At 62.5% G+C, this 57,671-nt stretch carries 48 protein-coding genes and 2 pseudogenes (1 of these 50 running past the window's edge); 18 read left to right on the top strand and 32 right to left on the bottom strand.

What is annotated here, in order from left to right:
- From NCT04_RS24950 to phaP, 3 genes are all read right to left on the bottom strand, one after another.
- On the bottom strand, window positions 1-49 hold the 5' portion of the coding sequence (locus NCT04_RS24950) for an acetolactate synthase large subunit (RefSeq protein WP_250468172.1). The gene continues 1,616 nt to the left of window position 1, outside the view; only the first 49 of its 1,665 coding nucleotides appear in the window; it begins with the start codon at window positions 47-49; its stop codon lies beyond the left edge, outside the window.
- Window positions 46-1,650 (bottom strand): acyl CoA:acetate/3-ketoacid CoA transferase, encoded by a 1,605-nt coding sequence (locus NCT04_RS24945; protein WP_250468171.1) that lies wholly within the window; start codon window positions 1,648-1,650, stop codon window positions 46-48. The genes NCT04_RS24950 and NCT04_RS24945 overlap by 4 nt, the downstream gene beginning before the upstream one ends.
- A gap of 108 nt (window positions 1,651-1,758) precedes the next feature.
- Complete coding sequence (gene phaP / locus NCT04_RS24940) at window positions 1,759-2,301, bottom strand: TIGR01841 family phasin (RefSeq protein ID WP_250468170.1); 543 nt, start codon at window positions 2,299-2,301, stop codon at window positions 1,759-1,761.
- A gap of 479 nt (window positions 2,302-2,780) precedes the next feature.
- Between phaP and NCT04_RS24935 the strand changes: the two genes are divergently transcribed.
- The 5 genes from NCT04_RS24935 to NCT04_RS24915 all read left to right on the top strand — a co-directional run bounded on the left by NCT04_RS24935 (window position 2,781) and on the right by NCT04_RS24915 (window position 7,120).
- Window positions 2,781-3,590: a transglutaminase-like domain-containing protein gene (locus NCT04_RS24935; protein WP_250468169.1), complete on the top strand. Its 810-nt coding sequence runs from the start codon at window positions 2,781-2,783 to the stop codon at window positions 3,588-3,590.
- A 40-nt stretch (window positions 3,591-3,630) separates the two neighbouring features.
- Window positions 3,631-4,719: a zinc-binding metallopeptidase family protein gene (locus tag NCT04_RS24930; RefSeq protein WP_250468168.1), complete on the top strand. Its 1,089-nt coding sequence runs from the start codon at window positions 3,631-3,633 to the stop codon at window positions 4,717-4,719.
- Between the two features lie 239 nt (window positions 4,720-4,958).
- Window positions 4,959-5,681 carry a hypothetical protein gene (locus NCT04_RS24925; RefSeq protein ID WP_250468167.1) on the top strand — a complete coding sequence of 241 codons (723 nt, stop codon included), beginning with the start codon at window positions 4,959-4,961 and terminating at the stop codon, window positions 5,679-5,681.
- 39 nt (window positions 5,682-5,720) lie between these two features.
- Window positions 5,721-6,182 (top strand): YsnF/AvaK domain-containing protein, encoded by a 462-nt coding sequence (locus NCT04_RS24920; RefSeq protein ID WP_250468166.1) that lies wholly within the window; start codon window positions 5,721-5,723, stop codon window positions 6,180-6,182.
- A 62-nt stretch (window positions 6,183-6,244) separates the two neighbouring features.
- Entirely contained in the window at window positions 6,245-7,120 is an 876-nt protein-coding gene (locus tag NCT04_RS24915) for a YsnF/AvaK domain-containing protein (RefSeq protein ID WP_250468165.1), read from the top strand.
- A gap of 44 nt (window positions 7,121-7,164) precedes the next feature.
- On the opposite strand, the gene NCT04_RS24910 is transcribed toward NCT04_RS24915, so the two are convergent.
- Window positions 7,165-7,971 (bottom strand): alpha/beta hydrolase, encoded by an 807-nt coding sequence (locus tag NCT04_RS24910; protein WP_250468164.1) that lies wholly within the window; start codon window positions 7,969-7,971, stop codon window positions 7,165-7,167.
- A gap of 161 nt (window positions 7,972-8,132) precedes the next feature.
- Here NCT04_RS24910 and NCT04_RS24905 point away from each other — a divergent pair, with 161 nt between their 5' ends.
- The 5 genes from NCT04_RS24905 to NCT04_RS24885 all read left to right on the top strand — a co-directional run bounded on the left by NCT04_RS24905 (window position 8,133) and on the right by NCT04_RS24885 (window position 13,678).
- Complete coding sequence (locus NCT04_RS24905) at window positions 8,133-8,918, top strand: DUF4118 domain-containing protein (RefSeq protein WP_250468163.1); 786 nt, start codon at window positions 8,133-8,135, stop codon at window positions 8,916-8,918.
- A gap of 8 nt (window positions 8,919-8,926) precedes the next feature.
- A complete protein-coding gene (locus tag NCT04_RS24900; RefSeq protein WP_250468162.1) occupies window positions 8,927-9,802 on the top strand; it encodes an alpha/beta hydrolase in 876 nt (291 codons plus the stop codon).
- Complete coding sequence (locus NCT04_RS24895; protein WP_250468161.1) at window positions 9,799-10,587, top strand: MipA/OmpV family protein; 789 nt, start codon at window positions 9,799-9,801, stop codon at window positions 10,585-10,587. Before NCT04_RS24900 ends, NCT04_RS24895 begins: the two co-directional genes overlap by 4 nt.
- 334 nt (window positions 10,588-10,921) lie before the next feature.
- On the top strand, window positions 10,922-11,791 hold the full coding sequence (locus NCT04_RS24890) for an ATP-grasp fold amidoligase family protein (protein ID WP_244830253.1): 870 nt from the start codon (window positions 10,922-10,924) through the stop codon (window positions 11,789-11,791).
- Between the two features lie 555 nt (window positions 11,792-12,346).
- Window positions 12,347-13,678, top strand: a complete 1,332-nt coding sequence (locus NCT04_RS24885) for a hypothetical protein (protein ID WP_250468160.1) — start codon at window positions 12,347-12,349, stop codon at window positions 13,676-13,678.
- 16 nt (window positions 13,679-13,694) lie between these two features.
- Here the strand turns inward: NCT04_RS24885 and NCT04_RS24880 are convergent, their stop codons facing one another.
- The 3 genes from NCT04_RS24880 to NCT04_RS24870 form a co-directional block, all read right to left on the bottom strand.
- On the bottom strand, window positions 13,695-14,918 hold the full coding sequence (locus NCT04_RS24880; protein ID WP_250468159.1) for a glycosyltransferase: 1,224 nt from the start codon (window positions 14,916-14,918) through the stop codon (window positions 13,695-13,697).
- Between the two features lie 502 nt (window positions 14,919-15,420).
- Entirely contained in the window at window positions 15,421-16,704 is a 1,284-nt protein-coding gene (gene eno / locus NCT04_RS24875) for a phosphopyruvate hydratase (RefSeq protein ID WP_250468158.1), read from the bottom strand.
- A 2-nt stretch (window positions 16,705-16,706) separates the two neighbouring features.
- Window positions 16,707-17,735, bottom strand: a complete 1,029-nt coding sequence (locus tag NCT04_RS24870) for a phosphotransferase family protein (protein ID WP_250468157.1) — start codon at window positions 17,733-17,735, stop codon at window positions 16,707-16,709.
- A 123-nt stretch (window positions 17,736-17,858) separates the two neighbouring features.
- On the opposite strand from NCT04_RS24870, the gene NCT04_RS24865 reads away from it, so the two are divergent.
- A complete protein-coding gene (locus NCT04_RS24865; protein WP_244830248.1) occupies window positions 17,859-18,053 on the top strand; it encodes a YqaE/Pmp3 family membrane protein in 195 nt (64 codons plus the stop codon).
- Window positions 18,054-18,072: 19 nt separating this feature from the next.
- Here the strand turns inward: NCT04_RS24865 and NCT04_RS24860 are convergent, their stop codons facing one another.
- The 7 genes from NCT04_RS24860 to NCT04_RS24830 all read right to left on the bottom strand — a co-directional run bounded on the left by NCT04_RS24860 (window position 18,073) and on the right by NCT04_RS24830 (window position 26,703).
- Window positions 18,073-19,815, bottom strand: a complete 1,743-nt coding sequence (locus NCT04_RS24860) for an IlvD/Edd family dehydratase (protein ID WP_250468156.1) — start codon at window positions 19,813-19,815, stop codon at window positions 18,073-18,075.
- Between the two features lie 60 nt (window positions 19,816-19,875).
- Window positions 19,876-20,964 (bottom strand): galactofuranose ABC transporter, permease protein YjfF, encoded by a 1,089-nt coding sequence (gene yjfF / locus NCT04_RS24855; RefSeq protein WP_250468155.1) that lies wholly within the window; start codon window positions 20,962-20,964, stop codon window positions 19,876-19,878.
- A complete protein-coding gene (locus tag NCT04_RS24850; RefSeq protein WP_250468154.1) occupies window positions 20,961-21,998 on the bottom strand; it encodes an ABC transporter permease in 1,038 nt (345 codons plus the stop codon). Before NCT04_RS24850 ends, yjfF begins: the two co-directional genes overlap by 4 nt.
- On the bottom strand, window positions 21,995-23,509 hold the full coding sequence (locus tag NCT04_RS24845) for a sugar ABC transporter ATP-binding protein (protein WP_250468153.1): 1,515 nt from the start codon (window positions 23,507-23,509) through the stop codon (window positions 21,995-21,997). The genes NCT04_RS24850 and NCT04_RS24845 overlap by 4 nt, the downstream gene beginning before the upstream one ends.
- Window positions 23,510-23,586: 77 nt before the next feature.
- Window positions 23,587-24,522: an ABC transporter substrate-binding protein gene (locus NCT04_RS24840; RefSeq protein WP_370652268.1), complete on the bottom strand. Its 936-nt coding sequence runs from the start codon at window positions 24,520-24,522 to the stop codon at window positions 23,587-23,589.
- 202 nt (window positions 24,523-24,724) lie between these two features.
- Window positions 24,725-25,699 (bottom strand): LysR family transcriptional regulator, encoded by a 975-nt coding sequence (locus NCT04_RS24835; RefSeq protein WP_250468152.1) that lies wholly within the window; start codon window positions 25,697-25,699, stop codon window positions 24,725-24,727.
- 44 nt (window positions 25,700-25,743) lie between these two features.
- Window positions 25,744-26,703, bottom strand: coding sequence for a GlxA family transcriptional regulator (locus tag NCT04_RS24830; RefSeq protein WP_244830241.1), 960 nt, complete (start codon window positions 26,701-26,703; stop codon window positions 25,744-25,746).
- A 94-nt stretch (window positions 26,704-26,797) separates the two neighbouring features.
- On the opposite strand from NCT04_RS24830, the gene NCT04_RS24825 reads away from it, so the two are divergent.
- On the top strand, window positions 26,798-27,517 hold the full coding sequence (locus NCT04_RS24825; protein WP_250468151.1) for a GNAT family N-acetyltransferase: 720 nt from the start codon (window positions 26,798-26,800) through the stop codon (window positions 27,515-27,517).
- Between the two features lie 18 nt (window positions 27,518-27,535).
- Here the strand turns inward: NCT04_RS24825 and NCT04_RS24820 are convergent, their stop codons facing one another.
- Window positions 27,536-29,086: a GGDEF domain-containing protein gene (locus NCT04_RS24820; RefSeq protein ID WP_250468150.1), complete on the bottom strand. Its 1,551-nt coding sequence runs from the start codon at window positions 29,084-29,086 to the stop codon at window positions 27,536-27,538.
- A 514-nt stretch (window positions 29,087-29,600) separates the two neighbouring features.
- Here NCT04_RS24820 and NCT04_RS24815 point away from each other — a divergent pair.
- Window positions 29,601-31,784 carry a hybrid sensor histidine kinase/response regulator family protein gene (locus NCT04_RS24815; RefSeq protein WP_250468149.1) on the top strand — a complete coding sequence of 728 codons (2,184 nt, stop codon included), beginning with the start codon at window positions 29,601-29,603 and terminating at the stop codon, window positions 31,782-31,784.
- 242 nt (window positions 31,785-32,026) lie between these two features.
- Here NCT04_RS24815 and NCT04_RS24810 read toward each other — a convergent pair whose 3' ends face one another.
- From NCT04_RS24810 to NCT04_RS24765, 10 genes are read right to left on the bottom strand one after another with little or no spacing between them, the layout of a single operon-like run.
- The gene (locus NCT04_RS24810; RefSeq protein ID WP_250468148.1) at window positions 32,027-32,968 is read right to left on the bottom strand and encodes a choline kinase family protein; all 942 of its coding nucleotides are present in this window, start codon (window positions 32,966-32,968) and stop codon (window positions 32,027-32,029) included.
- Between the two features lie 12 nt (window positions 32,969-32,980).
- Entirely contained in the window at window positions 32,981-33,937 is a 957-nt protein-coding gene (locus NCT04_RS24805) for a phosphotransferase (protein WP_250468147.1), read from the bottom strand.
- Window positions 33,934-35,241, bottom strand: coding sequence for a Zn-dependent hydrolase (locus tag NCT04_RS24800; RefSeq protein ID WP_250468146.1), 1,308 nt, complete (start codon window positions 35,239-35,241; stop codon window positions 33,934-33,936). The genes NCT04_RS24805 and NCT04_RS24800 overlap by 4 nt, the downstream gene beginning before the upstream one ends.
- On the bottom strand, window positions 35,216-35,965 hold the full coding sequence (locus tag NCT04_RS24795) for a DeoR/GlpR family DNA-binding transcription regulator (RefSeq protein WP_244830234.1): 750 nt from the start codon (window positions 35,963-35,965) through the stop codon (window positions 35,216-35,218). Before NCT04_RS24795 ends, NCT04_RS24800 begins: the two co-directional genes overlap by 26 nt.
- A gap of 40 nt (window positions 35,966-36,005) precedes the next feature.
- A complete protein-coding gene (locus tag NCT04_RS24790) occupies window positions 36,006-37,541 on the bottom strand; it encodes an amidase (protein WP_250468145.1) in 1,536 nt (511 codons plus the stop codon).
- Between the two features lie 43 nt (window positions 37,542-37,584).
- Window positions 37,585-38,301 (bottom strand): ABC transporter ATP-binding protein, encoded by a 717-nt coding sequence (locus tag NCT04_RS24785; protein WP_244830232.1) that lies wholly within the window; start codon window positions 38,299-38,301, stop codon window positions 37,585-37,587.
- On the bottom strand, window positions 38,298-39,023 hold the full coding sequence (locus NCT04_RS24780; RefSeq protein WP_244830231.1) for an ATP-binding cassette domain-containing protein: 726 nt from the start codon (window positions 39,021-39,023) through the stop codon (window positions 38,298-38,300). The genes NCT04_RS24785 and NCT04_RS24780 overlap by 4 nt, the downstream gene beginning before the upstream one ends.
- Window positions 39,020-40,063: a branched-chain amino acid ABC transporter permease gene (locus NCT04_RS24775; RefSeq protein WP_244830230.1), complete on the bottom strand. Its 1,044-nt coding sequence runs from the start codon at window positions 40,061-40,063 to the stop codon at window positions 39,020-39,022. Before NCT04_RS24775 ends, NCT04_RS24780 begins: the two co-directional genes overlap by 4 nt.
- On the bottom strand, window positions 40,060-40,932 hold the full coding sequence (locus NCT04_RS24770) for a branched-chain amino acid ABC transporter permease (RefSeq protein ID WP_250468144.1): 873 nt from the start codon (window positions 40,930-40,932) through the stop codon (window positions 40,060-40,062). Before NCT04_RS24770 ends, NCT04_RS24775 begins: the two co-directional genes overlap by 4 nt.
- Window positions 40,933-40,946: 14 nt before the next feature.
- On the bottom strand, window positions 40,947-42,191 hold the full coding sequence (locus NCT04_RS24765) for an urea ABC transporter substrate-binding protein (RefSeq protein WP_250468143.1): 1,245 nt from the start codon (window positions 42,189-42,191) through the stop codon (window positions 40,947-40,949).
- Window positions 42,192-42,884: 693 nt separating this feature from the next.
- Between NCT04_RS24765 and NCT04_RS24760 the strand changes: the two genes are divergently transcribed.
- From NCT04_RS24760 to NCT04_RS24750, 3 genes are all read left to right on the top strand, one after another.
- Window positions 42,885-45,317 (top strand): two-partner secretion domain-containing protein, encoded by a 2,433-nt coding sequence (locus NCT04_RS24760; protein ID WP_250468142.1) that lies wholly within the window; start codon window positions 42,885-42,887, stop codon window positions 45,315-45,317.
- Between the two features lie 328 nt (window positions 45,318-45,645).
- Complete coding sequence (locus tag NCT04_RS24755) at window positions 45,646-47,502, top strand: AAA family ATPase (protein WP_250468141.1); 1,857 nt, start codon at window positions 45,646-45,648, stop codon at window positions 47,500-47,502.
- Window positions 47,503-47,651: 149 nt separating this feature from the next.
- Entirely contained in the window at window positions 47,652-48,824 is a 1,173-nt protein-coding gene (locus tag NCT04_RS24750; protein WP_250468140.1) for an acyl-CoA dehydrogenase family protein, read from the top strand.
- 75 nt (window positions 48,825-48,899) lie between these two features.
- Here NCT04_RS24750 and NCT04_RS24745 read toward each other — a convergent pair whose 3' ends face one another.
- Complete coding sequence (locus NCT04_RS24745; protein WP_250468139.1) at window positions 48,900-49,478, bottom strand: DUF4865 family protein; 579 nt, start codon at window positions 49,476-49,478, stop codon at window positions 48,900-48,902.
- Between the two features lie 117 nt (window positions 49,479-49,595).
- Between NCT04_RS24745 and NCT04_RS24740 the strand changes: the two are divergent.
- Window positions 49,596-50,462 (top strand): annotated as a pseudogene (locus tag NCT04_RS24740) (LysR family transcriptional regulator).
- On the opposite strand, the gene NCT04_RS24735 reads toward NCT04_RS24740, so the two are convergent.
- Window positions 50,457-51,035 (bottom strand): DUF1993 domain-containing protein, encoded by a 579-nt coding sequence (locus NCT04_RS24735; protein WP_250468138.1) that lies wholly within the window; start codon window positions 51,033-51,035, stop codon window positions 50,457-50,459. The pseudogene NCT04_RS24740 and the gene NCT04_RS24735 overlap by 6 nt on opposite strands.
- Before the next feature lie 300 nt (window positions 51,036-51,335).
- Between NCT04_RS24735 and NCT04_RS24730 the strand changes: the two genes are divergently transcribed.
- A complete protein-coding gene (locus NCT04_RS24730; protein WP_244830221.1) occupies window positions 51,336-52,499 on the top strand; it encodes a GNAT family N-acetyltransferase in 1,164 nt (387 codons plus the stop codon).
- Between the two features lie 15 nt (window positions 52,500-52,514).
- Here NCT04_RS24730 and NCT04_RS24725 read toward each other — a convergent pair whose 3' ends face one another.
- The 5 genes and pseudogenes from NCT04_RS24725 to sdhB form a co-directional block, all read right to left on the bottom strand.
- A complete protein-coding gene (locus NCT04_RS24725; RefSeq protein WP_250468137.1) occupies window positions 52,515-52,913 on the bottom strand; it encodes a hypothetical protein in 399 nt (132 codons plus the stop codon).
- 164 nt (window positions 52,914-53,077) lie between these two features.
- The gene (locus NCT04_RS34505; RefSeq protein WP_284503456.1) at window positions 53,078-53,494 is read right to left on the bottom strand and encodes a rubredoxin; all 417 of its coding nucleotides are present in this window, start codon (window positions 53,492-53,494) and stop codon (window positions 53,078-53,080) included.
- A gap of 192 nt (window positions 53,495-53,686) precedes the next feature.
- The gene (locus tag NCT04_RS24715; protein ID WP_284509433.1) at window positions 53,687-54,718 is read right to left on the bottom strand and encodes a porin; all 1,032 of its coding nucleotides are present in this window, start codon (window positions 54,716-54,718) and stop codon (window positions 53,687-53,689) included.
- Between the two features lie 75 nt (window positions 54,719-54,793).
- Window positions 54,794-57,226: a glucose/quinate/shikimate family membrane-bound PQQ-dependent dehydrogenase gene (locus tag NCT04_RS24710; RefSeq protein ID WP_250468135.1), complete on the bottom strand. Its 2,433-nt coding sequence runs from the start codon at window positions 57,224-57,226 to the stop codon at window positions 54,794-54,796.
- A gap of 361 nt (window positions 57,227-57,587) precedes the next feature.
- A pseudogene (sdhB, locus tag NCT04_RS24705) lies at window positions 57,588-57,671 on the bottom strand (succinate dehydrogenase iron-sulfur subunit); the annotation flags it as partial.

The raw sequence follows: 57,671 nt of genomic DNA, 5'->3' as shown, positions 1-57,671 counted from the left end.
CGACGCCTTCGTTTTCGAGCGCCCTGACAAACAGGTCGGATGCTTTCATTGGCAGTCTCCTTGCAACGCGAGTTCGCGGGTCATTGCGCCGCGCTCGGTGAGAATGGTCGACAGGTCCATGATCTGCGGAAGGAAGATGCGCGGGTCCATTAGCCGGACCTGACGCACGATGGGCGCAAAGTCCATATGCGCGAGGATATCGCGTTCGAGATCGATACCCGGTGCGATCTCCGTGAGTTCGAGTCCCTCGGGCACGCGACGAAACACGCAGCGTTCGGTCACATACAGCACGGGCTGACCGCGCGCGGCCGCGAATTCGCCATTGAAAGTGATCTGTTCGACGCGCTCCACGAACTTTTTCTTCGCGCCTTCCGAGATGATCGCGAGCCGCCCGCCTTCGATCTGCACCTTGAGTCCGCCCGCCGTGAAGGTGCCCGCGAACACCACGGAGCGCGCGTTCTGGCTGATGTTGATGAAGCCGCCCGCGCCGATGAGCCGCGCGCCGAAGCGGCTCACGTTGACATTGCCGCCGCGGTCCACTTCGGCCATGCCCAGGCAGGCGAGATCGAGACCGCCGCCATCGTAGAAATCGAATTGCTGATTCTGATGCAGGAGCGCATCGACATTGATCGCGGCGCCGAAATCGAGGCCGCCGAGCGGCATGCCGCCGATCACGCCTGGCTCGGCGGTCAAGGTCAGATGACTCAGCAAGTGCTCCTCGCCCGCGACAGCCGCCACCACTTCAGGCACGCCGATCCCGAGATTCACGACGCCGCCTGGCGGCAACTCGAACGCGCAACGGCGTGCGATCACCTTGCGCTCGTCGAGCACGGGGCTTTTCATCTCGCCGACCACGGCTTTCGTTTCGGCCGAGAACGCTGGGTCATAGGCCGTGCCGTATGTCTGCGGCTGCGCGCCGGCGGGCACGAGCACGATGCGATCGACGAGAATGCCCGGCACCACCACCGCGCGCGGATCGAGCGTGCCGCTTGGAACGATCTGCTCCACTTGCGCAATCACCAGACCTTTGCCGTTATGCGCGGCCATGGCGATAGCTTGCGCGTCGAGCACGAGCGCTTCGCGCTCCATCGTGATGTTGCCGTCGGTGTCGGCCGTGGTGCCGCGAATCAGCGCCACGTCGAGCGGAAAGGCTTTGTAGAGCAGCCACGGTTTGTCATCGATCTCGATGACGCTGACGAGCTCTTCCGTCGTGCTCGCGTTGATCTTTCCGCCGCCAAGCCGCGGGTCGACGAACGTACCGATTCCGACTTGTGTGATCGTGCCGGCGCGATGCGCCGCGATATCGCGAAACAGATGCGACATCGTGCCGAGCGGAAGGTTGTAGGCTTCGATCAGGTCGTCGGTCGCCATGCGTGCAAGCTTCGGCACGAGCGACCAGTGTCCGCCGATAGCGCGCCTGATGAGCCCCGGCAGCGCAATGCGGTTGAGTCCGCGCTCGCCGCCGTCGCCCGGTGCGGCGGCGAAAACGACCGTCAGATCGCGTGGCGTGGCGGCGCTTCGGAAACGTCGTTCCAGCGCGATCAGCAATTCATCGGGTGTACCGATGCCGACGAATCCCGAGCAGCAGACGGCGTCGCCGTCGCGGATCAGTCCGATCGCTTCGTCGGCGGTCGCAATCTTGTCTGTCATGGCGGGACCTCTCTAAGCCAGCAAAATCACCGGAGTGCTCCAGGCGTGGCCGCAATAAAAAGCCCGCTTAAGCGGGCGTTGGCGACGGATGTCACATTCCCGGAAACTTCACGCCGAATGTTTGGGGCTGGTGTTCAATAGCTCGATGCTGGCGTTGGTCGCACCAGTCACGCTATCCACCGTGCTCTCGCTTGCATCGAGAATGAGCTTGGGCGCAGCGCTTGCCGCATGCGCGGACGAGGCCACATCCGATATCGAAGCAATCGACTTTTGCACTTGCGACGAGCCTTGCTGCATGGCCGATTCGAACGCGCCCTTCATGCCGGAACCGTATTGCTCGTACTGGCTGCGCGCTTCCTTGAGGATGTCGGCTTCCGTCTCACGAACGATCTGGAAGAAGTGGCGCGCATAAGCGGCCGACTTCTCCGGCACTTCCGCGAACAGCGTCCACTGAAAACCCATGAAGTCGCTCGGTTTCACGTCCGAACCCGACGTGAGGACCGAGGCGCTTTCCTCGAACACAGCCTTGACCGTCTGCACATTCAGATCGGCAAGCTGTTGAAGTCCCATCGCATAGCGCTTCGTGATGCCGAAAAACGCTTCGAGTTGTGTCGTTGCCGCCGGTGCCGATGATTGAAGAATAGGAAACATTGTCCGCTCCATAAAGAGGTACGTGCGAGCCGATCCGTGGGTACGGCGCCCGTTTTGCTGCATTGCAACAATGAGTCCATCATACGGGAGTGGTCGCATGCGTCAAGCAAAGTTTTTGTGATCCTTCGGTTTCCTGATGTTTTTCAACGGCGACACCGTTGAAGCGATTCGGGCAAGGTGCGTCAAGTCGAATGAACCGGTTTTGGCGCGCTTCGGAGTGGATGCTGCTTTTCTTTCCAAAGCGTTGGGACAAAGTAATGGTGTTATCGTGTATTCACAAGCATCGATGGTTCCAGGCCCCGATGTTGCTGGAACAAGTTATCTCATGCTGGCATGCAACAAGAACGTCCTCATCCGATGCATACATCAGGTGAATGGCGGCGCTTGGCGAAGCTGGCAAAATCTCCTGGGTCGTGTCGAAGGTCGAGGCGTTCGGTTGATCGCCCTAGTACGCCCGTTAATCCTTTGGACCCACCTCCATGAAGCTCCGCGTCGGTTTTCAATTGACCTATAACTGCACTCAGGCCACGCCTGCGGTGCTCATGCTCAACACGCATCCTTCCATGTCGGACAAGGTCGTCGTTGCCGATCGCATTACGTTCGATCCGCCGATCGCGTTCACACACTATTACGACGGCTTCGGCAACTTGTGCACGCGTATCGTGACGCCGTCTGTGGGTCCGCTCGTCGTGGCGACCGAAGGCGTGCTCGAAGTGCCCGATACGCCGGAAAGCTATCCCCTGGAAGATGGTCAACTCCCGGTCGAACAACTTCCCGACGAGTGTCTACAGTTTCTGCTGGGCAGCCGCTATTGCGAAACCGACTTGCTTTCCAACTTCGCGTGGCAACGGTTCGGCGGACTGTCGCAAGGGCGAACCCAGGTGCTCGCCATCTGTGATTACGTGCACGCACACATCAAGTTCGACTACAAGACGGCACGGCCCACGCGCACGGCTTCCGAAGCGCATCAGGAAGGCATCGGCGTGTGCCGCGATTACGCGCAACTCGCGGTGGCGCTCTGCCGCGCCCTGAACATTCCGGCGCGGTATTGCACCGGCTACATCAGCGACGTAAACCTGCCGCCGCCTTATGCGGACCAGGATTTCTGTGCATGGTTCGAAGCCTATCTCGGCGGAACCTGGCAGACTTTCGATCCGCGCAACAACGCACCGCGCACTGGCCGTGTACTCATGGCGCGCGGCCGCGATGCGACCGACGTGCCTATCAGCATGACCTTCGGGAGCGCGGCCCTGGTCGACTTCAAGGTGATTTGCGAGCCGTGCGAATGATCTTCGCGTCCACCTTTAGAACGCCCACGAATCGTCCGTTATGAAAGCGTTTCACTGCACCGACTGCGGACATCTCATCTTCTTCGAAAACGTTCAATGCGAACGCTGCGGGTCGATGCTCGGCTTCATTCCGGAAACGGGCGAGATGAGCGCATTCGTCAAGCTGAAGGGGCCTCGGTGGGAAGCGAAGCCGGCGGACGGCGACGTTCGCTACAAGCCGTGCCACAACTATTCGGTCGAAAAGGTTTGCAACTGGATGGTGCCGGAAGACTCGCCGGACCCGTTCTGTCATTCTTGCCGTCTGACCGCCGTGATCCCGAATCTGAAAGCGCCGCGCCGTCGTTATTACTGGGCCAGACTCGAAGCCGCGAAGCGTCGTTTGCTGTACACGCTCGCCGTGCTGGGATTGCGCGTTGACACACGCAAGGAGCATCCGGAAACCGGGCTCGAATTCGAGTTTCTCGAAAGCCGCCGAGGCAAAAAGGTGTTGACGGGCCATCATAGCGGCCTCATCACGATGAACATCGCCGAGGCAGACGACGTGCGTCGCGAACGCGTACGCATCGCCATGCGCGAGCCCTACCGGACCTTGCTCGGTCACTTCAGACACGAGATCGGCCATTACTACTTCGATCGCCTCGTGGTGGGCGCGCGGCGAACGGCGTCGTTCCGCACGCTCTTCGGCGACGATCGGGCGAGTTACAGCGAAGCGCTTTCCCGCCACTATCGCAACGGCGCGCCTGCCGACTGGGCGACGAATCACGTCAGCGCCTACGCGACCATGCATCCCTGGGAAGACTGGGCGGAAACCTGGGCGCATTATCTTCATATCGTGGATACCACCGGCACCGCGCGCGCATGCGGCATCAACATCGCGCCGGTGAGCCGCAAAGGTCCTAACTTCGCCGCGCAAGTGCTGCCTCACTCGCCGAGTTTCGAATTGTTGATGAAGCAATGGACGATGCTGACGTACGCCATGAACAGCCTTAACCGAAGCCTCGGCATGCCGGACCCGTATCCGTTCACGCTCGCACCTGGCGCCGTGAAAAAGCTGAGGTTCATCCATCGTCTGATCGAGGCGCAGAGCCTCGAGCATGAACACGATCGCGTGGAAGCAAACTCGCCCTGAGTCCGCATTGAAGGACATCGATAGGTCAACGCGGCGATAAGTGTTCTTCGCCCGCCGCGCGACACCCTCAAGCAGATCCCACCTATTTGCTCCCGACCGCATGCGCGAACCTTCGTCCATGCCGGTTCAAGCCGCCTCCGGCACTTCGTGGGAATGGTGATTGCACCTACAAGTTGGCCAGCACGCGTTGCTCACTAGACGTGCCTGTTTTGGCTTCCTAAATTCTTTTGGATACCGCTATGCGCCTGCTTACTACACAATATGGTCTACCCCGCGTCTCATGGGGCGCCGTCATCGCGGGAGTCATCCTCTCGTTGATCGCGTACCTCATGTTGACTGTGCTCGGAACCGCTATCGGGGCATCGGTGCTGTCGCCACTGACTCAGCCCGATCCATCGCGCGGCTTCGCGTTCGGCTCCGGCGCCTACATGATCGTGATGACGGTCATCGCCGTGTTCATCGGTTCCTATTTTGCAGGGCGTTGCGCGCCGGTTCTTGGCTGGCTGCACGGCTTGCTTGCATGGGCCGTGATGATCATCGCAATGGCATACGGCGCAACGTCGCTTGTCGGCAGCGCAGTGAATGCGGCAGGCAGCATCGCATCGACCGGTGCGACGGCTACCGCCGCGGCCAACCCTTCGGCCGCAAGCGGCACGATGCTGGGTTCGCTCAAGGCGCAGGTTCAAGGCGCGGTTGCTTCCGCAACGGCCGCTGCATCCGGCCCGCAAGCTGAAGCCGATGCACGTCAGGCCGCCGATACCGCCGCACGCGGCGTCGCCCGCGCTTCGTGGTTCTCGTTCGCTGCACTTCTCGTCGGCGCGATCATCGCGATCGTGTCGGGTGGTGCGGGATTCCGCCACCAACCGCCGTTCGAAGATGCAAGCGGCAGCGCTCGCGATGACGTCGCCTTGCGCGCCGGTGCCGCAGGACGCCTTGCGCCGGACAATCGTGTCACACGCTAAACGCCCTATCCGACTGATCCACGAAACCTGGAGTCGCGCATGAGCACGCAGAATCGAACGGCGACAGGTGTCGTGGAAACGTCGACGTTGACCGCCACTGAAGAACGTCTGCACGTATCGACGGAAACGCTCGAAACCGGCATGGTGCGCGTGCGTGTCGTGACGCACACCGAGTCGCGCGAGGTGCCTGTCGTTCTGCACAACCGCACGGCACAGATAGAACGCGTTGCCCTCAATCGTTTCGTGGACGCGGAGTTTGCGCCGCGCCATGAAGGCGACACGTTGGTCGTGCCCGTCTTCGAGTACGTGCCCGTGACCGAACTGAGGCTGATGCTCAAGGAAGAAATCCGCATTACCACTGTAGTGACCGAAAAAAATGACGTGCACAGAGCCGAGTTGCAACGTCAGGAAGTCGTCGTGGAAAGGCGCGCTGGAACGGTTGGAGACTGGATTGCGGACCCCGCGATACCGTCCTCGGGCTCGGGCAAGACATCTTCCTGAGCCGTTCTTCGAAGCAACGTCTGGCCGCCATTCAAATCACTCAAAATTACCCGGAGCAAAACATGACTCAAGCAATCGTTGGTGTATTCGATTCGTTTCAGCAAGCCGAAAGCGCGGTCGCGCGTCTCGTGGAAGGCGGTCTGGACCGCGCCGACATGGAAGTGCACGCCAGTGACGAGACGAGCGGCGCGGAACGTCCCGTGGTTGCAGATCGACCCGCTTCCGCTGCCACGGAAGAAGTCGGCATCGTCGGCAAGATCGAGAATTTCTTCGGCAACATGTTCGCTGGCGACGACCGGTCGGAAGACATCGGCAACTATCAGGAAGCGGTTCGTCGCGGTGGCGCGTTACTCACGGTCAACGTGAAGGAAGAATCACAGGTGCCGCTCGTGCGTTCGACGATGCACGAGGCGGGCGTCGTGGATATCGACGAACGCGTGGCGCATTGGAAAAGCGGCGGTTATGCGGGCTTCGATGCATCCGCGAAGCCGTTGACTTCGGATGAAGTGCTGGCCGATCGCCAGTCATTCGCGGTGACGCGTGAGTCGCTCGAAGTCGGCAAGCGCGAAGTCGAAACCGGCGGCGTGCGCGTCTATTCGCGCGCCACTGCAACGCCTGTCAGCGAAACCGTCAATCTGCGTGACGAGCATGCGACGATCGAGCGCCGTCCGGTCGACCGGCCCGCCACGGCCGCCGACCTGAAGGAAGGCTTCGTGGAAATTCGCGAGACGGCAGAACACGCCGTCGTCGCGAAGACCGCGCATGTCGTCGAGGAAGTCGTCGTGGGCCGGCAGGCAACCGAGCGCACCGAGACGATCAACGAGACACTGCGCGGCACGGATGTCGAAGTCGAACACGTCGAAGCCAAGAGCGTCGACCCGGTGCGTGCGATCGACGGCGTGAGCCCGGTTGCGCCTGTCAAGCCGACCTCGCATTGAGCCCGCGCGACTGACCGACGAGAAAACGCCGGCGCCGGGCTTCGTCAGCCGGCGTGCATCCACTGCAAGACCTGCCGCCAGTCCGCCTGCGTCATGACGCCGAACCAGTGGTCATGATCGGCGGTCGGCAGGAGCATGAAACGCGCGCGTTCGTGTTCGTTTGCGAAGCGGCGCGCATGCATCACCGGGATCAGCGTGTCCAATTGCGCGCCCACGATCACGAGCGGGCCGTCGTAATGCGACACGGCGGCGACGGAATCGAAGCCGTCGTGCAGCATCCAGCGGATCGGAAAAATCGGATATTTTTCGGCGGCGACGTCGGCGAGCGAGTCCCACGGCGTGATCAAAACGACGCCCGCGAGCGCTGCTTCATTGCCCTTCACGACCTGCGCGGCCATGCCCGCACCGAGCGACTCCCCAACGAGATAAAGCGGCCCGCGCCACTGCGCGATGGTGGCCGCCAACGCTTCCCGCGATGCGGCTAGCGCCGCCTTCATCGTGCGCTCTCCCGGGCGTCTGCCGTGCCCCGGATACTCGACGATCACCACCCTATACCCGTCACGCACGAACACGTCGGCGAGCGGCAATTTGGTGTCGGCCGACTCCTCGTTACCGTGATAAACCATGAACGTCCCGCGCGGTTCGCGCCCGGCCGGAGTGACGACATAGCCCGCGAATTGGTCGCGCACTTGCAACAGGTCGATGCTTGCACCGGCGTGCGGGACTGTGCGAAGATCCGGCGCGCTCGGAGTGGAAGGCAGAAGCATCCGGTCCTGCACCATAAAGAGCGTCAGCGCCGCAAGCAGATAAGCGGCGATGGCAAAGCGTAGACCGTGGGACAGCAGGGGCATGCGAATTCTCTCGTTCGACATCATCAAGCTTTTTCAGACGTTGAAAGCATAATCATTCCAGCGCCCGCGCGCCGCGAAAGCCCGTTATGCCTCACATGGCATTAAAGTCGCGCGCCGGAACGCCGATACCACGAGGACAGTCACACGCCTCGTGCAATAGCATGCATATCAGTAATTCTCGCCGATGGGCGCCGCGCGGCGGCAAACGATGGATCATCGCGGCAAGCGCGCTTTTTACCGCCGCACTCATCCGCACGCTGCTGCACCCGCTGCTTGGACCCGTCATGCCCGGAACGGCGTTTCTCATTGCCGCCGTTCTCGTCGAGTACTACTGCGGTCTAGCGCCGGCTGTTTGCGTGATGCTTGCCGGACTGTGTATTGCCGACTTTCTCTTCGTGCCGCCCTATGCACGCATCGAGGACTTCGACCGCGCGGATATCAAGCTGCTCGTGTCGTATCCGTTGATCACTATCGTCATGATGACGCTCGTCGAGCGGCTCAAGCGCGCGCAGTATCGCGCCGAGTTGCTCGCTTCGGTGGCGCAGTCGCGCTATGAGATGCTCTTGCGTCACGACAACGAACGCCTCATCACGCGCCGGGCGACCGAGGAAATGCACCGGATGCTCCAGCACGTCACGCAATACAACCGTTCGCTGATTCTCATCAAGGCGCTCGATCCGACGACGCGTGTCTCGCCCGCCAATTTCGTCGCGGCGGCGAATTCCCCGCTTATCGACGATGACGCGCCGCGCGCCGGCATCGCATATGGCGCCAAGCATGCCGATGCCCACGGCGAAGATATTGCCCGCGTCAGCGATGCCCTTCTGCCGGGGCTTCACCGTATCCGGTTCCAGTCGGACGAGCAGGACTGGCGGCCCGTCGAATGTGTTTGCGAGCGCTTCGCCACGCCATCCGGCGATTATCTCGTCCTCCGTTCGGCTGCCTGACCATGAACATGCCTTACTTTCCCCCCGCCCAGAACCGGGATCACGCGGTCCTGCTGCTGCACGGCCTGTCCAGTTCGCCGCTCGAATTGCGCTTTCTCGCCCGCTATCTCGGTGAAGAGGGCTTCGCAACGCACACGCCGGAGTTGCCCGGATACAGCGCGGGCGCCGGACACGCTTCGATGGAAGAGTGGCTGCGCGCGGCCGTGGCGGAATTCGACGCGCTGGCGGCGCGGCATCGGCACGTTTCGGTGTGCGGCCTGTCGATGGGCGCGGCGCTCGCCGCCGCGGTCGCCCATGAACGCCCTTCCGCGCGCGCCCTGCTGTTGCTCTCGGTCACGCTCGACTATGACGGCTGGGCCATCCCGTGGTATCGATTCCTGCTCGACTGGGCGTACTACACGCCGTTGCGTACGCGTTATCGCTACCGCGAGCACGAGCCTTATGGTCTGCGCAATGAAGCGCTGCGCACGAAGATCGCCCGCGCGATGCAAAAAGGCGAGATCAGCGAAGTCGGCCCGGCATCCATTTCGATGCCCGCGCTGCACGAGGCCAGCCGTCTCGCGGCATCGGTGCGTGGCAAGCTGAAGCGCGTCACGAGCGACTGCCTCGTCATTCACGCTATCGACGACGAGACCTCGAGCCCGCACAACGCGCGATTCGTCGCGGCAAACGTAGGCGCGTCGTTCTTGCGGACCATCTGGCTCGACGACTCCTATCACATGATCACGTCCGACAACGAGCGCGAAGTGGTGGCGCGCGAATGCACGATGTTCCTGCGCGAGAGCGCGTCTGCCTGCGACTCCGCCGATGGCACAGGTCCCGTGATGTCGCGTGCCCTGGCGCGTCGGCTCCGGCAAACGGCTGCAGGCGCGAAGAGAGCATGAAGCGCGCGCAAACATTCATCGCGCGCACCTGCGTGGCGCTTGCGGCCGTGCTCGCATTTGGACCGGCATACGCCGCCGACGCGGACACGCAAACGAATGGTGACTGGAAAATTTCGATCGGGCCCGGACTGTACGTGTTCCCCGAGTTTCCGGGATCGTCGCGGATCAAGGTATTTCCCTTGCCCGTGCAGGATATTTCCTGGCGCGACCGTATCTTTTCGCAAGGTCCGGACGTGCTCGGCGTCAACGTGCTGCGCGGAGAGAACTACCACGCAGGCATGTCGGTGAGTTTCGACTTTCAGTCGCGATCGTCGTCCGATGACGCGCGACTCGACGGCCTGCCCAACGTGCACTACGGACCGAAGCTGCGACTATTCGCCGATTACACGTACTGGGCCTTCACCGGATCGACAGCCGTTTATCAGGACATCGGCGGCACCGGGCAAGGACTCACCGCGATGGCGGATCTCTATGTCTCCGCGCCCATCGGCAAATTGCTGCTAACGGCGGGGCCGGGGCTGACTTGGGCCAATGGCGCTTATACGCGCACGTTCTTCGGCGTTTCACAGCCGGAAAGCGTGGCGTCCGGATTGCCGCAATACTCCACCGGCTCGGGCCTGCGCGACGTCCACTTCAATCTGGCCGCGAATTACACGATCTCTTCGCACTGGTCGGCCAACCTGGTCGCAGTCGTTGGCCGGCTCGAACGCTTCGCTGCCGGCAGCCCGATTACAGAACGCAGGTTGGATGTGAACGGAATGGCCTCGGTCGCATATCGCTTCTGAACGCAATCTATCAACCTGATTACATACAGATTCGAAAGAGCTTGAGATATCGGGCCTCACGCGCTTGCTTTGGAAATAAACTCCGCGCATTTAGTAAGACGTGAACTTGACGTCCCTTACGTTCCATCGCAACGTGCGTTAGCGCACAAAACCAGCCACGTCGCTGGCCATACTTGACCCACGTGACCTTCTTCACGTCTGAAAGGCTGCAATTTTCACCGCGACTTATTCAGTAACTGCATTATTTTGAATATGGCACATTGTGCGTGCCCTGCTTCGCCAAAACGGAATGAATATCTAATTCACGATGATCGCGAACGCCTTCAAAAATTGGATGCCCGACGAACTCTTCCTCCGTCTGCAGCATCGCAGGAAGATCGGGCGATTCCCGAGTCTTGCAAATCCCGAAACCTTCAACGAGAAAATGCTCCGGCGCAGTCTGAACCCGGACGCGCGCTTTACCGATCTGGCCGACAAGCTCATTGTGCGTGACTTCGTCAGGCGCGTGATCGGCGAAGAACATCTGATTCCGCTGCTCAAGGCGTCCGAGCTCTTCACCGAAGAGGATTTCGAGGCGTTGCCCGACTCCTTCGTCATGAAGGCCAATCACGGCAGCGGCTTCGTCAAGATCGTCCGCGACAAAGCGGAAACGAGTTATCAGGAACTGAGGACGCTTGCCGACCGGTGGCTTGCAACCGACTTTTCCAGAACCGGGCGCGAGCGGCATTACCGCGCGATTCAACCACGGCTGCTTTTCGAAGCCCTGCTTCTCGATGAACAAGGCAACATTCCCGCCGACTTCAAGATCCACTGCTTCAATCCCGAAGAGGGACCTTCCAAGCTGTTTGTCCTGCTGATCTCTGATCGCTATACGGGCCATCCGCGCGGAGATTTCTTCGATGAATCGTGGAACCACCTCGACATCAGGATCGGACACTATCCGCGTAGTGCGACGCCTTGCGAGCGCCCGGCCAACCTCGACGCGATCCTCGCCAAGGCAAGAGCGTTGTCGGCATCCTTCGACTATGTGCGCGTGGATCTTTATGCACCCGACTGCAAGATCTTCTTCGGCGAAATGACCTTCACGCCGGGCGGTGGACTATATCCCCTCTTCCCGGACAGCGTGGATTATCAGTGGGGGCAAATGTTGCAGGCAGCGCCTCTCTTATCTACGCCGAAAATGTCGACGCGGACGATCGGGTGAATCGGCGTGTGTGCGGTTGTCGAAACGCTGACACCGCCCGCATTGGTCACTCAGGCGTGACGTGAACACACTGAGCCATCGGTTCGCGTCACGTCACATCGTTTCCCTAAAGCTCTTCCTCTTGAACAACGCCGCGTCCGCGGTTGGGTTGCATTTCGCAAGCCTTCGCTACCCGAAGCGTTCGTGCGTTATCGATGGTTCAAGATTCGATCACGCTCTCTGCATTGTCTTTACGACGCATCTACGTTTTTTCATATTGCCGCCTCACAAAGCGCCGTTAAGGAAAAGCGTTTGCGCAACTCTGTAGTTCGAGAAGCGACCTGCAAATCCCGGCCGAATTCGTTCAGACTCGAAGTGTTCCGCGTAGTCCCTGGCGTCAACGCAGTCATCGCTTAACGCAGGTCTCGAGGGCTCTCGACCGCGCCTCTGGTCAAGGCAGCGCAGGCATCCTTTCGCCTTCCATTTATTAGTTCGCATCCCTACTATGTTTAAAGAATGGCGATTTTATCGCAGAGTAATTGGAGTTTTCCGCGAGAAGGCGGATTAGCACATTCGATGATTGATCGACGTAGATTTTTAGCTAGCCTGGGCGCGTTGTCCGGAACCTATACATTGGCCGCCTGCGGAGGCGGAAGCGAAAGCGACGTACCGAACTCGACATCGAGCGCTTCCGGGCGGTCCAGACAACTGAATCCCACTGCAAGAGCGGAGTCGCAAGGCCCATCGCCGGGTGGCACGACCATTCCTGACGCAACCGCGATCGTGGACAAACGCGGCTCCGTCTGGACGGTGAATAACGGCGTCGTATTTCAGAACGACACGGCAATATCCATTGCCAACGTTTTGATGCTTCTCTGGTCGGGCGGCAAGATCTATCAGAGAAACACGAGCGGGCAATTCTATGTGTGGTCGAATGACTGGCTACTTTGCCGCGACCCGCGCACACCGCTCGCAGCGCAATCCGGCATGTTCTTCGGCATGAACGGTCATTACGATTATCTCTACACGCCCGCGCAAACCATCGCCATTTTGAATGGCATGGGTTGCAGTATCTATCGGCTCGGGTGCAATGAGACGTCGGCTGAACTCAGACCTGTCGCAAGGATGGCGAGGGCCATGAACGGAACGGGCATCGAACTGTTCTGTCTGATTCAACAAGGATTGACGGATGACTGGGGTAACCTGTTCGGCAGCGAGGCCGCGGCCTACGCAAAGGCCTACAGCACAGGCGTGACGGTCGCGAGCACGCTGAAGCCCTACGGCGTGACGATGTACGAATGCGGCAACGAACTCACGCGCCGAGCTCAGACTGTAATCGACTCGAATCGCGCCGGAACGGATGTCGCCGACTTCAACAACGATAACTGGCCGGTCATGCGCGGCGTCATGCGCGGATTGATCGACGGCGTGAAGGCCGCGCAGCCCGACGCCATGTGCGGCATCAACTTCTGTGTGGCGGATATCGGTGCATCGGACGCGTTATGGGAAGGCAATCAGCCGGACGGCACGAGCGGTCATCCCGTAGTCCGCTGGGACATGACGACATGGCATAACTACGAGGTCTATGGCGATTTGTTCGATATCGGTTCGGATGGCGCGGGCCCGCACTTCGACCTGCCGCAATACTGCAAGGCGCGTTACGGCGTTCCCTTCATGATTACCGAGTGGAATGCCAATCCCGAACAAAGCGACGACTACCGGAGCGCGTTCGTGCAGTCCCGATTGCAATCGTTCTACGACGCCCGCAAGACGCACAACATTCAATCCACCATGTATTACGTGCTCGACAGCGGCGACCACACCTTCGGCATCATGCACAACAGCGTGCCGATCTTGCCGACGTATCTGAGCTTCGTGAATTTCGTCCGCTCGCACGCGGATTCCTGAAACCGCGCAAACCGCATCACCTTGCGATCTCGCGCGCTTCGCCCGCGCGCGCCTCGACCAGAATGGCCTCCAGTTCCGCGTGCAACGTGCGGTTGTTGAAGTTCGTTTCGATAGTGTGCCGCGCGGTCGCGCGCATCTTGTCGGTGTCGATCTGTCCTTTGGCGATTTTTTCGAGCGCGGCGGAAATGCTCGGCCCCGAACGCTCGTCGACGAGCACGCCGGTCTCGCCATCCACCACGAGCTCGGGAATGCCGCTATGACGCGTTGCGACGACGATCGCGCCGGTAGCCATCGCTTCCATGATCGACACCGGAATGCCTTCCATGTCGCCGTTGGCGGCCGTCACGGACGGCAGCAGAAACACGTCGGTGCGCTTTAGTTCCGCGAACACTTCGTCCTGTGCGCGCGCGCCGAGAAAGTTGACCGGATTGCGGTTATTCGCGGCCATCGCGCGCAAGTCGGCTTCGAGCGGGCCGTAGCCGATCACGTTGTATTCCACGGGCAGGCTGCAATCGCGAACGCCGGCAATCGCATATTCAAGGCCTTTTTTCTCGACGAATCTTCCCACGCTCAGCACTTTGAGCGGGCGTCCGGGCTTCTGCTTGTCGGTGGCAAGCGGCAGTTGCTCGACATCCACTCCCACGTGATGCACGAGCGTCCGTGATGCAGGCGCGCCCCAGTCGATCAGGCGCATCCGCCAGAATTCGCTGACCGGCAGCGACAGCGACCCCCGTCCGAAGAGCTGCTTGTAGTGCGGCAGATAACGCTTGACGAGCGCTTCATCGCTCATGTCGAAGCCATGAAAGACGGTGGAGATAGGGCCTTCAAAGTAGCCCGCATCGCGCAGATACATGGCGCGCACGCCGAGGGGACCGAAATGTGCGATCACCGCATCGAAACTTTCGTGCGACATCGCTCCGCCGCCCGAGAGGTCGAACAGCGTCGAGCGGCAACCGGATGTCGCCGCGCGCCAGGCCACGCCAATGCGTTTGCGTCCTTCCGGCGTTGACAGTGAGCTCAGTCCGAAGCGCGCCAGATGCGCAATGCGTGCCGCCGTGCCCTGTTTGCGACGAAATATGCGTAATTCGATCTGGCCTTTGAGCGGATCGTCGGCGCCTTCGTCATAGCGCGCGGCAAGGACGACCACGTGATGTCCTCGTTCCGCGAATCCCGCGATCTGACGGACCACGAAGGTTTCCGATGCAACAGGATAGCTGTCGACAACAAACGCGATTTTCATGCGCCTCTCCGCTTCCGCATCATTTTTCATGATGCGGGTACGCTAGTAAGGGGGACGAATCAAATGGTGTGCACGCTTGCCATGCCTTGTTGTCCACACCTGCCCATCGTTCGATAGTGCTCAGGCCAGCATAGTCCAAAATGCCACGCATTGTTGCTTTGCCGCTGGCGCTTCGTTCATCGGTGCCTTTATCTTTGCGCGTCGATGCGCAATTACGCACACCGATGGATCATGCTTTCATCGCGGCAAGTTCCAGACCATGTTGAACAAAGGCGTGAGTCACGCCTTAGGGCCGACAACATGAGCAAGCAATTTGCCAGACCGTCGAACGCAACATACTCGCGCACACGCCAACGCTCGCGATCGCTTGAGGAATGAACGAAGCAGCCACTGGTTAAATTCCACACGTTATGTATTTTTCGTGGAATAAGTGCTCACTATTCGTCTGGATATTGTAAAAAGGCACCGGGACGGTCGCTTCGGCCTCTTAACGGACGCGCTCCTATCGCCTGCGCCCGAGCATCGACATACCCGCAAACTGTGCCGCGTCGCCAAGCGCTTCTTCCACGCGAATCGCCTCGTTCCACTTGGCCATGCGTTCCGAGCGCGAGAACGAGCCGACTTTGAGCTGGCCCGCATTCCAGCCAACGGCAAGATGCACAATGGTCGTATCCTCCGTCTCACCTGAGCGCGCCGATACGATCGTGCCAAACCCCGCGTTCTTTCCCGCTTCCAGCGCCGCATGCGTCTCCGTCACCGTACCCGCCTGATTCAACTTGATGAGGACAGCGTTGACATCGCGTTGCTCGGCGGCCTTTGCAATGCGCGCCGCGTTCGTCACGAGGTAATCGTCGCCGATCACCTGCACGCGTCCTCCCACCGCTGCCGTGAATCGGCGCCAGCCGGCCGCATCGTCCTCGCTCAACGGGTCTTCCATCGACACGATCGGGTAACGGTCGCACCATCGGAGCATCAGTTCGCACATGGCGTCGCTGTCGAGCTCGCGGCGCTCCAGGCCGAGCTTGTAACGCCCGCCCGAGCCGAATTCGGATGCGGCGATATCGAGCGAAATGGCGACTTGCTCGCCCGGAACGAACCCCGCTTCTTCGATAGCCGCGACGAGCGTATCCAGCGCCGCTTCGTTGCTCTCGAACACGGGCCAGTGCCCGCCTTCGTCGGCGACACCGGCAAGATGACCACGCTTCGCCATGATCCTGCCCGCAGCCAGATAGATCTCGGCGGTCATCTCCAGCGCTTCGTCGAAACTTTTCGCGGATGGCGCCATGACCATCAGGTCCTGAATATCGATACGCCGGCCAGCATGCGCGCCGCCGCCGAAGATCTGGATTTCCGGGATCGGAACGCTGACGGTTCGGCCGTTGGCGACATAAGCCCACAGCGGCTGCCGACGGTCTGCCGCCGCGGCATGCAGAACCGCAAGCGACGTCGCGACCAACGCATTGCCGCCAAGCCGCGATTTGTCCTCGGTGCCATCGAGTTCGATCAGACGCGCATCGATTTGCGTTTGCCCGAGCGCATCCATGCCGATCAGCGCCGCCGCGATTTCATCGTCGATACCGCGTAACGCATCGCTCACGCCGAAGCCGCCCAGCGCGGCCGCCCCGTCGCGCCGATCCACCGCCTCGAAACGCCCGCGAGAAGCACCCGCCGGGGCCATGCCGCGTCCTTTGGCGCCGCTTGCCAGCGTCACTTCCACTTCCACGGTCGGACGTCCGCGCGAATCCCAAATGCGGCGGCCGTGGACGGATGCAATCGCGCTGCTCATATTCAGACTCCCGCGGGTTTATCGATGGATGCCGCCTCGTTCCAGCGCTTTCGCCATTGCGCAAGGGAATCGACCGGTTCGATGAGAAGGCCGCGCGCAAGTTCGCGCACCGCCTGTATGTCGGCTGGATCTTGCAGATACTCGACGGGCGATTTGCCATCGGCCCGCGCGAGCAACAACGCCGGCAAGAGCCGCGCGCAACGCAGATCTATCCGTTCCGCTGGTTCCCAATCGACGGCCGCCAGATATCGACCGCTCAGGGCGTCGAAGCTTCCGGCATAGCGTTCTCGCCAATGCGGATTGAGAAAGCTCTTCAGGACGAGGTGATTCAGGCAGAACGCGAGGTCGAAGGCCGGATCGCCGAAGGTTGCGCATTCGGCATCGAGAAAGACGGGGCCGTCGGCACCGCACAGGATGTTCTTCGGGCTCACGTCGCCATGAACCAGCGCGATGCGCGCAGCCGAAACCGAATCCGCCAGATCGCCGAGTGTGTTCGCCAGGTCGGGATGACGCGCGGCTGTCGCCCGCAGATAAGGCTCGATGCGGATGGACTCGAAGGTATCGTGATTCGCGAACTGCGCCGCGAGCGCAGCCGAACCCGCGCTTCTCTCATGAATCTGCGCAAGAAGGAAACCGACTTGCGCGGCGAAGATGTCGTCGATCTCGCCTTTCAGCAGCTTCGCCTTCCAGACGGGGTTATGTTCCGCAGGAAGATACGCCATCGCGAAGCAGCCGAGCGGCGCGTCTTCGAACAGAAGCGCAGGCACCGCGTGCGGCAGCCAGGTCGCGACACAGCGCAGCCACGCGGCTTCGGCGGCATTGCGGCTGACGGGCGCATGCCAGTCCGCCGCGACCTTGAGCTTGCCGAGCGCGCGCTTGATGCAGAACGTAGCGCGGCACGCATCGACGCGCCAGATATCCGAAGACACGCCACCCGTCAGGCGCGTGAAGCGCGGTTCTTCGTCGGCATCGAGCAGGCGATGCTGGCGCAACGCGTCAACAAGGTGCGCGAGGTCGGTGGCTTCGGTCATCGAATGTCGGCCGGGCGTTTGGCGAGTTCGGCTAAGTAGGTCCCGGCCTCATGTTATGGGATCGCGCAAGCAGGTGCAACGCGGATGGTAAAGTCACCAGACCATCACATCCGAGGACCGCATATGCGTCTCTTGCTCGCACTCATCCTTCCGTGGCTGCAGTTCTTCACGATCGGCCGACCGATTGCCGGCATCATCTGCCTGCTTCTTCAGATCACGTTGATTGGCTGGATTCCCGCCGCGATCTGGTCGGTCTATGCGCTCAGTCAGTACAACACCGAGAAGAAAATCCAGCGCGCTTTCGGAGCGCGCGGCTGACAGGCAGAACGCGCGGGCGTCAATGGGAATGGCGCGGAACATCGGCGCCACGGCATCCCACGAGAAAGTCGAAGTCGCAGCCCTGATCGGCTTGCAAAACGTGATCGATGTACAGCTTGCCGTAGCCGCTCGTGTTCTCGCCCGCTTTGCGCGGTTCTTCCGCCCAGCGGGCGAGCCGCGTCCTCAGCGTCTCGTCGCTGATGTCCAAATGCAGGCGCCCCGCGAAGCAGTCCATCTCGATCCAGTCGCCTTCTTCCACCACCGCGAGCGGACCACCGGCGCGCGCTTCGGGCGCTACATGCAGCACCACCGTGCCGTAAGCCGTGCCGCTCATGCGGGCGTCGGAGATGCGCACCATGTCGGTCACGCCCTGCGCCAACAGCTTCGGCGGCAAGCCCATGTTGCCGACTTCGGCCATGCCCGGATAACCCTTCGGGCCGCAGTTCTTCATGACCAGGATCGAATCGGCGGTGACGTTCAATTCGGGATCGCCGATCCTCGCCTTGTAATCGTCGAAGTTCTCGAACACGACCGCCCGGCCGCGATGCTTGAGCAACGCCGGCGTCGCGGCGGACGGCTTCAGCACCGCGCCGTTCGGCGCGAGATTGCCTCGCAAAATGCACAGCGCGCCGTCTTTTACGAGCGGGCGGTCGAGTGGACGAATCACCTCGGCGTCGTGGATGGGCGCGTCTTTCGTGTTGTCCCAGAGTGAGCGGCCGTTGGCCGTCAGCGCGTCGGGATACGGCAGCAAGGCCGCTTCGCCCAGACGCCGGATCACGCCGGGCAAACCGCCCGCGTAGTAAAACTCTTCCATCAGAAAGCGTCCGGACGGTTGCAAGTCGACGAGCGTCGGCGTGCCGCGGCCGATGCGCGTCCAGTCGTCGAGTTCCAGGTTCACGCCGATACGGCCGGCAATCGCCTTCAGATGGATGGTCGCATTCGTCGATCCGCCAATCGCCGCGTTGACGCGAATCGCGTTTTCGAACGCCTGCCGCGTGAGGAGTTTCGAGAGCCGCAAGTCGTCGAGCGCCATCTCCACGATCCGCATGCCCGACATGTGCGCGAGCACGTAGCGCCTGGCATCCACCGCGGGAATCGCCGCGTTGTGCGGCAGCGTCACGCCGAGCGCTTCGGCCATGCACGCCATGGTCGATGCCGTCCCCATGGTGTTGCAGGTTCCAGCCGAACGCGACATGCCCGCTTCCGCCGACATGAATTCATGCAGCGTGATCTTGCCCGCCTTCACCTGCTCGCTCAGTTGCCACACGACGGTGCCCGAACCGATATCGCGACCCTGATGCTTGCCGTTGAGCATTGGGCCGCCGCTGACCGCGATCGCGGGCACGTCGCAACTCGCCGCGCCCATCAGCAAGGCGGGCGTGGTCTTGTCGCAGCCGACCAGCAGCACGACGGCATCGACGGGATTGCCGCGAATGGATTCCTCCACGTCCATGCTGGCGAGATTGCGCGTCAACATGGCTGTAGGCCGCAGATTCGATTCGCCGTTGGAAAACACCGGAAACTCCACCGGAAAGCCGCCCGCCTCGAAGACGCCGCGCTTCACGTGCTCCGCGATCTTCCTGAAATGCGCGTTGCAAGGCGTGAGTTCCGACCACGTATTGCAGATGCCGATAATCGGCTTGCCCTGAAACTCGTGGTCCGGAATGCCCTGATTCTTCATCCAGCTTCGATACATGAAGCCGTTCTTGTCCTGGGTTCCGAACCATTGAGCGGAACGGAGCAGGCGTTTTTCATTGGGCATGACGGATTCTCGACGAGGGTGGCAGGGTGTGCGTGCTTATGTGCTGCTTATGTGCGTGCTTCAGGTTCTGGGGACCATCGCGAGCGGTTCGGCTTTGCTCGCGGCATCGGGCGGCAAAGGCGTGCGCGGCTCTTTCGATCCGATGCCTTCGCCGAGCTTCGTCCCATTCGATTTACGGCGCGCGGCATGACGTTCGATGACTCGCTGCAGCAGACAGAACGCGCACAGAAGCGCGCCGATCACGATGCGCGTCCACCATGAACTGAGCGTGCCGTCGAAGGTAATCAAGGTCTGGATGGTGCCGAGAATGCCGACGCCGAACACCGAACCGATCACATAGCCCACGCCGCCCGTGAGCAAGGTTCCGCCGATCACCGTCGCGGCGATGGCGTCGAGTTCCATGCCCTGCCCTTGCAGTCCGTAGCCCGAGAGCACGTATAGCGTGAACACCACGCCGCCGAGCGCCGAGCAGAAACCCGAGAGCGCATAGACGCCGACCTTGGTGCGCGCGACGGGCAAGCCCATCAGCAGCGCCGAGCGTTCGTTGCCGCCGACCGCATACACGTTGCGTCCGAAGCGCGTGAAGTGGGCGACGAAGATCGCCACGATCAGCGTGACGATGGCGATCAGCGCGCCCGTCGTGAGCGACGCGCCGCCGACATCCACATGAAAGGCGGACAGCGCGCGGAACGTGGAATCGGTGATGGTGATGGATTGCGTCGTGATGAGAAAGCAGGCGCCGCGCGCGAGGAACATCCCGGCCAGCGTGACGATGAACGGTTGCAGCCTGAAGAAGTGGATGAGCGCGCCCATCGCCGCGCCATAGCAGGCGCCGAAGGCCAGCACGAGCGGCACGATGATCCACACCGGCCAGTGCAGACGTTCGGCGAACACGGCGCACAGGATCGTCGTCAGAGCGACGACCGAGCCGACCGACAAATCGATGCCGCCCGACACGATCACGAACGTCATGCCAATGGCGACGATCAGCAAGAACGCGTTGTCGATCAGCAAGCCGAGCAGCACTTGCAGCGAGAAGAAGCCGGTGTACATCACCGAGCCGAAGCCGAACAGAGCCGCGAACAGAACGACGGTGACGACGATAGGCAAGATGCGCGGGTCCGTCAGACGGTCGAAGAAACTTTTCATCGGGATGCCTCCGCGAGCGGCTGTTTCGAAGCGGACGTAAAGACGCGTCGCAACTGCCGCATCAGCACGGCGCGCGCGGTGGACGACTGAATCACGCTGACGACGAGCACCACCGCTGCCTTCACCACGAGCGTCGCTTCGGGCGGCACACCGATGGAATAAGTCGTGTAGGTGAGCGTCTGGATGATGAGCGCGCCGAGCACCGTGCCTGCAAGACTGAAGCGCCCGCCGAGCAGCGAAGTGCCGCCGAGCGTGACGGCGAGAATCGCGTCGAGTTCGAGCAGGAGACCGGCGTTGTTGCCGTCGGCGCTGCGCACGTTCGAACTGGCGAGAATGCCCGCCATGGACGCCGTCAACCCGGAGAATGCATACACGCCGAACACGATCACGTTCGAGCGCAAGCCGACGAGCCGGGTTGCAACCGGATTCACGCCGATAGCCCGAATGAAAAGCCCGAGCGCGGTGCGATCGACGAGAAGCGCCGTGAGGATGAGCGCGCCCGCCGCGATCCACACGGAACACGGGACGCCCGCCAGATAGCCGCCGCCGACCATCAAATAAGCCTGCGCGCCGATCGGGATGATCTGGCCGCCCGTCAGCAACTGCGCGACGCCGCGTCCCGCAACCATCAGGATGAGCGTCGCGATGATCGGCTGCATGCCGATGAACGCCACCAGCAAGCCGTTCCACATGCCCGCGAGAACGCCGACCGCGAGCGCCGCCGCGATGGCAAGCGTCACGCGGGAAGGATCGTCGGCGAGGATCGTGGCGGCCGTCGCGCCGGCAATCGCGACGATCGCGCCCACCGAGATATCGATGCCGCGCGTCGCTATCACGAGCGTCATGCCGAGCGCGACGAGCACGAGCGGCGCCGCGCGATTCAGGATATCGACGGGCGCGCCGAACAGGTGGCCATCGAGCATGGCAATCGACAGGAACCGCGGGTTATGCGCCAGATCGAGCAGACACAGCGCGACGAGCGTCACGCAGGGCCACACGAGCGGATGCTGCAAGACACCTTTGATACGGTTCATTGCGATCCTCCCGCGATCAGCCGATACACCTCGTCTTCCGAGGTCGTATGTCCCGCGACCTCGGCGACCTTGCGCCGGTCGCGCAACACCGCAATCCGGTGACTCACGCGCACGACCTCGCTCACTTCGGACGAGATGAAGAGAATGCCGAGCCCTTTCGCGCAGAGCGCGAGCACGCGGTCCATGATCTCGAACTTCGCGGCCACGTCTATGCCGCGCGTCGGTTCATCGAGAATCAGCATGCGCGGCTCCGTTGCAAGCCAGCGCGCGAGCAGCACCTTTTGCTGATTGCCGCCAGAGAGCAGACCGATAGGCTGCTCGGCATCGCGCGCCTTGATGCCTAGCTGCTCGATATAGTCATCGGCGATCTCGCGTTGCTTCGCCTTCCGAATGCAGCGCCAAAGCCCGAGCCGCGCCTGAAGCGCCAGGATGATGTTCTCGCGAATCGACAGGTCCGCGACAATGCCTTCCTTCTTACGATCCTCCGGGCAATAGCCGATGCCCTGACGCACCGCATCGCGCGGCGAATGCAGCTTGACCGGCTTGCCGGACACCTTCGTCGCGCCTGCATCGGAACGCTCCGCGCCGAAGAGAAGCCGCGCGGTTTCCGTGCGCCCCGAACCGAGCAAGCCCGCGAGCCCGAGTATCTGACCCGGCTGCACGTCGAGATCCACGGGATTCATCAAGCCGCGACGGCCCACGCCGCGCATTTCGAGAAACGGCGCAGCCGCGCCTCGTTGCGCGGGCGGCTCGGAAGCCGCGCGCTTCAGGCGCTCGGTCATGCGTTCGTGGCCCACCATCTTCGACACGAGCAGTTCGACCGGAAGATCTTTCGCGAGATATTCGCCTTCGCGCTCGCCATTGCGCATGACCGTGATGCGATCCGATACCGCGTAGGTCTGTTCCAGAAAGTGCGTCACGAAGAGAATCGCGAGACCTGAATGGCGGAGCTTGCGCAACACGTCGAAGAGTCGCGTGACTTCGCCGTCGTCGAGACTGGAGGTCGGTTCATCGAGGATCAGGACGCGCGCATCGACCGACAAGGCACGCGCAATCGCCACCATCTGCTGCACGGCGATGGGATACGTATCGAGCGATTTCGTGACGTCCACCGAAACGTTGAGGTCCGCGAGCGCCTTTTGCGCCCGCACGTGGATGCTCTTCCAGTCGATCGCGCCATGCCGCTTCAACTGCCTGCCGGCGAAGACGTTCTCCGCCACCGAGAGATTCGGACACAGGTTCACTTCCTGATAGAGCGTGCGAATTCCGGCGGCTTCCGCTTCCATGGGCGCGGCGAAATTCACGGGACTGCCACCGAGCCGGATCTCGCCTGCATCGTGCTCGTGGACGCCCGTCAGCACATTGATGAGCGTCGATTTGCCGGCGCCGTTCTGCCCCATCAACGTATGAATCTCGCCCGGAAACAAACGAAAATCGACGTTGTGCAGTGCGCGCACGCCGGGGAACGACTTGGACAAACCAATGGTTTCGAGCACGGGTGTGTCGGTCATGGATATCGCCGGAAAGGGAATGAGTCGTCCATCGCGCTCACATGATGGCGCGATGGACGTGCGATGGCGCCCGAGCTTCAGTATTTGCGCTGCGGCAGCGTGGCCGCGGCAACGCTCATCGGAAAAATGGTCTCTTCGGTCACGATACGCTTGGGCAGTTCCTTGCCCGCGACCACATCCTTCACCGCGGTCATCAACTGCGGGCCGAGCAGCGGACTGCACTCCACGTCCACGTTGATCTTGCCCGCGACCATGGCGTCGAAACCGCCCTTGGTTGCATCGAACGAGACGACCGTGATGTCCTTGCCCGGCTTCATGCCCGCTTCCTCCATTGCCTGAATGGCGCCGAGCGCCATGTCGTCGTTATGCGCGTAGACCACGTTGATCTGCTTGCCGTAGGTCTTCGCGAAGGCTTCCATGACCTGCTTGCCGCCAGCGAGCGTGAAGTCGCCGCTTTGCGAGGCGATCACCTTGAACTTGGGATCGTTCTTGATGACTTCGAGCAGACCCGCACGCCGGTCGTTCGCCGGCGCCGATCCCACCGTGCCCTGCAACTCGACGATGTTGATCGGCCCCTTCTCGTTCTTGTAGCGTTCTTCCAGCCACTTGCCGCCGCGCCGGCCTTCTTCGAGGAAGTCCGAGCCGATCATCGTCACATAGAGCGACTTGTCTTTCACGTCGATGTTGCGGTCGGTCAGGATCACGGGAATCTTGGCGTTTTTCGCTTCGATGAGAATCGGCTCCCAGCCCGACTCGACGACCGGCGAGAACGCGATCACATCGACCTTCTGCGCAATGTAGGAGCGTATGGCCTTGATCTGATTTTCCTGCTTCTGCTGGGCGTCGGAGAATTTGAGGTTGATGCCTGCGTCTTTCGCGGCGGACTTGACCGAGACCGTATTGGCCGTGCGCCAGGCGCTCTCCGCGCCGACCTGTGCGAAGCCGAGCGTGATCTTCTTGTCGTCGGCGTGTGCATTCACACTCGCGGCGAGTACCAGCACCGAACCAAGCATTGCGCCGAGCACCGCGCGTCGGGTCTGTTTCATGGCTGTCTCCTGATTGGATCATGTGCGCCGCGGCTCGAAGTCCGGGGTCGAAGGCTCAGGCTGAGCCCCGGGCAAGGTTAGCCCTCACTCCCATGATGGTCCAATCACTTATTCAGCGATCCCGATACCAATGTTGATATAGTGGAAAACGCGATTCGGGCTTACCCGGTCAGGCGCTCAGGGCATCGGCGGACACGCCGTATACTTCGGCGGCGGCGTCGTGAAGCGCATGCAGCACCACGGTCGCCGCGGGCGAGAGCGCATGCGCTTGCCGCGTGATGATGCCGAATGCATCCATGCGGCAAGGCAGGTCGATTGCAAGACGCTTGAGCGTGCCGAAGCGCTCGTATTGCCGCGCCACTTCATCAGGCATGACGGCGAGCATGTCGCTCTGCAACAGAAGGCTCGAGATCGCCAGAAAGTTGTTGGTGTTGACCACATTCTGCGGCGGGTTCAGCCCAAGCTCCGCGAACGCCATGTCGATACGATGCCGCAAGACACTCCCCGGCGGATGCAGCACCCATTCGGCGTCGGCGACACCGCTCATGGTGAGCCCCGCAGTCTGTTCGAGCGGATGCCCGGGGCGCACCACCACGCACAGCGGTTCATCGGCGATGGGCGCGTATTGCACGGCGGGCTTCAGTTGCACGTGCTGCTGGAGCACGCGGCCGATCATCACGTCGAGTTGCCCCTGCGTGAGAAGCGGCAGCATGACATCGGAAGTCTCCACCTGCAGCCAGATTTGCAGTTGCGGATACTGCGCCTTCACGCGTCCGATGGCGAGCGGAACCATTCTGGCCGCCGCCGCCGCGATCACGCCGACGCGCACTTCGCCCACCAGACCGGCGCGCAAGGCGGCAATCTCGTCTTGCGCCTTGTTGAGATTCGACAGCACCATGCGCGCATGACGGATCATCACTTCGCCGTAGAGCGTCGCCTGCATGCCGTGCGGCGTGCGATCGAAGAGACGCACGTCCAGCACATCTTCGAGTTCCTTCAGAAGCCGCGATGCCGCTGGCTGCGTCATGCCGAGGACATCGGCGGCACGGCGCACGTTGCCCTCTTCCTCCATCGCGGCGAGCAACAAGAGCTGGCGCGTCTTGAGCCGCGCGCGCACGAACCAGTTCGAGTGTCCCTGTGTCAATGCCGTCTCCCGGTTTTATGTTCGTGGTCGCCCGATGCCTGGCGTTATCGCCCGGCGCGCAACTCGCGCACGCCACGGCCGAGCCTGCGGCGCAGCAAGGTGCGCAAGGTCGCCGTATCGGCATAGCCGACTTCGCTTGCAATCTTCTCGATGTCGTAGCCGATAGCGACGAGGTGCTGCGCGCGTTCTATGCGCAAGTCCTGAAAGAATGCCAGCGGCGACTTGCCGAGCACCGACTCGGTACGGCGCTGCAACGTGCGCGGCCCGACCGACAAGGCACTCGCCGCCGCCTGAAGCGAAAAGCCCGCCGCGAGATTGTCGCGCGCCCATCGCTCGAAACGCGCGACCAAAGGGTCGGCATGCGCGAGATGATCGGGGATGATGTATTCCGCCTGCGACGCACGCTTGTCGATGAGCATCATGCGAGCGACACGCGTCGCCAGTTCGGGACTCGCCTGACGCAGCAACCATAGCGCGAGATCGAGATGACCCATTGCGGAGCCCGCCGTGACGACGCCTTGCGATGCGACGACCATGCGCGAATCGTCGAGCATGACGGCCGGATAGCGCTGTCGGAAAAACGGTGCAAGCGACCATGTGGTCGTGGCCTCGCGATGATCGAGCAAACCGGCTTCGGCCAATATGAACGTGCCGATGCACGCCGCCGCTACGCCCGCGCCCGCAGCGTGCCGCGCTTGCAGATAAGCGATCGCCTCGCGCGTGTCGCGACGTTCGAGCGCCTCGGCAAGCCGCTCCGGCTGCCTCACGTTCAGCGCGGGCACGACGATCCAGTCTGGCGACGGCGCGCTGCTCGCCAATTCGACCGAAGTCGACAAGCCATGCGCGGTGCGAATACGTCTGCGCATGCCGATGAGCCTCACCTCGAACGGCGCGGCCTCGAACCCTTGCGCGGCGGCCACTTCGTTGGCCATCGAAAAGGTATCGAGAAACACGGTCAGTCCGGTGTCGAACAGGCCGTCGAGCGCGAGGATTGCCAGTCTCATGTCGCAAATAGTGCTAATAATGTCATTTGCGACTATAGCCCCGTGCGCCCGGGCCGTCTAGACTGCACAGCAATCACACGCCATTGGAGCGCCCATGAGCCATTCGAAACCTGCCGACCTCGACCGCCCTATCTGGGAGGCGCTGACGACCCGACACGCACACCTCGCGCTCGGCGACACGCTCGCTCGTCGATATCATCCCGACGTCGCGCCGTTCGCCGCGCTGGCAACCGCAACGCCGGATGCGTATGACGCCCTTCACCGCCTTCTGCAGCCTGGGCAGCAGGTGGCCTTGCTCTCCACGGAGCCCTTGCCGTCATACGATGCCTTGCAGATAACGCGTGTCGGCATCCTTCATCAGATGGTCGCGAACACTCGCAAAGCGCCCAAAGCCGCAAGCGTCGAAAAGCTGGATGTGATCCGACTCACCCAGGCAGATAACGACGACATGCTGGATCTTGCCGGAAGAACGCGGCCCGGGCCGTTCTCCGTGCGGACCCGCGAGACGGGCAATTACATCGGCGTGCGAGACAACGGGCGACTCATTGCAATGGCCGGTGAACGCCTGCATCTAGATGGTTACGTCGAGATCAGCGCCGTATGTGTCGATGAAACGCATCGCGGCAGAGGCCTTGCCGGGCGGCTCATGCAGATCCTGCAACGAGAGATCGAGGCGCGCGCGGAGACACCGTTCTTGCACGTGTTCAGCGACAATCTCGCGGCTATCGGTCTATATGAACGTCTCGGCTTCGAGTTGCGGCGCGCGTTTCATCTCGCGCGAGTCGAGCATGCGGCCTCGCGCGAATCGATTTGAAGCATCAGGCGTCAGGCATCAAGGCGCGGTGCCGACCGGTTCGCCGCGCCGCTTCTCGGACACAGCCGCGAGCGTCACGCGATTGCGTCCGCCGCTCTTCGACACATACAAGGCTTCGTCGGCGCGGCGCATGGCGTCGTCGATAGTCGAGCCGCTATCGGGTCGAGCCACCACCACGCCGATGCTCACGGTCGTCGGGGGAAATTGCTGACGAAGTCGCGCGCCGTTCGAATTGGCCACGTCGATACGCATGGCCTCCGCCACCGCCTCCGCGCGGCTGCGGGTGCAGTCGGCGAGCGCCACGACAAACTCCTCGCCGCCGTAGCGCGCGACTAGATCGTGCGGTCCTCTCGCATGCTTCACGAGACATTCGGCGATGAACTGCAACGCCCGGTCGCCGGCTTCGTGGCCGTGTGTGTCGTTGTAAGCCTTGAAGCGATCGGCATCGACGAAAAGCAGCGCGACCGGATAACCTTCGCGCGCCGCCGAGGTCCAGAGTTCGTCGAGCGCCGCATCGAGCTTGCGGCGGTTGGCGACGCCGGTCAGACCGTCTGTGTCCGCGATCTCGACGAGCTTCGCCTGCGCCGCGTCGCGCTGGCGCACCGCGAAGACCAGCAGCCAGACCACGATGGTGAACGCGCCCGCCACGGCCACCACCAGCGTGCCGATGATGAGCGAGTGCTGCTGCCACTCCGAGGTTACGTCGTCCTTTCCGAGCGCCACCATCATCACGAGATTGCTGCCGCGCACGCGCGCAAACGTCATGATGCGGTCGACGTTGTCGACGGGCGAGCGCGCGTCGAACGAGCCGCTCTCGACGCCGAACATCTTCGAGAAGATCGGCCAGCCGCGAATGCTGCTGACGCTGCCTGGACGCAGCTTCGGATTGCGCGCGACGATGTCGCCATCGCTCTGTACGATCGTCGCCGCGCTTTCGTGGCCGAGCCTGATGTCATCCACCAGTTGCTGGAAGTAATCGAGGTTGATGGAGATGAGCGCGACACCGCCGAAGCTGCCATCGGCTTTGGAAATCCGCCGGCTGAGGGCAATCGATGGCGCGCCGTTTCGCAGACGCGACGCGTACGGCTTCGAGATGAAGAGCCCGACATTCGGATTGGCGCGATGCACCGTGAAGTAATCCCGGTCGGAGAGATCGACGGTCGGAAGAAGCCGCGCGCGGCCCTGCACGATCCGGCCGTGTTCGTCGAGCGCATAGATGCCGCTGATATAAGCGGCGGTGGTCGAACGGTCGAAGAGAATCTGCCGGCGCAGTTCAGGCGGCAGCTTCAATATGGTTGGATCCGTCATGCCGTCGACGACGGCCTGCAGCGAGAGATCGTAGATTTCGAGGTTTCTCGACATGTCGCGCGCGAGCGCCACCGCGACGTTCGCCGACGTGCGGCGCGCCTTCGCGATGGCTTCCTCGCGGCTCGAGATCAGCACCGCGACGGTGGCGATCAGCACGATGACGCTCGCCAGTGTCGCGCCGAGCGCAACCAGCACCGAGTGTCTGTCGACCCACGATGCCGGGCTTTCTGCTCGGACGCTCCTCTTGAACCACAGTCCCAACGATTCTCTCCTGCCGAACCCCGCCACGCGACGCTCGACGACTCGCTTTCTTATTCGTTGCTAAAGAGCCGGTTTAGCGGACTTCTGCTCGCTGTCCGCGCGGCTCGCATCAAGGTTTACGGCCAGATTGCGCAACTTTTGAGCCCGTGCCGGCCAAACGATGAACGCGGAGTTTACCGGAGCCCGAGCCTAGCGCCACGGCCATTCCGCTGCCGCCTAGCAATCAAAAAACCACAGGCAATTAAGTCGGCAACAAGGCGTGCTACCATCAACCGTATGAGTATTATGAAATAGTAGGTACGTCTTACGACGTCCAGACCTTTCCCGTTCGCCTGACAAAGCCCCCTTCGGCACGATGCGAGCAAGCTTAGCGGAGCGAACATCCGCAGCTAGGAACCAGGCGTGATACGGGGAGGAGGTCGCGGGCGCGCCACCGCCAAGGAATTTGAATCGATGTTTCGCGCAAACATGTGCCGGCGTCGGATGACTCCCCTTAGCGTGACCGGGGTGTTTAATGACTGAGTTCGCGACTCAACATTCCGACCCGTCGGACCGGGTTTCGTTTCCTCCGCTCAATTTCAGGGCTGCCCGCCGGCGGCTCGTCCTCGCGCTGACCGCCTCGGTGGTCGTGCCGCTGAGTCTGTCGGCGCTTTACGCCTACTACACCTACGAACGTGCGGTCGCGGAGCAGTCGGAGATACTCAATCGGCTGGCGTGGGTCGCGGAAGGCAAACTCACCAATCTGCTCGACTCGAACCGCGACCTCATCTCGCGCGTCCAGGACGTGGTCGGAACGGCGGACGAGCGGCAGATTCTGCGCGAACAGGCAAGCCTGCACAGGAAACTCGAAGCGCTCGTCGCCAATCATCCGCAGGTCGTCGCGCTCTCCATCGTCGATAAAAACGGCCAGTTGATCGTCAGCAGCCGCTTCTCCCCGACGCCCGACGTCTCTATCGGCGACCGCGGCGACTTCATGGCGACGCGCGCGACCTCCTCGCAGCTCTATGTCTCGCTGCCCGAGCGCGGCCGCGTTCAGGGCACCGATATCGTGAACACGCTCGCCGCCCGGACCGCTCCCGACGGGCGCTTTCTCGGCGCCATCGTCGTTTCCCTGCATCGCTCCTACTTGCTGCAGTTCTATCAGCGGCTCATCGCCGAGACGCCTGCGTTGACGGTCGGCCTCTATCGCGCCGACGGCGGCATTCTGCTCCGCCTGCCCGCGCCACGCCTGGCGAACCCGCCACCGAAGCACGAGCCTCTCGCGGCCGCGTTCGCGCGAGGGGCGGAACAGGGCATCATCAAAATCGATTCGCCGCTGGACGGCACCCGCAAGATGCTCGCGTACCGGCGCGCCGGTCAGTACCCCGTCTACGTTTCCGCCGGCTACGCAATCGACGATGTGGTCAGCAACTGGCTGCGCGACGACATGTCCCTCGTGGCCGTCGCGCTGATTCCTTGCATGTGTCTGTGCGTGCTGATCGTGTTTTCGCTGCGGCGTCTTCGCGCGGAGGAAACCTCCTGGCAGAACTGGCGGCGCGAGCTGTCGCGGCGCCGCTCGGCGGAAGCAGCCACGCGCAAGATGCAGCGCATGGGCGCGCTCGGCAATCTCGTCGCGAGCGTCGCCCATGACTTCAACAATCTGCTGATGGTCGTGACGGCCAACATGGAGATCGTCCGGCGCAAGAACTACAACGGCGTCAAGAACGAGATCGATGCAGTGGAGCGCGCCTCCACGAGCGCGCGGGCGCTCGCGCGCCGTCTCATGAGCGTGGCGCGCCGACAGCCGTTGCAGATGCAGACGCTGCTACCCGGCGCGTGGCTGCTCGAAACCGAGGCGCTGATCCGCTCGGCTGTAAGCAGCAAGGTCGCCGTGCAGATCGAAGTGGCGGAGGCGTCGTGGCCGATCAAGGTCGATCCGTCGGAGATCACTTCGGCGATCATCAACATCGCGGTCAATGCAAAGGACGCGATGCCGCAAGGCGGCACGTTTATCGTTCGCTGCAGGAACGTGGCGTTATCCCAAGGGCGCTACGAGCTCGAAGCCGGCGAGTATGTCGAATTCTCCTGCCAGGACAGCGGCACCGGCATGACGCGAGAAGTCGCGCAGCACGCGTTCGAGCCGTTGTTCACGACCAAGCAGGCTGGCGCCGGAACCGGGCTCGGCCTTGCACAAGTGCTCGCCATGGCCGAACAGGCGGGCGGCAAGGCACGCGTGGAAACCGATGTCGGGCGCGGCACCACAATCTTCTTCTACGTTCCGCACTGGACGGCGGGCGTCACGGAAGCATCGCCGGCGGAGCGCGAGGGTGCCATCGAACCGGGCGGCGCGAAGTCCACCATACTGCTCGTCGAAGACAACGAGGAAGTGGCGGCAGGGCTCGTCGCCGTTCTCGATGTGCTCGGCTGGAGCGCGCGCCACGAGCCTTCCGGCGATGCCGCGCTCAAGGTGCTGGAAGAAGGCCTCGAATTCGACCTCGTTCTGTCCGACATCCAGATGCCCGGAACTTGCGATGGCATCGGCCTCGTCGAATGGATCAAGCGGCAACGCCCCAAGCAGGCCGTGACGCTGATGACGGGTTATGCGGAGCATCTCGAACAGGCGCGACGGCTCGGTGTCGCCGTGCTTTCGAAGCCGTTCAACGCAGACGATCTGGACATGTTGCTCAAGGGCGTGGCGCTATCGTCACGCCATGCGTGAAACTTGAGCGTTGAATTTCGAACCGGCGTTCGCAAGTTTTCTCAAGTCCGCGACCTTTCGGTCGTTAATCTGGTCACGGATTGATTGTGCAAGAGACTGCCGCTGATTCAGGCGATCGTCGATCACATAAAGCGCTGCAGTCCCAGGGGGTTGTCAAAAGTCTGATTCGCTGCGTGGCGACTTGAAGGGCGTGCGAGAGCACGCCCTTTCTTTTGGACGGTCGAAATGCTCGACGACTTTCTTCAAAGGCTGCGCAACCAGTCTTGCCAATGCGGCGCCTCGATCACCGAGCGCGCGCGCATGAACTTCCACGCGCCGTATTTGGCGTAGTCGAAATCGAGCGTGGAGATTTCGTTCTGCAACATGGACCAAGTGGCCCACTTGATATCGGCGAGCGCCTTGTGCACGGTGACGCGTGCCATGACGTCGTTGCTCACGCGGCCGAAGTATGTCTCGACCAGTTCCGCTTCCACGTCGACCGTGAAGAACATCTCGCCGGAGAGCGCGCCGATGTCATAACAGCGGTCGTTATTCGATGCGTATTCGTAGTCAATGAGCAAGATCGTACCCGCATCGTCGCGCAGAAAATTGCCCGGCATGGGATCGTTGAAGCACGGCACGATATCCAGTCCCGATGCCTCCAGCGCCGCGCGCGCCTCGCGATAGCGCGCGTGAATCAGCGCGAAGTCGGCGGGCAGCGTGCCGCCTACTTCATGCACTTGCGCGACGTGTTCATCGATCAGATCGAAAATGGTCTTCGTGAGCGGCAATGGCGGCGCGCCGTGCAGCGTGCGATACGCGTGCATGACCGAAGCGCGCACGTTGCGCTCCAGAAAGTCGCGGTTCGAGCAGGTCGCGCGGCCTTCGACGAAGTCGTTGATCTCCACGCCCTGCTCGAAAGCATAGTCGTAGAGACGCGGACCAATGCCGATCTGCTCCGCGAGCCGGCTTGCGGCAAACGCAGCCTTGCGGTCGATGAACTGCTCCGTGCCCCGGCCCGGCACCTTGACGAAATAGCTTTGCGCTTCGCCGTCGACCCACACGCGCCAGTTCGTGTTGCTGATGCCGCCCAACACGGGCGCATAGCGCAACGCGCGACCCGACCACGGTTCGATCCTTGCAAGCACCGCTTCCATCTCGCGCTCGGCGTCGCACGCGGCGCCGCCAATCGTCTTGATCTGCATGAGCATGACCTCTCAAATCGATGCCGGCGCGGCGTCGAGGTTCCAGCGCGGCAGCGCCATGGAGCAACGCAGCAACCGCCATTGCGCATACTTGAGGAATTCGACGTTGCGGCGCGGCGAGTCGCGGTCCATGCGCATGCCCCACAAGCCCCAGCGCAAGTCGTCGGCGAACGCGTAGGCGCGGCAGCGCGCGAGCATGCGTTCCGAGGCGGCGCCCATCGACATTTCGATGGCCTGCATCCAGTCGTGTCCGAAGCCAAGCACTTCATTCAACGTGACGGCCAGGTCGAACGCGGGATCGGTGTTCGCGGCTTCGTCGAAGTCCACCAGCATGAGTGCGCCATCGTCGTGCAGCATGACGTTCGATGTCACGCCGTCCGCGTGGCAAGGGCGAACGTCGGCACCGGCCGCGTCGATTGCCGCGCGCAAGTCGCCCGCGAGATCGACCCATGACACCTGATCCGGCGTCAACGGCATGCCTTCGGCAAGATGCTCGATACGCTCGAAAACGTTCGTCGTGCGCGCAAACGCAGGCAGCGAATGGATGGCACGCTTCGCTTGCAGGAGCGCGTCGAGCGTGGCGGGTCGTGCGAGATCGTCGAGATGCGCGGTGCGCCAGCCGTCATCGAGAAAGTCGAAGACGGTCGCGCCGTGTGCTTCGCTCACGTAGTGCGCCGCCGGCGCGATGCCCAGCGATGCCGCCGCTCGCGCCGCAAGAAACGACGCGCCGGTATCGATGGATTCTGTCAGATCGCCGTGCGCCACTTTCATGAAGAACGTCGCGCTGTCGTCCACGCGCACGCGCCAGGCGCTATGCGACACGCCGCGATGCATCGGCGACATGACCGGCGCAAACGCGGGTTCGTGGCGTACGTCGCCACCGCGCCATGCATCGATCGAGGCGATTGCCGCTTCGGCCGCTCTGGCCGCCACTTCCGCGGGGTTGCGCTCGCGCGCGGTCGTGTTCATCGCCGAGGCTCCCAAGCGGCCGCCGCGACCGGATCGCCGCGCGATACACACAAGCGATACGCCGCGCCCATGAGCACGGTCATGCCCGTGTCGAGGTCCTCGCCATGCGTCTCTTCGTTCTCGTTATGCGCGATGCCGCCCACGCTCGGCACGAACATGAGCCCGGTCGGGCAGACATCGAGCAGGCTCAACGCGTCGTGGCCCGAAATGGTGTCGATGTCGCGGCTCTGCACGCCCGCCGCGCGCGCGCAAGTCCGCACGAGATTGCCCACTGCGGGCGGCAGTTCCCGGATCGGCCGGCTCGTGCGGCTCAGGATTTGCACGCCCACATTCGCGCGCTTCGCGGCTTCGTCGATGCACGCGAGAATGCGCGCTTCGGCTTCGCGAAGAATGGCGTTATCCACGGCGCGCAGTTCCACGGACAAGTCGGTTTGCGCCGGCACCACGTTCGGCGAGTTCGGCTGCACGACGAGCCTGCCGACAGACGTATGGATGCGCTCCGGCCATTCGTCCGCGATGGCGCGCACGTCGCAGATCAACTGTGACGCAGCGAAGAGCGCGTCGCGCCGCGCGTGCATCTTGGCGGGCCCCGTGTGCGCCTGCTCGCCCGTGAAGCGCACGTCCATCTTCGCGGCGCCCCAGTTGCGCGTCACCACACCGACAGGCACCGATTCGGCTTCGAGCAAACCGCCTTGCTCCACATGCATTTCGACATAGCACGCGGGCACGGGCGGCGTCGCATCCACGCCGTCATGACCGATGGCGGCAAGCGCTGCGCCGAGCGTCACGCCGTCGTCGTCGATACTGGCGAGGGCATCGGCCACGGCGATCTTGCCGGTGAACGTGCCGCTGCCAAGCAGGCTCGGACGAAAGCGCGCGCCCTCCTCGTTCGTCCAGTTCACCGCGCAGAAGTTAGCGTTGAAAGATGCGCCCGCGCGCTTCGCCAGCATTAGCCGGCGGCCCGCCTCGAAGGCGGCAAGCACGCCCAGCACACCGTCGAAGCGTCCGCCGCGCGGCTGGCTGTCGAGATGCGAACCCATCATGACGAGCGGCGCATCGGCCGCGTCGGTCAGGGTGAAAACGCCGAACTGGTTGCCCACCGCATCGGTGACGACATGCGCGCCGGCATCGCGAAGCAGCGTGGCGAAGGCATCGCGCGCCGCGCCGTCTGCCGCGCTCGCACAGAGGCGCGTGACGCCGCCCGTCTTCAAGCCGCCGAACGCGGCAAAGCGCGTCAGCAAGGCCGCAAGCGTACCCGGTTCACCCGCGCCGAGCGCCTCAGGCATGAATGATTGTGATGTCATGCTCGGCGAATTTATCCATGAAAGGCTTGGGCGGCGCGCGGTCGCACACCACCGTGACAGGTTGGGAAATGGGAAAGGTGTTGAGATAAGCTTCGCGCCCGAACTTGTCGATATCCGCGAGAATCACCGAATGACGTGTCTGCGACTTGAGCACGCCACGCAAATTGGACTCGTGTTCCTCGTAGTCCATCCAGCCGTGCTTCAGGTCGCACGCCGCGATGCCCATGAACGCGGCATCGTAAAAAAAGCGTCTTGCATAAGCGAGCGTCTCGTAACCCACTAGCGCGTTGTCCTTGCCGCGCAACATGCCCGGCGTAAGGTTGACGCGGCTCACGCTCGTGCCGAGCAAGAGCGCGATGTTGATGGAGTTGGTCGTCACCGTCACGTTACGGCCGATCAGCCGCCGCGCGAACGCAATGGTCGTCGTGCCCGAGTCGATGAACACCGACATGCCGTCTTCGATGAGCGGTTCCGCAAGTTCCGCCACGCGCGCCTTCCCCTTTACATTGACCTTGCCGCGTTCGGTCACGGGCCGCTCGACATCGAGCCGTGGCAACACGGCGCCGCCGTAGATGCGGCGCAGCAAGCCGCTTTGCTCCAGTTCCTTCAGATCGCGCCGAATGGTTTCCTCGGCGACGTCCAGTATCTTCGCGAGCGGCGTAACCGAGACGCGGCCCTCGTCGCGAAGGCGGGTGAGAATTTCTTGGTAGCGGTGCTCGGACATGGTCTCGTTACTGGAAACTGCCTCGTCTCTCGCGCGCTCCTCAAGCGGTCAGTTCGGGGACGCGCCGATGACGTCCGGCGACCTCGTAATCGTAAGCCATGGCGAGCAGCGCCGGCTCGCTGAAGCGCCGTCCCACGAAGATCAGGTTGAACGGCGAACCCGATTCGTAATAGCCGGCGGGAATGGTCACCCCGGGCAATCCGGCGATGTTGATTTCGCAGACCGTGGTCTCGTGCAGCGTCTCGGTTCCCTCGCGCGGCGGCAAGGCGTCGCGCAATTGCGGGAATACGAGGCCGTCGAGCGCGTGCTTCGTCATCACGTCTTCGAAGATGGCGAGATAGGTTTCGCGCAACGCATAGAAGGCATCGATGACAGGCGGCGCGGCGGCATCGCGCAGATTGGCGGCCATGTCGGGCAGGCTCGACATATAGGTCAGCACACCCGTTGCGCCGAACGGATCTTCGGCGCGCGTCGCTTCGACGAATTGCGTCCATGTCGTGATGGCGTTGCCGGGTCCCAGGCGTTCGAGGTACTTCTGCATGTCGTAGGGCAGGCTTTCCATGCCGCGCGCGTCGAAGTAATCGGAGCCCGGCGCGGGCATGCCGAGTGCCGCGAAGCCGCTGCCGGCGAAGGGATCGTCGACGAGTACCGCACCGCGCGCTTCGAGTTCCGCCTGCGCGCGCTCGTACAAGTGATGCGTCTCTTCCGACAACGCGCGATCCCGCCATCCCGGTCCGTACAAGCCTAGACGCTTGCCCTTGAGCGCATCTTCACGCAGTCCCGCGGCATAGCCGCCAGCGGGCTTCATGCCGACGCCCGCCACCGTCTTCAAGTCTTCCGCCGAGAATCCGGCCAGTACATCGAGCGTGAGCGCGGCATCGCGTACGCATCGGGCGATCGGACCGACGACATCGCGCGTGCTGCCCGCAAGCGGCATCACGCCTGCATTCGGCACGAGCGCGAAGGTCGGCTTGATGCCGACGAGCGCCTGCGCCGACGCCGGATTCTGGATCGAACCGCCCGTTTCTTCCGCGAGACCGAGCACGGCCATGCTGCCCGCCACGGCGGTGGCCGTGCCGGCGCTGCTGCCGCCCGGCATGAACGCGGTATCGACGGCATTGAGCGTCGGACCCGCCCAGCTATCGTTGGCGTGCGAGCCGGTGGCACTCAGCACCGGCACGTTGGTCTTGCCGAGGATCACGCAGCCCGCCGCGCGCATGCGGGCGACGACCGGCGAATCCGTCGAAGGCATCAGGTCCACGCCGCCCGTCTTGCTATAGAGCAGCGTCCAGCCGCCGGTCGTCGGAAAGCCTGCCATGTCCATCGTGTCCTTGACCACGACCGGCACGCCAGCGAGCGGCCCGAGAGCCTCGCCAGCGGCGCGGCGGCGGTCGATCTCGCGGGCATCGTCGAGCGCGGCGGGGTTCAGGAAGTTGAGCGCCACGTAGCGCGGGTTGTAGGTCGCGATGCGATCGAGGAACGCGGCCGTCAGCGTCTCCGACGTGAACGCGCCGCTCGCAAAGCCGGCCTGGACTTGTTCGACCGTCAGCTCGGTTACATCGATAGTTTTCGTCATGATGTTTGATCGCTTGCTTATGGATTGGCGGAAGGAAGGCGCGTCAGGCAATGCCCGCGAACTCGTCGAGCATGGCGGGATCGGTGACGATCTCGGGCGGAATCTCGCGCGTGACCGTGCCTTTCTGCAGGATCAGAATGCGCTCGGACAGCGACGCGATGAAGTTGAGGTTCTGTTCGACCAGCAGCACGGTCAGGCTGCGTGCTTCGGCCACGCTCTTCAACGTGTCGATGATTTCATCGATGATCGAAGGCTGAATGCCTTCGGTCGGCTCGTCGAGCAGGATGATCTTCGGGCCGCCGCACAGGCATCGCGCGAGCGCGAGCAATTGCTGTTCGCCGCCCGACAGCGCGCCGCCCGGCCGGTCGAGATAAGCCTTGAGCCGCGGAAAGAGCCCGAGAATGTCCTCGATGGTTTCGCCTTCCGCGCGCTTCGACAACAAGCATCCGACACGCAGGTTCTCCATCACCGAAAGCTGCGGGAAGATCTCGCGCCCTTGCGGCACATAGCCGATGCCCGCTTTCGCCCGCGCCGTCGCCGACAGATGCGTGATGTCCGCGCCGTTGAAGCGCACGTGTCCGGCCGTGGTCGGCAAATGGCCGGTGAGCGTGCGCAAAAGCGTGGTCTTGCCCATGCCGTTATGCCCGAGAATGCCGACGCGCTCGCCTTCCCTCACCGTGAAATTGACCTGATTCAGAATGGGAATGCGCCCGTAGCCCGAACAGAGTTGCGAGACTTCGAAGAGAATCGTGTCGCTCATGCCGCGCGCCTCCCGAGATAAACGTCCTTGACGCGCTGATCGGCGAGCACCGTATCCACGGAACCCTCCACCAACACCGCGCCTTGCGAGAACACCGTGACCGTGCGCGCGATCATGCGGATGAACTGCATGTCATGCTCCACCACCACGAGCGCCTGCGTGCGGTTGATTTCCTGAATCAGCTCCGCCGTGCGATGCACTTCGTCGTGGTTCATGCCGGCGGCGGGTTCGTCGAGCAGGATGAGTTCGGGTTGCTGCGCGAGGACCGTTGCAATCTCCACCCACTGACGCTGACCGTGCGCGAGCTGGCCCACGATACGGTCCGCAATGCTGTCGAGCTTGAGCCGCGTGAGGGTTTCATCGACGATGCGCCGCGCCTGCGCTATCGACTTCCTGCGTCCCGCGCCGATGAACACGTTCTCGCGCACCGAAAGCCCGTTGAAGACATTAGGCACCTGCGTCTTGATGCCCACGCCCAGCCGCGCGATCTGATGCGGATTGCTGCCGGTCACGTCGTTGTTACGAAAGTGGATGCTGCCTTCGGTCGGCTTGAGCTGCCCGGTGAGCATCTTGAAGAAGGTGCTCTTGCCGGCGCCGTTCGGTCCGATCAGGCAGCGCAGTTCGACTTCGCGCAAGGAGAAGTCCACCTCGCGCACGGCGGTCACGCCACCGAAACGCATGGTGACGCCCTTGGCCTGAAGAAGCGGAGGAAGCGCGTTCATGGGCGTGATTCCGGGTTGGCCGCCGCGTTGGGCGCCACGGCCTTGACTTCTTTCGATGAGCTGAACACGCGCAACATCGCCGAGCGCACGACCGGCACCACGCCCTGCGGCACGAGCAGCACGAAGGCCACGAGCACGATGCCGAGCCCGAGGCTCGGGTCGATTACATGCTGCGTGCCCGCCACGTTGATCAGATACTGGATCGCGACCGCGCCGAGAATCGGCCCGATGAGCGTGCCGAGCCCGCCGATCAGCACGGAGATAATGACCTGCGCGGACATCGTGAGCGCGAACACGGTCGGGCTGATGAAGCCGCCCCAGTTGGCGAAGAGACAGCCCGCAGCCCCCGCGATGCCCGCACCCGTCACGAACGCGAGCAGCTTGAAGACGCGCGGGTCGTAGCCGATCAGCATGGCGCGCGTTTCGTTCTCGCGGATCGCCACGACGACGCGGCCGAAGCGCGACGCGAGTATCCACTTGAGGAGCGCATACGCCACGATGAGCGTGCCCATTGCGACATACCAAACGCCGATCTGATCAAGCGGCTCGTCGGGCGCGCCGGGCGGCGCGAGCACGGGTATGGCGGGGATGCCGTTGAAGCCGCCGAGCACCGCTTCGCCGATGTGATACTGGCTGCCCGAAGTCGAGTTCATCAACTCGAACAGGATCACGGACACGGTGAGCGTGATCACGCCGATATACGCATCGCTGATACGCCCGAAGAACATGAAGTAGCCGAGCAAGGCCGCGAACAGCATGGGCGCGACGATCGCGAGCGCGGCGGAAACGGTGGTGTCGCCGAGATTGATGGCGGCAATGGCATAGGTATAGCCGCCGATGCCGAGGAACGCCGCCTGCCCGAACGAGAGGATGCCGGCGTAGCCCCACACGAAGCCCTGGCTCAAGCCGTAGACCGCCATGGCCGCGAAGAGCGTGGCCTGCATCACGCCGAACGCACTGATGGTTTTCGGCAACGCGAACATGACGACGAGCGCGACGATGATGACGGCGCCCGCGCCGCCCAGACGAAGCGATTTCATGAACTGCGCCTCAGGAATCGACCAGTGATGCCTTGCGGCAGGATGCGGATCAGGAGCACCGCGGAAGCAAGCAGCGCGATGTCGCCGATGACCGGCGTCGACAGAAACGACACGATCTCGTTGATGAAGCCGAAGAGACCCGCCGCGAGCCCGGTGCCCGCGATGATCGCCGGACCGCCGCCCAGCACGGTGATGAATGCCTTCGCGATATACGCGGCACCCATGCCCGGCGATACACCCGAGATCGGCGAGAGCACGCCGCCCGCGAGTCCCGCGAGCGCCGCGCCCAGCGAGAACGTCGCCATGTATACCGCCGACGGCCGCACGCCGAGCGACGCGGCCATCGCCGGGTTCTGCATGGTGGCGCGCAGGATCAGGCCGAAGCGCGTCTTGCGCAGGAGTAGCAGCATCGCGACCATCACGACCACGCAGACCCCTATCAGCACGAGGCTATAGGCGCTCACGTGATACTGCCCGATCGAGAAACTGCCCACGGGCATGGGCACCGACTTGATGACGTTGCCGAAGATCGACGTAATGAGCCCGATCAGCCCGAGACTGATACCCCAGGTCGCGAGCATGGTGTCCATCATCCGGCCATAGAGAAAGCGGATGATGACGCGCTCGAACAGCAGCCCGAACAGTCCGACCACGATGGGCGGCAGGATCAGCATCGAGATCCAGATGTTGATCCCGGCCGTGCTGGCCGTCACCGCCGTGTATGCGCCGAGCATCATGAACTCGCCGTGCGCGAGATTGATGATGCGCATCATGCCGTAGATGACGCCCAGCCCGATCGTGATCAACGCGAGCGTGGCGATGCCCGTCAGCACGTTGAAGGCGAGCAATCCCACGAGATCCGTTGCCATCGCTTAGACTCCGCTCAGACTTGCGGCGTGAACTGCTTGTTGGTGCGCGGCGACTTGATGAGGTCGCACGCACCGCCGGTATCGGACGGGAACTGGTCGTTGAAAGTCTGCAGGATCTCCCACTTCTGGTTCTTCGGACGCGCGAGATAAGCGTTGCGAATGGTGTGATGCGTGGCCGGGTCCATCTTGACCTTGCCCGAAGGCCCGTCGATGGTGATGCCCGTTTCGAGCGCCGCCACGACCTTCGCCTGCTCCACGGAACCGGCCTTCTTCACCGCTTCCGCCCAAAGCATGATGCCCTCGTACGTCGCGGTATCGAGTTCGCCGAGGTCGGTCAGACTCGGGCCGTATTTCGCCTGCATGCCTTTGACGAAGGCATCGGCGGCGGGCGTGCCGAGGTTGTTGTAGAACCCGAAGCAGGTGATGATGCCGTCGGTCGTCGCGGCATCCATGGTGGTGAGTTCGTCGCCGAGACCGAACACGGTCGCGCCGATCGGAATCTTCGACTTCATGCCGGCCGCCGCCCATTGCCGATAGAAGCCGACGTGATTCGCGCCGACGAGCGCCGAGAGCACCATGTCGGGCTTGGCTTCCTGAATGCGGCTGATCGTCGATGAAAAATTGGTGACATCGAGCGGAAAGAAGTCCGTAGCGACCACCGAGCCGCCCGCGGCCTTCACGAACTTGGTCATCCAGCTTGCGGTGATATGACCGTAGTTGTAGTCGGCGGCGATGATATAGACCTTCTTGCCCCAGTTCTTCATCGCGTAGTCGACGATATGATTCACCGTCTGCGCGGGCGTCGTGCCGGTACAGAACACGTTGCGGTCGCACACGCCGCCTTCGTACTGCGTGTTGTAGAAATAAAGCGTTTTGCTGCGATCGAAGATCGGCCGGATGGCTTCGCGCGACGCCGAGGTAATCCCGCCCTGAATCACGTCCACCTTGTCTTGCAAGACGAGTTGCTGCGCGTACTGCGTGTAAAGCTGGATGCTGCTCTGTGTGTCGTAGGCAATCAGCTTGATGGGACGCCCAAGCAGGCCGCCCTTGTCGTTGATCTGATTGACGGCGAATTCGGTTGCCTGAATCATGCGACGGCCTTCGAGGCCGAGCGCACCGGTTCCGTCGAGCAGGCTGCCGAGCTTGATCGGTTCGGCCGCCTGTGCGCTACGGGTCACGTAAGGCCCGACCAGCGCGCCGACGGCTGTCGCCGCACCGAACTTCAACGCTTTACGACGTGATCCGGATTCCATTGTCATCTGTCCGCTCCGCATGCGAGATGTGTGTGATCTGCCCGGTTCAAGTGTACGAAGCCAAAATAAAGCAAACTATTTGTCAATAAAAACCACAGAACGGGCAAATCGGGCATCGACTTGGTATGAGGAATCGACGTCATTCGACGCGACGGCCGCAATTCGGCTCATCGGTTCGCAAGAGGCCGAGCCCTCGTAGGCCCTGCGCGCGGTGAGTCCGCCCCTCAGAGCGCGAACGCGGCTTGCGTTCGAAATCGACGATGTCCGCATCGCGACGCGTGGTTGGAGCGAAGGCGGCTCGGAGCGACAGCGGCGTGTCGGCAATGCTGCGTTCAAGGCCAACACGACACGACATTCATCGAACATCGAGCCTCATGGCGGGTATCCGCCAAGTTGAATAATCTCGTGATCCAAACTATATTCAAAGGCAACATCTGCCACGCTCGACGAACGTTCGGGCATTCCGATCAGACCTGGAATACCTAGCATTCCGATGTATTCCCGATGCCTGCTTTCGACCCACTTCCCTGGTGCAGTTAATCGTCACGGCACGGTCACGATTCATGCCGGCGACCGCCTCGCCCGCTGACGCGGCGAACGAACCGCGCCCGTCGTCTTTCATAGGGAACCGGTTGTCGAAGTAATAACGGCGAAACGTCGTTCGTCGTGAAGATGCGCCACATGTGGAAAGGAACGTCCATGATTACGCCTTTGCTGCAATGCCTCCGTGCTTCTTCGAGACTCGTGCCGCTTGTGCTCGGTGTATCGGTCGCTGCGACGATCGTCGGTCAAACGGCGATGGCGGCCGGTGTTCTGCCGCAGGGAGGCCACTATGCGGCGGGCGCGGGAAGCATCGCGGGGCAGAACGGTCAACTCGTCATCACGCAGCCAGGCTCGACGCGCGGCGTCATCGACTGGAAGAGCTTTTCCATCGGCACAAGCAATGCGGTCGTGTTCAACAACGGCACGGGCGCGACACTCAACCGCGTGACCGGCGGCTCGCCTTCGGAGATCCTCGGACGCCTGAGCGCCACGGGCAGCCTGTACGTGATCAATCCGCAGGGCATCGTCGTGGGGCCTTCGGGTGTCGTCACTACGGGCGGGCGCTTCGTCGCCTCGACGCTGGACGTCGCCAACGACGCTTTCATGAAAAACAGCGGCGCGCTCACGCTCGCGGGCAAGACCGATGGCTTCGTCATCAATCTCGGAAGCATTAGTTCGAGCGGCGGTGACGTGTTCCTGATCGCGCAACGCGCAGTGATCAATGCCGGCAGCGTGAAGGCGCCCAAAGGCACGGCGGAATTGGCTGTCGGCGAAAAGGTCTTGCTGCGGGACTCGAAGAGCAGCAAGCAGGTGTTCGTGCAGACGGGCAGCGACGGCGTGATCGCGAACAAGGGGCGCATCGACGCCGCGCAGATCGACCTGCAAGCCGCCGATGGCAACGTCTACGCGCTCGCGGGCGAAGGCACGCGCGTGCGTGCGACGGGCACGGCCACGCGCGATGGCCACGTCTGGCTGGTCGCAGGCGACGGCAAGGTCACGCAACGTGGGGCCGTCACGGCGAGGAACGCGGATGGCAGCGGCGGCACGGTCGATACGCAAGCGGCGCAACTCGCGTTCGGCGACAACGCCGAAGTGCACGCCGCGCAGTGGAACATCGCGACGCCATCGATCACGGTACGGTCAGCCACGGCGCACGCGCTGCAAGATAGCCTCGGCGCGGGAACCTCGGTTGCGCTGACCACGACGGGCGGACAGGGGACGAACGGTGACCTGGCCGTATCGGCGGATATGCGGTGGAAAGGCGCCGCCGATCTCACGCTCGCGGGGTATCGCAACGTCTCGATTGCGCCTCATACGACACTGCGCAACGCGGGCTCGGGCAGCGTCGTGCTGCGCGCGGATGCATCGGCTATCGATAACGGCGGCAGCGTGAAGAACGGCGGCACCATCGACTGGTCGAAAAGCACCGGGACCGTCAGCGCGTTCTACGACATGACCGGCAGCTTCACGCGAGGAACCATCCGCGCGAACGGGGCGTGGAAGGCGCCCGTCTACAGTGGGCTCGTCGGTCAGGTGACGGCATACAAGCTCGTCAATACGCCTGCCGATCTGGATAACGTCGTGCTCGATCTGGCCGGTAACTATGCGCTTGGGAAGGACATTGCGGCGAACCGTTCGGCCTTCGGCTACAGCACGCAGATCGGCAGCGTCGCGACGCCCTTCACCGGACAGTTCGACGGCATGGGTCGGACCGTCACGAACCTGAACAGCGTCGAGCGGGGCGAATGCTGCGGACCGGAAGGCTACGCCGCAAGCGGAATGTTCCGCGTGATAGGCCCAACGGGCGTCGTGCGCAACGTCAACGTGGATGGCAGCGCTGCGAGCAGTGGCGGTGGTTTCAACGGCGCGGTCGGCGTGCTCGCGGGCCTTAATCAGGGCACGATAGTGAACGCGCATTCTAGCGGCTACGCAAGCGGCACGCTGATCAGTTCGGGCGGTCTCGTGGGAGAGAATGCCGGACTTATCATACGTTCGTCGAGCAGCGCGAGCGCTCGTTCGGATGGGAATGCAGGCGGGCTCGTTGCGGTCAACGATATCACCGGTGTAATCAGTCAATCCTATGCGACGGGCGACGTGGAAGGTTACGCACATACGGATGGCTCCGGTGGACTGGTCGACGGAAACGCTGGAACGATTACGCAGTCGTACGCGACGGGCAGCGCCTCATTCAGCCCGAACTATTGCGGCTTCGGTGGAGGCACGCTCTGCGCAACGGCGCCGGGTGCGCTTGTGCGGATCAACACCGAAACAGGCAAGATTACGCAGTCGTTCGCAACAGGCATGCTAGTCGACGATCTGACGGTAACCGAAGGGCCACCGCCCGGCGGAATCGCCTTCGAGAACGATGGTGTGATCGGCAAGGACGTGTACTGGAACAAGCAGACGACAGGCGCGCCAGCGGGCGTCACCGTGGGCAATACCGTTCCCGCCTCGCAAGGACGCACCACGGCCCAGATGAGCCAAACAGCGAGTTTTGGTCCGACATATAACTTCGGCACGAACGGCGTCTGGGCGATGCCCGCGGGAGCGACGCATCCTGTGTTGCGGTGGCAGACCGAGCCGTTCTGAGTGGTCAGCGACTTAACGCCGTGACGTCACGACGCAAGCTGCCCGGCAGCCCGCAACTCCCCATTTTTACCGAAGCCGCCCTCGCGCTGTAGCTTCCCGCCTCAAGCCGCCACTAAAGATTGGCGCGCCCTCTGCCGTCATTAAATTTGAGTACGACACGCGTCACTCGAGCGCTCGCACAGTGCGTAACGCGCTCCATTGCAAGCGCCTCGTCAGATCGAATCACGACAGCTACAACGGCCGCCTCGCCGCGCCCCTCAGGACATGTTTAATGGATAGGCTCAGAAAACTGCTACGGTCGCGCATCGGCCGCTTCATCGCGTGTGGCATGACCGCAGCCGTGCTCGTGGCAGCCGTGAGCGTGCTGCTTTCGCGCGACGAACCGGCCGCTACGCAGACCACGCCGACGGTGGCAGGCGTCGCGAGTCAGATGCGCCGCGATGCGTCGCCGTGGACGCATCGGGAAAAAGACGTCTCGGAGATGATGCGCGATATCCGCGAACACGACGTCGCCGCGATCGGCGTCAGCCGCGACGCCATCCTCGTCTCGACGCTTCATGCCGACCAATACTTCGTCGCCGATCATAACGGCGCCTTCTCCAACGCCCTGCTGCTCGGCGACCTGAAATCAGGCAACGCGTCGCCCTACCAATTGGTCTGGCTCCCCGATGTCAACGTGCGCACGGGCATGGCGCGCTGGACCGACCGGTTCGACCTCGTGCGCGACGCCTTGAGCTTGCTCTTGCCGATGCTGATGATGGGCGGTCTGATCTGGTTCATGCGCCGCGAAATGCGAGGCGGCGCGCGTCTGCTCGCCAAATCGCCGACACTGCGTTTCGCCGACGTCATTGGCGCGGGTGAAGCCAAGGCGGCGCTCGCCGATGTGCAGGCGTGGCTCACCGACCCCGCGCAATTCACCGGCATGGGCGTGCGCGCGCCGTGCGGCGTCCTCATGACGGGCGGCCCCGGCGTCGGCAAGACGCGTCTCGCGCAAGCGCTCGCGGGCGAATGCGGCGCCAACTTCATCGCGATCACGGGCAGCTACTTCAGCGCGAAGTATTACGGCGTGGGTATCCAGAAGGTCAAGCATCTGTTCGAACTGGCGCGCAAGAACGCGCCGACGGTCATCTTCATCGACGAGGCGGACGGGCTCGGCAAGCGCACGGATAGCGGCGGCGGTCCGGTGGAAGCCGAAAGCAACCGCATCATCAATCAGTTGCTCGCGGAAATGGACGGCTTCGCTTCGAACGAAGGCGTGATCGTGGTCGCGGCGACCAATCATCCGGACAGTCTCGACGAAGCGTTGCGACGCCCGGGCCGCTTCGACCGGACCATTCAGGTGCGGCTGCCCGATCTCGCGGATCGCGCCGAGATCCTGCGTTTCTATGCGGCCAAGCTGAAGACGAAGCCAGACGATATCGACTTCGATCAGCTCGCGCGTCTGACTACCGGCGTGTCGCCGGCCACGCTGTCGATGATCGTCAATCAGGCGGGTCTCGTCGCGCGCAAGGCGGGCGAGCGCGAAGTCGGTGCAAAGCATTTCGTGGAAGCGGTGAAGATTGCGCGCATCGGCGACATCAACGGTGCGGAGCGTGCGTTGTCGGAGAGCGAGCGCAAGCGTATCGCGGTTCACGAAGCCGGACACGGTCTCGTCGCCGCGCTGCTCGGCACGGGCGTGCTGGAAGAAGTCACCATCCTGCCACGCGGCGGCGCGCTGGGCGTGGCGCTGATCACGAAGATGCAGGACAAGCACCTGTACCGCGAAACCGAACTGCGCAACGAGATTCAGGTGCTGCTCGGCGGGCGCAATGCTGAACTGCTGATGTTCCGCGAAGCATCGAGCGGCGCGGCGCACGATCTTCAGGAAGCATCGCGCATCGGTCTCGACATGGTGTCGAAGCAAGGCTTCAACGCGGACGGCGATCTCTTCAGTCTTGCGTCGCTGCCGCAGCAGTATGCGGGCTTGCAGCTCAAGAACGCGATCGAACACGCGAATCGGCTCCTGCACGATCTGAACGATGCCTGCTACGCGCTGCTGCGCGCGAACGAGCCCGTGCTGCGCGCGATTGCCGCGCAGTTGCTGGAGGATGAGACGGTGCCGGGTGATACGGTTTATCGGCTGATTCGCGAGCATGCGGCTGCCTTGGCCGAAGTCGATGAGGTGGTGGAGGCATTGGCTGCGTAGTGCGGCACCTGGCTCGCGCGAGAAGTCATCCGCAAGACAGGCTCTTATCAAGCGATAACTTGCCCGGCGCGCTATCGTGCGTTACCTTGCGAGGCGCCGGGATACCTCGTGTCCCCGCATATGGCGAAACGCTATCGGGAGACACCGGCATGACCCACATCGACAATGCCTTGAGCGCAACCCTCGAAGCCTTGCTGCGCGAATGGGCGCAAACCGCCGCCGCACGCGACAAGGCCGGCGGCACCGCTTTGCACGAGCGCCGTCTCCTGCGTGAAAGCGGCCTGCTGCGCTTGAGCGTGCCCGAACAATACGGCGGCGATGGCGCGAACTGGTCCACGACACTCGATGTCGTCCGACGCATGGCGCAAGTCGATAGCTCGCTCGCGCATCTCTTCGCGTTTCATCATCTACAACTCGCGACTATCCGCCTCTTCGGCCGCGACGCGCAGATTCGCCAGTGGCTCGGCCAAACCATCGAGGAAGGATGGTTCTGGGGCAACGCGCTCAACCCGCTGGATCAGGGCACACGCGCTGAAGCGGACGGCGCGAACGGCTATATCTTCGACGGCCGCAAGAGCTTTTGCTCCGGCGCCACCGACTCCGACCGGCTTCTCGCTTCCGCATTCAAGTCCGATGGACGTCTTCTGATCGGCGTGGTGCCTACTAAGCGCGCAGGCATCACCATCTTCGACGACTGGGACAACATGGGACAGCGCCAGACCGATAGCGGCACGGTGCGCTTCGATCAGGTGAAAGTCGCAGCCGACGAACTGCTCGACGATCCCGGCCCGCTCTCCAGCCCGTTCGCGTGCTTAAGGCCGCTGCTCGCGCAATCGATCCTGAGCCACATTTATCTCGGCATCGGCGAAGGCGCGCTGCAGGCGGCGCGCGAGTCGACGCTTGCGCAGACGCGTCCGTGGATCGCATCGCCGGCGGCGCGCCCGAGCGAAGACTCATACGTGCTCGCGCATTACGGCGACTTCTGGCTCGCGCTCGAAAGCGCGCGGCTCCTTGCCGAACGCGCCATGCATGAATTCGATACCGCATGGCAACGCGGCCTCGCGCTCACCGAAGACGAACGCGGCGACGTGGCCGTCGCGGTGGCGGCATCGCGTGTGGCGGCGGCGCGTGCGGGTCTCGATGTAGCGCATCGCATGTTCGACGTGACCGGCGCGCGATCGACCGCCGCCGCGTTACGACTCGACCGCTTCTGGCGCAACGTGCGCGTGCATACGCTGCACGATCCGATCGACTACAAGGTGCGCGAGCTTGGCGAGTGGGCGCTGAACGGACGCATGCCCACGCCATCGTTCTACTCATAGCCTGGCTTCCATCGATACAAACCGGCCCATGAACCGCGAAGATGAGCCACGGCCCATACGCCGGTTCGCGCATCATCAACGGCTCGCCGATTCCAGCTCGTGCAGCAACGGCGTCGCGAAATGCAGCACTTCGTAGGCGATCGCCTTGCCCGTTGCATCGGGCTCGCGTTCGCTCACCACTACGCGCGTCAACTTCCACTGCTGTGCGTCCACACCGACCGCCGCGCTGACCACATGCGACTCGGCGGCCGTCTGCCGGTTGCGCTCGATCTCCGCCTTGAACACCGTTTGCAAATCCATGTCCGGTGAGACAGCCAGTTCTTCCTTGTACACGAAGCGTGCGATGCGTGCCGGGCCTCTCACGGCATCGAGCGCGAAGCGCGTTTCGATTCGCGGCCGTCCGAAACTGTCCGTCACCGTCTTGAAGCGGCCATCGACGAGAAAGGATCCGAAGGCCTCGTCACGACGCCACAGATAAAGCGACGAATAAGTGTTTTCGAGCGCGCCATGACGGCCGCTCTCGCGCAGCAGGAACGCCTTGAAGTGCAGATCGGGCAAGTCGTCCCACAAGGGTCCGCGTTCTTTTGCGCGCGCGCGAATGATGCCGGTGTCGTAATCGGCCGGGAGACGATGAGCATATTGAGCGAGCAGCATGATCGATCCTTTCGAGAGTGAACGAGCGTGGAAGAAGCTTGCATTCAGAATACCCATCGCTCTATCATTTGAAAACGATATGAATCGATATTTCAATGATTCGAAAAACGAATGACCATGAAGACTCTCGACATCGAGGCCGTGCAGGCATTCGTGCTCACCGCGGACCTCAAAAGCTTCACCCGCGCGGCCGAGGCGATGGATTCCACGCAATCCGCCATCAGCCTGAAGATCAAGCGTCTGGAAGATAGCCTCGCGCGCCGGCTGCTGGAACGCACGCCACGGCTCGTACGTCTGTCGGCGGAAGGCAGCGCGTTTCTCGAACCGGCGCGTGCGCTGCTTGCCGCGCATCAGGGCGCGCTCGGTTCATTCGGCGCTGGTACTCGCCGCATGGCGATCGGCATCGGCCACCATATCGTCGGTACGGAACTGCCGCTTTTGCTGCGGCGCGTGAGCGAGGCGGAACCGGGCGTCGTGCTGCAGATGCGAATCGCGTCATCGCGCGACTTGCTCGAGGATTTCGACGCAGGCCTGCTTGATGCCGCCGTCGTTCTGCGCCACGACAGCCGGCGTCTGGACGGCGAGACCATTCATGAGGAAGCGTTCGGCTGGATGGCCGCGCCCGACTTTCAGCATTGCGATGGCGAGCCGCTGCGGCTTGCGACTTAGCCTCCGCCGTGCAGCGTGCGCAGCATGGCAATCGATGCACTCGATACAGCCGGCATCGCGTGGACGGAAGTGTTCGTGGGCGGCGGATTGGGCACGATAGGCGCGGCGGTATCGGCGGGACTGGCAGCTGCCGCGCTCGGACGACGCGTCACGCCGAAGGGAACGATCGATGTCGGATCGCGCTTCGAGTTGCCGCCGCTGCCCGCACGCGATGTCGTCATGTACTCCAGTCTCACCGACCGGCAAGCGCGCGAAACGCTGCGCACGCTTGGCGCAGCAATTCGTTCGACGGCATATGGCAACCCTGCGTCATGAATTCGCGCCCGGTAGCGTTCCTGGCCTGATGTACGCGTGCATGTGCGCCACGTAATCGGGTTTGCCAAGCGGCACGCCATGATGACGAAGGATCGCGTAGGCCGTCATGATATGGAAATAGAACTGCGGCAGCGCCCAGTCGCGCGCGTATTGCTCGCCAGTCATATCGAAGACGACGCCGTTGGGAAGATCGAGCGCGATGGGCCGGCTGCCTACTTCATCGAATGCGTTCGGGGCGACGTTCGACAGAAAGCCGATGGCGTCCGCTATGCAGGCTTTTGCATCTGTGAAAGTGCCGGGTTGCTCGTTCGAATGAGCGCCTTCCGCGCGCAGCGCTATCAGCGCATCGGGCAGCGCCGCGCCAAGCAGACGATGCACCGGCTCCTGCGCCTGAAAGCAGGCGAAGCGCACCTGTGCCGCGAGCGGAAACATGTCGGGCGCGAGACGCAACGGCAGCAATGCATCGGCGGTCATGCCACGCGCTTTCTCATGCGCGTCGGCCTTGTCGAGCCAGGCGGCAAGTCCTTTCAGCATTTGCGTGAAAGTGGGGACAAGCAAGGTAGTCGGCTGCATGGTCGCTCCCGGAAGTAAGACGCTGCCATCATATACGCCTCGCACGTCAGGCTTCCGCCTTGCACATGCACGTTGCGGTGCGCAAACGCTTACATGCGATTCATCGTCGAGCGCTCGCATGTCGTGCGATACATGCGCCATCGCTTCGGCAAAGCATCGACAATCTGACGCCTAAATTACTCTAACCTTACGGTCTGCGCGACGGCGCGCAAATCATGAAAACCTATGAGCGATCCCGAACCTAAGTCGCTCTGAAGTCGTGGGATATTCAAGGATGGACAGTCAGTCAAGAGCGACCCGATGCGCGACTCCGAGATACGAATCGAACTCGTCTGCGACGAGCCTGGCTTGCGTGCGCTCAAGGACGAATGGGAGACGCTTTGGCTGAAAGCACAGGGCCGCTACTTCCAGCGTTTCGATGTGTGTCTGCTTGCGTGGCTCCACGTTGCCAAACCGCGACGCCGCAAGTTGCGCTGCATCGTCTTGCGCGAGAACGGCGAGCTTCGGCTGGTGTGGCCGCTCGTTGCTTATCGACGCGCACTGTGGACGTATCTGCTGCCCCTTAGCCCCGATGCCGGCGATTACACCAGCGTGCTCGTCGAGGACGGTCAGGACGCACGGGCGCTGATCGAGCGCGCATGGCGTATTGCGTGTGAACGCTTCAAGACGGATTTCATCCACCTGCCTTATATGAACGAAGGGTCGGAGTTGCATCGCATTGCGTCGGCGGAGCGGCATATTCTCGGCCGGTCGCGACATGAATCGTGGATAGCGAAATTGCGCGACGAAAGCGACTGGAAGACGTTCTCCGGTTCGCTCGGCACGATGTTCGGCAAGAAGCCCGGTCAGCTCGAACGTCGCTTGGCCAAGGAAGGCGCACTGAGTATTCGTATGGTCAATACATCGGATACCGAAGCAATCGCGCGCTACGTGCGCTGGATGCTCGAATCCAAGCGTGGCTGGAGCGACCGTGTCGGCAAGCGCGGAAAATGGCTGTTTTCGCCGTACTATGAACGCTTTCTCATCTCCACGCTCACCTACCGCGGCGAGACGTCCGACAAGGAACCGCCCGCGCGACTCATGATGGTGACACTCGACGACCAGCCAATGGCCGCGGTCATCATGAGTCACGGCAATCCGATGGCGAACGCCGTTATCGCGGGATTCAATGCGGAATACGGCCGGTTCGGACCGGGCTCCATTGCATGGGAACACAGCGTGAAGTGGGCCTTCGAGCAGCGCTATGACATCGACTTCGGCGTGGGTTCCGAGCGCTTCAAGACCTACTGGAGCCGCAACAACGGCAGCCATGCATGGACGATGCAGATTGCCAATACGACATGGGGATTGATCGGCTACCGTGTCGTGCGGACGTTGCGCGATCTCGTCAGCGCGGCGCGAGGGACATCGAAGGGAACGCCTGCGCCCGAGGGGGAAAGCGCTCCCGCGCGCGGCAAGGGATGAGTCGCGCCGCGCGCTTTATTCAAGCGCGGCGTCTTCCACGAGACGCGCCTTGAGCGCGCGAATGCGACGATCGACAAAATAACCGCCGCCTTCCGTATAACGCAAATAGAGCCTGCCGCACTTCGAGCATTCCCACACGTCGCAGCGGTTATACGGAAAGTAGCGCGGCGCGATAGGTGCCTCCGCCGACCAGTATTGCGAATTCCCCGGCGGATACTCCGCGTAAGTCGGCTCGGGATCATCCGGCGGCATGAGCGTGCCGACCTGAACGAGCGCCGCTTCGTCTAGCGATAAAGGCTGCGATTGCCAGCCATCGAGGGCCGTCTTCGTGCAGTCGCATACGACACCCCGCGCGCGATCTTCGGCGGCTTGCGCGAGTTCTGCGAGTGCTGCGGCGTTGAGCAATGGATGCATGGCGGTGAGGTCTCGATGCAATGCGCCGATTATCGCAGATACCTTCCACCGCGACAGACCACGGACAAGCGCCGATGCAAGGTCGCCCCCGACTCGGCAACTCGGCAACTCGGTAACTCGGCAACTCGGCAACTCGGTAACTCGATGAAACGAACGAAGGTCTTTCAGAACTCGACCAGCGCGAAGTCTTCCTTGCCGACATCGCACAGCGGGCAGCGCCAGTCGTCCGGAATGTCGCTCCAGCGCGTGCCGGCTGCAACGCCGTGTTCAGGATCACCCGTGGCTTCGTCGTAGATCCATCCGCAGATCACGCAGACCCATTGCTTGAATTCGGATTCGACGTGGGAGCGTGCCGCTGGCGGCTGCTCGTCCTTGAGCGTCTCGTCCTCTGCGCCACGGTCGAGCGTGACCACCAGCGGGTCTGCGCCCCGCTCGCGATCGGCGGCGAGGTACGCGTCGAGTTCGGCATGAAGACGTCGCGCTTCTTCCACGGTCAGATCGATCCAGTAGGGATCGCCAGCGCCGCTATTCAAACGAGCCGGAGCAAACTGCAATTCGAGTGCCGCGCCTTTTTTGTACATGGATTCTGTTCGACTTCTTATTTCGGATAGGTCAAATGATGCTGAATTTCGATGCCTGACTTGACATGCGCGCCCGCGATGAGGTTCGTCGGCAAGCCGACATCGGACGATCCGTTGCGCGTCGCGTTGCGCGGTTTGATCGGCACACTTCGATAAAGCCGCTTAGCGTCGCTTAAAGCCGCATGGTGCCGCTCAAAATCGCTCGATTGCGCCGATCTGCACGCCGCGAATCGGCGCACCCGGATACGCGGCCGGAAGCCCCGTCACATTCACACCGCGCAAGGTGAAGGTGGCATCGCCGCGATTACGCAGCATCGCGCCTGTCGCGTAGAACATCAATGTCTTCGAAAGATCGTATTCGCACGCAATGCTGAACTGGTCCGCGTTATTGTCGCCGCCCGATCGATCGCGCGCATAAGCATAACCAAGCGATGCGCGCAGAGCCGGCGAGAACGCGTAGCGCATCGAGACGGACATGCCGTCGTCGTGATAACGCGGCGATCCGCCATCGCCATTGAAGAAGTTGAGAAACGCCGTCGTCTTGCCGAAGCGATACGACACGCCACCCAGATTCGAACGTAGCCCCGTGCTGCCCTGCGTGTCCTGATGCGCGTAAGCAATACGGAACGGCCCGTTGCGATACGCGAAGGTTTCGTAATTGCCCGACAAGCCATTGCCCGCGCCGGCATCGCGCAAGGCGAACATGATGGTCGTCGTGAAGCCGTGAATGTCCGGCGACAGATACGTGATGCCGTTATCCGTATAAGGCGTGATCTTCGACAGGTTGTTGAGACCCGATGCGATCGTCCCGGCACCGAAGGCGTCGAGTTGTCCCTTGAACGGAATGTAGATTGGCGAATACTGACGCCCCATGCGCACTTCGCCCCACGGCGCGCCGACGCCGATCCATGCCTGACGATTGAACAAGGTGCCCGCGGTCGCAAGCGTCCCGTCAGCGGAACTGAAGCCGCTTTCGAGATCGAACAGGAGACGCGTGTCGCCAGTCAGTGGTTCGGCGCCCCGCATGCCGAAGCGCGAACCGCGATACGCGCCCGAATCCATGCGCGGCGTCCACCCTGAACCGGGATTCGTCACCTCGATGCTCGTGTCGATCGTTCCATACAAGGTCACGGCGCTCTGCGCATGAACCGCCGTAGCGCCCATGCCAAACGTGCTTAGCAGGGTCAGGGCCAGACAGCGGCCCGAAAGAGATGTAAGACGCATATTGTTGTTGTGCTGACGCGCCAGGCCGACAGGCTCGAAGAGAAGCCGTCACTTTAACCAAGCGACGGCGCGTACTCAATGATCCAGTGCATAGGCGATGACATAATCGCCCCGATCCGGCGACTGTCGCGCGCCGCCCGCCGAGATGAGCACGTACTGCTTGCCCGTTTTCGGCGATACATAGCTCATCGGTCCACCCTGACTTCCCACCGGCAGACGCGCTTTCCATACCTCCTTGCCGGTCGCGCTTTCGAAGGCACGCAGGTAGTAGTCTTGCGTCCCCGCGATGAACACGAGGCCGCCCTGCGTCGCCAGCGTGCCGCCGAGCGTCGGCATGCCAATGGGCATCTTCATCCCCATCTTGATACCGAAGGGACCCGTGTCCTGCACCGTGCCCACAGGCACTTGCCATACGATCTTCTGCGTCTTCAGATCGACCGCGGAAAGCGTGCCGAAAGGCGGCTTCTGACAAGGGATACCGAGCGGCGACATGAAGCGGTTTTTGTTGACGGCGTAAGGCGTGCCTTTCAGCGGCACCGCGCCCATGCCGGTGTTTACGGACTCGCCGCCGTTGCTGGCCTGCACGTTGTCGGTCTTCTGCGGAATCATCTGCACCCAGAGGCCGAGGCGCATGTCGTTCACGAAGATGTAATGACTATTCGGATCGGTCGAAAGGCTGCCCCAGTTCATGCCGCCGAGCGAGCCTGGAAAGCTCAGCGAGATGTCCGTGTCGGGCGGCGTGAAGAGACCGTCGTAACGCATCGACTTGAAGCTGATTCGGCAGATGAGTTGATCGAAAGGCGTGGCGCCCCACATGTCCGATTCCTTCAGCGTATCGGCGCCGATGAGCGGCATGCCGACCGAGTACGGCTGTGTATCGGGATACTGCTCGCCGGGAATGCTGCCCTTTTTGACGGGCTTTTCCTCGACGCGCGTGAGCGGCTGACCCGTAAGCCGATCGAGCACGAAGATCTGCCCGGACTTCGTGCCGAACACCACGGCGGGTTTGGTCGAACCATCCTTCTCGGGGAAGTCGATCAGGCTCGGCTGCATGGGAACGTCGAAGTCCCACAAATCGTTGTGGACCGTCTGGTAGACCCACTTCTCCTTGCCCGTCGTGGCATCGAGCGCGAGGATGGATGTGGCATAACGATGATTCAGAGCCGTGCGGTTCGCGCCCCAGAGATCCACCGAGGAGCTGCCCATCGGGATGAACACCGTGTTCATCGCGGGATCGTACGACATGGGCGCCCACGAGTTCGGCGTGCTCCGAGCAAAGGTCTGACCCGGCTCGAGTTGCGCGTTGGGATCGTCATGGCCCGGATCGAAGGCCCAGCGCATTTGCCCCGTGATGACATCGAAACCGCGCAGCACGCCACCGGGCATGTCGGTCTGCACGTTATCCGCTACTCGCCCGCCTACGACCACGGTCGTGCCTGCAAGCGTCGGCGCGGAAGTAAGCTGATACTTGGGGTCATCCGCCGCGCCAAGGCCTGCTTTCAGATTCACGAAACCATGGTCGCCGAAGCTTTCGCAGAGCGCGCCGTTATCGGCATCGATGGCAACGAGGCGCGCATCGATCGTGTTCATCAGAATGCGGCGCTGACACGCTTCGCCCGATGCAAGCGTCGGCGCGATCACGGGCGTCGAACCCGCGACCGAAGGCTGCGTAAGCGCTTGCGTGGCATCGAAGTATGCGAGGCCGCGACAACGGTTCCACACCTGTGCCTGCGCATTGATTTCGCGTTTCCAGATTTGCTTGCCGCTGTCGACATCGACAGCGATCACGTTGTTATGCGGCGTGCACATGAAGATGCGATCGCCCACTTGCAACGGCGTCTGCTGATCTTCCGCGCCGTTGCCACCGGGACTCACCGGCACGTCGCCCGTATGAAAAGTCCATGCAACGCGCAGGTCCTTGATGTTGTCGCGCGTGATCTGGTTCAGCGCCACGAAGCGGCTGCCACCCGGCGTATTGCCATAGTTGCTCCAATTCTTCTGCGCGTCGTTCTGTGCAAGCGGTGCGAGCGGCGCAGCCGTGCCTTCGAAGGCGACCGGGTCGTGCGGTTCGAACATCTGCACGAACGTGACGACCATGCCCAACGCAAACAGCGCGCTCAAACCGTATGCCCATTTCGACGCGGGCGTCACCCTCTCATGCTTGCGCAACGACGGCCACAGCAGCAACGTGAGCACCATGAAGCCCGTCGGCAACATGAGACGCGACACCAGCGGCCAGAAATCGAAGCCTGCGTCGATCAAGGCCCAGATCAGCGTGCCGACGAACGCCACGCCATACACGATGACCGCCGAAGACCGCGCGCGCATCAACTGCACCGCGGCCACGGCGATCACGATCCCGGCAATCACGAAGTACGGGCTGCCGTGCAGCAAGACGAGCTTCGCGCCGCCTGCAACGAAGAACAGACCCGTGGCCAGCATTGCGAGCCCCAACAACACACAACCGGTTCTCAGCGCGGCTGAAACACGGGTATTACTCGTAGACATCTATTTTCTCCAAGAAGCTCGGGCGCGGTCGGTCGCGAAGGATAGAGCCTTCGGTACGCTGGATGGGAACGCATCGGCGAAACACGCTTGCAGACGAAGCGTTGCTGCACGGCGCAGGGTTGCGCGCGGCACGGCCCTTCTCAACACCATGCGAGGAGCATGGCGATTAACGGTGCCGAGGACGGCACCTGTTCGATCTCGATATTCTAACCGGATAGTTAAAAATGTGCTTAGTTAGTCTTAGTGTCTGTCCGTTTTCGACGGGACGTTTGCGCGCTTGGGCTAGCTCTCAAACGACAACTGCCGAAGCTGGCTCACGCTCAGCTTCGGCAGTCGTTCAATGCTTGTTACGCCATTCGCGCTACACCGCGCGGCGCACCATCAATTCCTTGATCTTGCCGATCGCCTTGGTCGGGTTGAGCCCCTTCGGGCACACGTCGACGCA

Origin of the sequence: Caballeronia sp. GAFFF2 (genome assembly GCF_023631485.1) — a bacterium.
Taxonomy (GTDB): domain Bacteria; phylum Pseudomonadota; class Gammaproteobacteria; order Burkholderiales; family Burkholderiaceae; genus Caballeronia.
This window is presented reverse-complemented; position numbering and strand designations above follow the sequence as displayed.

Excerpts from the sequence above, each read along its gene's own strand:
- NCT04_RS24935 (WP_250468169.1), top strand. The coding sequence starts at position 2,781 with ATGAAGCTCCGCGTCGGTTTTCAATTGACCTATAACTGCACTCAGGCC.
- NCT04_RS24880 (WP_250468159.1), bottom strand. The coding sequence starts at position 14,918 with ATGAAAATCGCGTTTGTTGTCGACAGCTATCCTGTTGCATCGGAAACC.
- yjfF (WP_250468155.1), bottom strand. The coding sequence starts at position 20,964 with ATGAAAAGTTTCTTCGACCGTCTGACGGACCCGCGCATCTTGCCTATC.
- NCT04_RS24785 (WP_244830232.1), bottom strand. The coding sequence starts at position 38,301 with ATGAGCGACACGATTCTCTTCGAAGTCTCGCAACTCTGTTCGGGCTAC.
- NCT04_RS24865 (WP_244830248.1), top strand. The coding sequence starts at position 17,859 with ATGCGTCTCTTGCTCGCACTCATCCTTCCGTGGCTGCAGTTCTTCACG.
- NCT04_RS24910 (WP_250468164.1), bottom strand. The coding sequence starts at position 7,971 with ATGCCCCTGCTGTCCCACGGTCTACGCTTTGCCATCGCCGCTTATCTG.
- NCT04_RS24735 (WP_250468138.1), bottom strand. The coding sequence starts at position 51,035 with ATGCAGCCGACTACCTTGCTTGTCCCCACTTTCACGCAAATGCTGAAA.
- NCT04_RS24895 (WP_250468161.1), top strand. The coding sequence starts at position 9,799 with ATGAAGCGCGCGCAAACATTCATCGCGCGCACCTGCGTGGCGCTTGCG.
- NCT04_RS24755 (WP_250468141.1), top strand. The coding sequence starts at position 45,646 with ATGACCGCAGCCGTGCTCGTGGCAGCCGTGAGCGTGCTGCTTTCGCGC.
- NCT04_RS24805 (WP_250468147.1), bottom strand. The coding sequence starts at position 33,937 with ATGAACACGACCGCGCGCGAGCGCAACCCCGCGGAAGTGGCGGCCAGA.
- NCT04_RS24930 (WP_250468168.1), top strand. The coding sequence starts at position 3,631 with ATGAAAGCGTTTCACTGCACCGACTGCGGACATCTCATCTTCTTCGAA.
- NCT04_RS24775 (WP_244830230.1), bottom strand. The coding sequence starts at position 40,063 with ATGAAATCGCTTCGTCTGGGCGGCGCGGGCGCCGTCATCATCGTCGCG.
- NCT04_RS24800 (WP_250468146.1), bottom strand. The coding sequence starts at position 35,241 with ATGACATCACAATCATTCATGCCTGAGGCGCTCGGCGCGGGTGAACCG.
- NCT04_RS24870 (WP_250468157.1), bottom strand. The coding sequence starts at position 17,735 with ATGACCGAAGCCACCGACCTCGCGCACCTTGTTGACGCGTTGCGCCAG.
- NCT04_RS24925 (WP_250468167.1), top strand. The coding sequence starts at position 4,959 with ATGCGCCTGCTTACTACACAATATGGTCTACCCCGCGTCTCATGGGGC.
- NCT04_RS24890 (WP_244830253.1), top strand. The coding sequence starts at position 10,922 with ATGCCCGACGAACTCTTCCTCCGTCTGCAGCATCGCAGGAAGATCGGG.
- NCT04_RS24850 (WP_250468154.1), bottom strand. The coding sequence starts at position 21,998 with ATGAACCGTATCAAAGGTGTCTTGCAGCATCCGCTCGTGTGGCCCTGC.
- NCT04_RS24725 (WP_250468137.1), bottom strand. The coding sequence starts at position 52,913 with ATGCATCCATTGCTCAACGCCGCAGCACTCGCAGAACTCGCGCAAGCC.
- NCT04_RS24760 (WP_250468142.1), top strand. The coding sequence starts at position 42,885 with ATGATTACGCCTTTGCTGCAATGCCTCCGTGCTTCTTCGAGACTCGTG.
- NCT04_RS24825 (WP_250468151.1), top strand. The coding sequence starts at position 26,798 with ATGAGCCATTCGAAACCTGCCGACCTCGACCGCCCTATCTGGGAGGCG.
- NCT04_RS24770 (WP_250468144.1), bottom strand. The coding sequence starts at position 40,932 with ATGGCAACGGATCTCGTGGGATTGCTCGCCTTCAACGTGCTGACGGGC.
- NCT04_RS24710 (WP_250468135.1), bottom strand. The coding sequence starts at position 57,226 with ATGTCTACGAGTAATACCCGTGTTTCAGCCGCGCTGAGAACCGGTTGT.
- NCT04_RS24795 (WP_244830234.1), bottom strand. The coding sequence starts at position 35,965 with ATGTCCGAGCACCGCTACCAAGAAATTCTCACCCGCCTTCGCGACGAG.
- NCT04_RS24840 (WP_370652268.1), bottom strand. The coding sequence starts at position 24,522 with ATGCTTGGTTCGGTGCTGGTACTCGCCGCGAGTGTGAATGCACACGCC.
- NCT04_RS24845 (WP_250468153.1), bottom strand. The coding sequence starts at position 23,509 with ATGACCGACACACCCGTGCTCGAAACCATTGGTTTGTCCAAGTCGTTC.
- NCT04_RS24810 (WP_250468148.1), bottom strand. The coding sequence starts at position 32,968 with ATGCAGATCAAGACGATTGGCGGCGCCGCGTGCGACGCCGAGCGCGAG.
- NCT04_RS24915 (WP_250468165.1), top strand. The coding sequence starts at position 6,245 with ATGACTCAAGCAATCGTTGGTGTATTCGATTCGTTTCAGCAAGCCGAA.
- NCT04_RS24885 (WP_250468160.1), top strand. The coding sequence starts at position 12,347 with ATGATTGATCGACGTAGATTTTTAGCTAGCCTGGGCGCGTTGTCCGGA.
- NCT04_RS24905 (WP_250468163.1), top strand. The coding sequence starts at position 8,133 with ATGCATATCAGTAATTCTCGCCGATGGGCGCCGCGCGGCGGCAAACGA.
- NCT04_RS24920 (WP_250468166.1), top strand. The coding sequence starts at position 5,721 with ATGAGCACGCAGAATCGAACGGCGACAGGTGTCGTGGAAACGTCGACG.
- NCT04_RS24780 (WP_244830231.1), bottom strand. The coding sequence starts at position 39,023 with ATGAACGCGCTTCCTCCGCTTCTTCAGGCCAAGGGCGTCACCATGCGT.
- NCT04_RS24900 (WP_250468162.1), top strand. The coding sequence starts at position 8,927 with ATGCCTTACTTTCCCCCCGCCCAGAACCGGGATCACGCGGTCCTGCTG.
- NCT04_RS24815 (WP_250468149.1), top strand. The coding sequence starts at position 29,601 with ATGACTGAGTTCGCGACTCAACATTCCGACCCGTCGGACCGGGTTTCG.
- NCT04_RS24745 (WP_250468139.1), bottom strand. The coding sequence starts at position 49,478 with ATGCTGCTCGCTCAATATGCTCATCGTCTCCCGGCCGATTACGACACC.
- NCT04_RS24715 (WP_284509433.1), bottom strand. The coding sequence starts at position 54,718 with ATGCGTCTTACATCTCTTTCGGGCCGCTGTCTGGCCCTGACCCTGCTA.
- NCT04_RS24830 (WP_244830241.1), bottom strand. The coding sequence starts at position 26,703 with ATGAGACTGGCAATCCTCGCGCTCGACGGCCTGTTCGACACCGGACTG.
- NCT04_RS24765 (WP_250468143.1), bottom strand. The coding sequence starts at position 42,191 with ATGACAATGGAATCCGGATCACGTCGTAAAGCGTTGAAGTTCGGTGCG.
- eno (WP_250468158.1), bottom strand. The coding sequence starts at position 16,704 with ATGAGCAGCGCGATTGCATCCGTCCACGGCCGCCGCATTTGGGATTCG.
- NCT04_RS24790 (WP_250468145.1), bottom strand. The coding sequence starts at position 37,541 with ATGACGAAAACTATCGATGTAACCGAGCTGACGGTCGAACAAGTCCAG.
- NCT04_RS24730 (WP_244830221.1), top strand. The coding sequence starts at position 51,336 with ATGCGCGACTCCGAGATACGAATCGAACTCGTCTGCGACGAGCCTGGC.
- phaP (WP_250468170.1), bottom strand. The coding sequence starts at position 2,301 with ATGTTTCCTATTCTTCAATCATCGGCACCGGCGGCAACGACACAACTC.
- NCT04_RS24945 (WP_250468171.1), bottom strand. The coding sequence starts at position 1,650 with ATGACAGACAAGATTGCGACCGCCGACGAAGCGATCGGACTGATCCGC.
- NCT04_RS34505 (WP_284503456.1), bottom strand. The coding sequence starts at position 53,494 with ATGTACAAAAAAGGCGCGGCACTCGAATTGCAGTTTGCTCCGGCTCGT.
- NCT04_RS24750 (WP_250468140.1), top strand. The coding sequence starts at position 47,652 with ATGACCCACATCGACAATGCCTTGAGCGCAACCCTCGAAGCCTTGCTG.
- NCT04_RS24860 (WP_250468156.1), bottom strand. The coding sequence starts at position 19,815 with ATGCCCAATGAAAAACGCCTGCTCCGTTCCGCTCAATGGTTCGGAACC.